This is a genomic window from Stenotrophomonas sp. Steno-C18 (assembly GCF_056393195.1).
In genome coordinates, this window is sequence record NZ_JBWJOX010000001.1 from 905,966 (window position 1) to 962,111 (window position 56,146).

Below are 56,146 nucleotides of genomic sequence, written 5' to 3' on the forward strand. Positions count from 1 at the left end.
CTTCGGCTTCGACATCGAGCGGGGGGCGTTCCATGCATAACTTCGAAATCCTCCACGCCGGCATGTTCTCAGGCCTGGGTGCGGGTGCTAAGGGCTTCAACCAGGCCCGCCCCGACATCGGCACCGCCCGCGCTGCCTATCGCTGCATCGGTGGCATCGACGTGGACCGCGCCGCAATCGCCGACTTCAACCGTATTGCGGGCGTGCCTGGCACGGTGATGGACCTGTTCGACCGTGACCAGTACCGGGCATTCTGGGGCTGCGAGCCGCCCTCCTGGTGGCGCGAGGCCACGACCAGCGACATTCACCGCGCCTACGGTGGCGAGCGCCCCCACGTCATGTTCCTGTCCGCACCCTGCAAGGGTTTCTCGGGGCTGATGGCGGAAAGCAAGAGCCGGACCGAGAAGTACCAGGCGCTCAACCGCCTCACGCTGCGCGGGATCTGGCTGATGCTGGAGGCGTACAAGGACGACCCGGTGGAAATGGTGCTGTTCGAGAACGTGCCGCGCATTGCCTCGCGTGGCCGTCACCTGCTCGATCAGATCGGCGCGCTGCTGCGGGCTTATGGCTATGTCGTCTCCGAAACCACACACGACTGCGGTGAACTCGGTGGCCTGGCGCAGAGCCGAAAGCGGTTCCTGCTGGTGGCACGGCATGCCGAGAAGGTTCCGCCGTTCCTGTACGAGCCCGTGAAGCGCCCGCTGCAAGCCGTGGGCTCGGTGCTGGGCCGCATGCCGCTTGCGGGCGACGTGGAGCGCGCAGGACCGATGCACCGCATGCCGTCGCTGCAGTGGAAGACGTGGGTGCGGCTGGCGTTCGTGGAGGCCGGGAGCGACTGGCGCAGCCTCAACCGGCTGGCCGTCGAGGACGGCGTGCTGCGCGACTACCTGGTCGTGCCCGAGTACCGCCGCGGTTATCTGGGCGTGCACGGCTGGGACGACACAACCGGCACCGTTGCTGGGGAGAGCCTGCCGAGCAACGGCGCTTTCAGCGTGGCTGACCCGCGCGCCGTCGCCGGCGCAGCCCAGTACCAGCAGTACGGCGTGCTCGGCATGGGAGACACGGCCGGCGCGGTCATCGGGGTGAAGTCACCCGGCCAGGGCACGTTCTCGGTCGCTGATCCGCGCCACGGTGGCCCGGCCAAGCACAACAACGAATTCCGCATCGTGCCATGGGCCCGTGCCGCCGGCGCTGTCACCGGCGCGCACGGCACCGGCCAGTGCGTGCAGGACATCCGTGCCACCGGCCGCTTTGAGGGCGCAGGCAAGTACCGAGTGACCGGCTACGGCGAGACGGCCGGCACGGTGATCGCACGCAGCGACACTGGCCAGGGCGCGTTTGCGGTGGCGGATCCACGCCCGGCAAACCAGCGCGTGCAGGGCGACGCTTACCTGACCAATGGCCACTACGGCGTCGTCGGGTGGGACAGCAATAGCGGCGCGGTCAGTGCGGCTGCCGGGCACGACAACGGCCGCTGGTCGGTGGCGGATCCGCGCCTTCCCGGCGAGCGGGACAACCTGGTCTGCGTTATCCGTAGCCTGGACGGCACATGGCATCGGCCGTTCACCACGCTGGAGCTTGCGGCGCTGCAGTCGCTGGTTGACCCCGAGGAAAAGCTCGAGCTGGACGGACTGAGCGACCAGGCCTGGCGCGAGCGTATCGGCAACGCGGTGCCGCCGGCAGCTGCCCGCGCCATCGCCGAGGAAATCGGCCGAACCCTCCTGCTCGCATGGACCGGGCAGACCTTCGCCCTGTCGAGCACACCGATATGGGTGCGCGATGTCGCGGTAGCGTTGACCATGCCGGCGGAGGTGTGCCAATGACCCAGCGCCAGCTCGAACGCCTGCCCGAGGTGATGAGGTGCAAGAACGGTCATGTGGCCAGGCTGATGGAGGACCGGCGCTGCCGGTCCTCCAGCGGCGGCATCTTTGTCGAATGCACCTGCAGCCAGACCGCCCGCTATGACGACCGCACAGCCGCTGAGCGTGATTGGCGGCGCATGCAGGGCATTCGCACCCGTCGCCCTGCCCCTACCCCGTCGAACGTGCTGCAGCTCGGCCTGCGGCTCACTGGGGGGCATCGTGGCTGATGGAAACGCACAGCGAGGAATACCGGCGGATCTGCGAAGCCCGGTCGTGGTTGCGCCAGGGATACACGGACAAGCGGTCGGTGGACGCACTGGTGGCCAGGATCAGCGCGGTTCGTGGCCAGGACGCAGCCGATCAACTGCGGCAGGATATGCGCCGCCAATGGCTCTGCAGGCAGGACTGGCTGGCGGATCCGCCGGCGGCGTCCTGACATTCCAAGCGCTGCAGCGGATCGTGCGACCAGTGGGAAGCCTGCCCAGGGTGGCCACCGTCATCCGGTGGGCAAAGCGGAATCACGTCCGTGTGCTGCAGGACGGTGCCGGTGGCGTGTTCACGACGGTTGACGCGATCAATGCGGCCTTGGGAATCGGGCCGGGCATGCAGGAGCTGGCGGACAAGAACCTGAAGGATCAGATCTGATGGGAAGAAAACGCACCTTCAACCCGGACATTCCGGGCCACATCGACCAGCGGGCATTGCCCGCTGGCGTCTACTGGGATCAGGCCAGGTGGTACATCCTGGTCGACCGCCCGGAGGGCCGGCCACGCAAGAAGACCATCGCCGGCCCCAACGCCAGGCTATCGGAGCTACACGCCCTTGTAGAGGACGCCCTCACGGGCGTCCAGCGCGGCACCCTGCAGCACCTGGTAGAGGCGTTCACCGGGTCCACCGAGTACCGCGGCCTCACGAAGGGCACGCGCAAGGGCTACGACCGGCAAGCCGCAGATGCGTGCGCTTGGCGGCTCAAAAGCGGGGCCACCCTGGGCGAGATGCAGCTGCGCGATTTCGACGTGCCCACCATTCAGCGCCTTGTGGAAACCATCGCGGCCGGCAGGCCCGCACAAGGGCATCAGCCTGCGGTGCCTGCGACGCCTACCAAGGCCAACCACGTTCTGCGCTACCTGCGCCGCTTGTTCGCGTGGGGCATCCGTCACGGGCACTGCAAGCACAACCCGTGCAAGGGTGTTCGGGAGGCCACCGAAGTTGGTCAGTTCAAGATGCCAACGCCCGAGGCGCAAGAAGCTGTGCTGGCGTTCGCACGCGAACGCGCCGCCCGCAAGGCCCACACCGCCGGCAGCGTTTCACCCTACATGCCGGCAGTCATGGTGCTGGCATATGCCGTGCGCCTGCGCGGCATCGAGGTGACCACGCTCACCGACGCCCACCTGACCGACGAAGGCATCGTCAGCAACCGCACGAAAGGCTCGATCGACAATCTGACGGAATGGAACGATGACCTGAAGGCTGCTGTTTCCTGGCTGCAGGAATACCGCACGCAGAGGATGGCGGCGCACAGCCGGCCGGTCCCGATCCGGCCGGAAGCCCGCCAGCTCCTAGTAAGCGAGTCCGGCACACCCCTGACGAAATCGGCGCTGGACAGCGCCTGGCAGCGGCTGATCCACGCCGCCATCAGCGCGAAGGTTATCGCCGAGGCCGACCGCTTCTCGCTCCACGGGCTGAAGCATCGCGGCATTACCGACTCGGACAACGAGGCCGATGGTGGCCACCGGACGCTGGCCATGCGGCAGCGCTACAGGCACAAGCTGGAGCGGGTAAAACCGGCCCAACGCAGCTAGTTTTTTCCCAAGCGTTTTCCCAAATGGGCAAAAAAAAGGCACTTAGCGTGAGCTAAGTGCCTGTTTTTATGGTGGGCCGTGAAGGATTCGAACCTTCGACCAAAAGATTAAAAGTCTTCTGCTCTACCGACTGAGCTAACGGCCCAAACAAAGACCCGGCCGTAGCCGGGGTGCGCATTCTAGCGCAAGAAGCAGCAAACCGGAAATCAGGCGTAGTGCGTGGGGTCAGCCAGGCCGGCGGCGGCGAAGCCGTCCGCACGCAGGCGGCAGGCGTCGCAATGGCCGCAGGCTCGGCCGTTCATGTCGGCCTGGTAGCAGGACACGGTCAGCCCGAAGTCCACGCCCAGGCGCTGTCCTTCGGCGGCGATCTGCGCCTTGCTCAGGTACTGCAGCGGCGCGTGCACGACGATGCCCGCCCCTTCCACGCCGGCCTTGGTGGCCAGGTTGGCCAGCGCCTGGAAGGCGGCCACGAACTCGGGCCGGCAGTCCGGGTAGCCGGAGTAATCCACGGCGTTCACGCCGCAGAAGATGTCGTTGGCGCCCAGCACCTCGGCCCAGCCAAGCGCCAGCGACAGCATGATGGTGTTGCGCGCCGGCACGTAGGTCACCGGGATGCCGGCACCGCCGGCCTCGGGGACGTCGATGTCGTCGGTCAGCGCCGAACCGCCGATGCTGCGCAGGTCGACGTCGACCACCTTGTGCCCGGCCACGCCCAGCGCGGCCGAGACCCGCTTGGCCGCTTCCAGTTCCGAGGTATGCCGCTGGCCGTAGCGCACGCTCAGCGCGTACACCTGGAAGCCCTGTTCCTGGGCGATGGCGACGACGGCGGCCGAGTCCATGCCGCCGGAAAGAAGCACGACTGCTTTCTTCTTCATGTGTTGATCCGGTTGGGGGAGGAATGCCAGCACGCTGTCCCGCGCCGGGGTTGAAGCCATGAACGACGTGCGGGCCTCAGCGCCCGGGCTCGTCGTTCCAGAGGATCTTGTGCAACTGCATCTGGAAACGCACCGGCAGGCGGTCGGCGACGATCCAGTCGGCCAGCTCGCGGGCGCTTACCTGCGACTTGCTGGGCGAGAAGAACACCGTGCAGCGCGCCGGCAGGCCATGCTCGGCCACCATCGCACGCGCCCATTCGTAGTCGCCGCGGCTGCAGATCACGAACTTGAGCTGGTCGCGCGCGGTCAGCAGCGGCAGGTTCTCCAGCCGGTTGCGCGCCACCTCGCCCGAATCCGGGGTCTTCAGGTCGACCACGCGCGACACCCGCGCATCCACCGCGGCGATGTCCAGCGCGCCGGAGGTTTCCAGCGAGACATCCAGCCCGGCGTCGCACAGCTTCTGCAGCAGGATCAGGCAGCGCTTCTGCGCCAGCGGCTCGCCGCCGGTCACGCAGACGTGGCGCACGCCCTGCTGGAGCACCTCGGCGACGATGGCGTCGATGTCCCACCACTCGCCGCCATGGAAGGCGTATTCGGTGTCGCAGTACAGGCAGCGCAGCGGGCAGCCGGTCAGGCGCACGAACACCGTCGGCCAGCCGGCGGTATCGGCTTCGCCCTGGAGGGACAGGAAGATTTCAGTGATCTTCAATCGCGGCAACGGCGACTGCACGATCTCGCTGGGGACAGCGGCGGCGGGAGAATTCATGGCTGCTCAACCGCCCCGCGACGACGCGGTGGCGGCTCCAATCAACGCAGTTGCTGGCCGAGCCGGATCGACTGCAGACGATCCTGGGCGGTGCGGGCCGCATCACTGCCGGGAAAACGGGAAATCACCTGCTCCAGCGTCTGCTGCGCCTGGGCGGCATTTCCCTGACCGTATTGCGAAAGACCCAGCTTCAGCAGGCCACCGGCGGCCTTGTCGTGGGTCGGATAGCGGGCCACGAGATCATTGAACTCGGACTCGGCCATCTTGAAATTGCGGGTGGCGTAATAGCTCTCGCCCAGCCAGTACAGCGCGTTGGGCGTGTAGGCCGCATTCGGGTACAGCTCCAGGAAGCTCTGGAACAGCTGCGCCGAATCGTCGTAGTTGCCGGCCTTCAGGGCATCGAATGCCACGTTGTAAGCGGCACGCTCATCGCCTGCAGCCGCCAGGCTGCTGGCATCACCGCGCACGGTCGGTGCACGTTCGCTGCCGGTTGCCGCTGCCGGTTTGGTGGCCGGAGCGGCCGGGACTGCCGAGACCGGCTCCGCACCCGTGGCCGCCGGTGCACCGCCCTCAAGGCGGTTCAACCGACCATCGAGGTCGAGGTACTGGTCGCGGTTGCGCTGCTTCAGCTGTTCGTTCTCGTGCTGGAGCTGCTCGATCGTGCCCTGCAGTGCCTGCATCTCCGTGCGGAGCTGCTGCAGCTGGTTGAGCATGTCGGTGTTGGCCTGGCTGTTGTTGACCTGCTGCTCGAGCACGCCCACGCGGTCAGCCAGACTTGCACGCTGCGCGTACGCGGGCGCGGCAGCCACGAGGGCTGCCGCAACCGCGAGCATCAGTCGATTGATGCCGATACGCATCGATTACTGCGCGGTGTAGACGATTTCGACGCGACGGTTCTGCGACCAGCAGGACTCGTTCGACTCGGTGCAGACCGGACGCTCTTCACCGTAGGACACGACGGTCAGCTGCGAAGCCGAGCCACCGTTGGCCTGCAGCGCCGAGTTGACGGCGTTGCCACGACGCTCACCCAGGGCCTGGTTGTAGGCGCGGCTGCCGCGTTCGTCGGTGTTGCCCTGCAGGGTGATGCGCGAGGACGGACGGTCACGCAGGTACTTGGCGTGGCAAGCCATGATCTGCTGGAACTCCGACTTCACTTCTTCCTTGTCCAGGTCGAAGTAGACAACGCGCTGACGCAGGCAGGCATCGGTGTCCAGATCGCCCGGGCCGTACAGGCCGGAGGTGGACGGAGCGGTCGGCTGGGTCACACCCGCGCCGTTGTCGACCGGCGGAGCCGGCTGTTCCTTGACCTTCTTCGAGCAGCCGGCAAGCGCGGCTACGGACAGCAGCGAAACGAGCAAAACGCGAGTGGACTTGTTCATGGCGATACCTAGAGGCTCCTGGGCCAATGTTGGGTTTAATGCGAGTGGGATATTAACATTTTATCAACGGGCGGTGCGGTATGGCCCCCAAGCCGGCTCACGAACATCACCGTCGGCCAGGACCAGCCGCTGGCGGACGCGGCCGTCAGCGGACACTTCGTACAGAACACCTCGGCCACCCTCACGGGCGGCGTACAGCACCATGCTCGCGTTGGGCGCGAAGCTGGGAGATTCATCCAGCGAGCCCACCGACAGCGTGCTCCAGCGCGCAGCGCCCAGGCTGCTGTCCATCAGGGCGATCTTGTAGCTGCTGCCACTGCCCTGGGCGGTGACGATCTTCTTGCCATCGTAGGACACGCTGGCCTTGGCGTTGTAGTTGCCCTGGAAGGTCACGCGGCTGGCGCTGCCGCCACTGGCCGAGACCTGGTAGATCTGCGGGCGGCCACCACGGTCGGAAGTGAAGTAGACCGAGCTGCCATCGGCGGCCCAGGTCGGCTCGGTGTCGATGCCGAAATGGTTGGTGAGCTGGGTCAGCTGCTTGCTGCCCAGGTCCATCACGTAGATCTCCGGGTTGCCGCTGCGCGACAGCGACAGCGCCAGGCGGCGGCCATCGGGGGAGAACGACGGGGCGCTGTTGATGCCGCGGAAGCTGGTCAGCAGCTCACGCGCACCGGTGGCGATGTCCTGCACGTAGATCGAGGAGTTGCCGCGCTCGAAGCTCACGTAGGCCAGCTTGCGGCCGTCAGGGCTCCAGCTCGGCGACAGCAGCGGCTCGGCCGAACGCACGATGGTCTGCGGGTTGAAGCCGTCCGAGTCGGCCACCATCAGCGCGTAGCGCATGTTCGCGCCGCTGCCGCTGGCGGTGATGTAGGCGATGCGGGTCCAGAACGCGCCGCGCACGCCGGTGATCTTCTCGTAGATGGCGTCGGCCATCTGGTGGGCGACGTCGCGCATGGCATTGGAGCGGGCGGTCATCGCCAGGCCGAGCGTGCGCTCGCCCTTGGCCACGTCGAACAGCTCGTACTCCACGCGGTAGGCACCGGCGCCGGCGTCCAGCACGCGACCGACCACCAGGTAGTCCTGCTTGAGCGCGCGCCAGGTCGGGTACTGGACTTCGCTGCCGCGGGTCGGGCGCTCCACGATCTGCGCCTCCGGCAGGCTGCGGAACTGGCCGGAGCGGTCCAGGTCGGCGCGCACCACGGCCGCGACGTCGGTCGACGGCGCGCCGGCCGTGCCCTGGTACGGCATCGGCACCACGGTGATCGGCGTGGCCGACGGATTGCCGCCGACGATGTTGATTTCCAGTGCCCCCTGCTGGGCCATTGCCACGAACGGCAACAACAGGACAGTAAGGGCGACCAGCCAGCGTGAGGGTTTCTTCATGAGGCGCTCAGCAGTACGGAAAGGCAGGAGGGATAGCAGCAAGCGGATGAACAGTTTCGCAATCATTAACGAAGATAGTGTGAAGCGCCCTTGAATCTGAATGGCATGACGGTTTCATCCGAAATCATGCCCGGAAACAACGGGCGCGCACGTTCGTCGCGCTCAGTCCTGTGCGGTGAAGGTGAACATCAGCTCACGCCGGAACACCGACTCGAAACCACGGAACGGGAGCGGCTGGGCGCGCAGCACGGCACGCTCGATCGAGTCGCGCGCGGCCGCATCCATCGAGCAGCCCGACTGTACCTGGGCACTGACCACCTCCCCGCCCGGCAGCTGCCGGATCAGGATGCGACAGCGGGTACCGTTGGGCACGTTGTCCGGCTTGTTCCATTGGGTGACGACGGCCTGCTGGATGGCGGCGGCGTACTTGGCGGTCAGGTCATCGCTGGTGCCGCCCTGCCCCGGCGTCGCCGGCGTCTGGCCGCCGGTGTTTCTGGAGGCCGCCGGCGCGCTGGTAGCGGCGCGTGCACGGGCATCGGCCACCTGGCGCAGGCGCTGTTCGGCCTGCCGGGCCTCGCGCTCGGCCTGCTCGCGCCGGCGCCGCAACTCGGCGATCTTCTGCTGGCGCTCCTGCTCGGCCTGGGTCTCGTTGGCGCGGCGCTGCTCGTCGGCCAGCTTCTTCTGGCGGTCGGCCTCTTCCTGCTGGCGGGCCAGGCGCGCCTTCTGCTCGGCCTCTTCCACGCGCTTGCGCTCGGTCAGGTCGATCTGTTCCTGGCGACGCTTGGCTTCCTGCTCCTGGCGGGCCTTTTCCTCGGAGATGGCCAGCGCGCTGACCCGCTCCTGGTCCACCTTGTCAGGCTGGGCCACGCGCTCCTGCGCATTGTGCTGCTGCGGGCTGAGCGCATCCTGCGGTCGGGGCTCGGGAAGCGGCTGCGGCGGGGTCACGGTGTCTTCCGGCACCGGCTCCGGGGGTACTTCCTCGACCGGCTCGGGCAGGTCGGGCAGCTTTTCCGAGGCGCGCAGCGCCTGCCGGGCGGCGGTGGCCTCGGCGGCGGACAGTTCCAGGCTGGCTTCCACCGCCGGATCCCCGGCGGCAGCCTCGGTGTCGCGCGAGGGCGACCACAGCCAGGCGACGATGAACACTGCCGCCACCAGCAGGTGGACCAGCAGCGCCAACGCGACCGGCCGGCCCCAGTCGTCGCGGTGATCGTGCGGCGGTGGCAGTGCGTCAGCGTGCATCGGTCGCCAGACCCACCTTCTCGATCTTCGCGGCCTTGATCACGTCCATCGCGGCCACGACCTTTTCATAGGCCACGGTCTTGTCGGCGGCCACGATCACGCGCAGGTTCTTGTCCTGCGAGGCCAGCGCGCCGAGCTGTGCCTGCAGCGCGCCGCTGTCCATCGCCTGCGGTTCCTTGGCCTCGGGCAGCTTGAGGCTGAGCTGGCCGTCGGCACGGACCGAGACGATCACCGGGTCCTGCTTGCTTTCCAGGGCCTTGGCGGTGGAACTGGGCAGGTCGACTTCGAAACTGAGCGTCAGCAGCGGCGCGGTCACCATGAAGATGATCAGCAGCACGAGCATCACGTCGATGTACGGCACGACGTTGATCTCGGACTTGAGCTTGCGGCGCTTGCGGCGGGGAATGGCGGCAGTCATGTATGGGTGCTCCTGCGGGTCAGAGTGAAGTGCGGGCGCACTTACTCGTCACCGCCGGCCTGGCGCTGCAGGATCGAGCTGAACTCTTCGGCGAAGGTTTCATAACGCACCGACAGCCGCTCGACGCGGGTGGTGAAGCGGTTGTAGGCCCACACCGCCGGGATCGCCACGAACAGGCCGATGGCGGTGGCGAACAGCGCTTCGGAGATGCCCGGGGCGACCGAGGCGATGCCGGCCTGCTCACCGCTGCTGATCATGTCGTGCATGGTCACCATGATGCCGAACACCGTGCCGACCAGGCCCACGTACGGGGCGGTCGAGCCGATGTTGGCAAGCAGTTCCAGGTTGCGTTCCAGGCCGTCCACTTCGCGGGCGAAGGTGGTGCGCATGGCGCGCTGGGCGCCTTCCAGCTGGGTGCGGCCGTCCAGGCCACGGCGGCCGTGCAGGCGGGTGTACTCGCGGAAGCCAGATTCGAAGATCGATTCCAGGCCGTCCACCTGGCGGTTGCGGTCGGTGGCCGAGGCATACAGCTTGCCCAGGTCGGCGCCGGACCAGAAACGGTTCTCGAAATCATCGGCCGAGCGGTCGGCGGCCTTGAACACGCGCGCCTTGCGGAAAATGATCACCCAGCTGATGAACGAGCCGGCCAGCAGCAGCAACACGATCAGCTTGACCGGGATGCTGGCCTTGATCATCAGGTCCAGGTAATTGATGCCACCGCCATGGCTGGCCTGTGCCACGGTCTGCGCGGCAGCGGCACTTACATCGGCCGGCAACGCCTCGGTCACGGTGGCCTGCAGGGCCAGAAGCAAAGCGATCATCCGATCTTCCTCAGTCTTACTTACGCGTGTTTGGTTTGTAGGGGGTGGAGCGTTGCGTACAGCGTGTCATCAATGGCTTGTGGCTTGAAATCGCGGGCGCCAACCGCTGCCAGGCGGACCTGCGAGGTGACCAGCACCTCCTCGCCCCGCTTCACCGACTGTTCCATCAGCAGGCTGGCCCGACGGCATTGCACCAGTTCCACCGTGACGGACAAGGCATCGTCGAGCTTGGCCGGCTTGAGGAAATCCAGCGTCATGGCGCGGACCACGAACACCTGGCCGTCACCGCTGCGCATGGCTTCCTGGCCGTAGCCCAGGGCGCGCATCCATTCGGTGCGTGCCCGTTCCATGAAGGCCACGTAGCGGGCGTGGTACACCACGCCACCGGCGTCGGTATCTTCCCAGTAAATGCGTGTCGGCCAACTGAACCGGGCCTCACTCATCGGATTGCTCCGCGAACAGGTCGGCCGGCGCGGCCTTCGGCTTGAGCCCCATGTGCCGGTACGCCTTGTGCGTGGCCATGCGGCCGCGCGCGGTGCGCACCAGGAAGCCCTGCTGGATCAGGTAGGGCTCGACCACGTCCTCCAGCGTGCCCCGCTCCTCGGACAACGCCGCGGCCAACGACTCGATGCCGACCGGGCCACCGTCGAAGTACTCCACCATGGTGCGCAGCAGGCGCCGGTCGAGCTCGTCGAAGCCTTCCGGGTCGACCTTGAGCATCTGCATCGCGGCCTGTGCCACGGCATGGTCGATGTGGCCGTTGGCCTTGACCTGGGCATAGTCGCGCACGCGTCGCAGCAGGCGGTTGGCGATGCGCGGGGTGCCGCGCGAGCGGCGGGCGATCTCACCGGCGCCTTCGGCGTCGCAGTCGATGCCCAGGATGCCGGCCGAACGCCGCACGATGCGGGTCAGCTCCTCGGCCGAGTAGAACTCCAGCCGTTGCACGATGCCGAAGCGGTCGCGCAGCGGCGCGGTCAGCAGGCCGGCGCGGGTGGTGGCACCGATCAGGGTGAACGGCGGCAGGTCGAGCTTGATCGAGCGGGCCGCGGGGCCTTCGCCGATCATGATGTCGATCTGGAAATCCTCCATCGCCGGGTACAGCACTTCCTCGACCACGGGCGAGAGGCGGTGGATCTCGTCGATGAACAACACGTCGTGCGGCTGCAGGTTGGTCAGCAGCGCGGCCAGGTCACCGGCCTTCTCGATCACCGGGCCGGAAGTCACCCGCAGGCTGACCCCCAGTTCGTTGGCGATGACATGGCTGAGCGTGGTCTTGCCCAGGCCGGGCGGCCCGAAGATCAGTACGTGGTCCAGTGCCTCGCGGCGTGACTTGGCGGCCTGGATGTAGATGTCCAGCTGCTCGCGCACCGGTGCCTGGCCGAGATAGTCGGCCAGGCTGCGGGGACGGATGCTGGCGTCGGCCGCCTCGTCCTCACGGGTGGCGCCGGCGCCGATGATGCGGTCGTCAGTCATCGGACTATGGTACGTCCTGAAACGCCTGAATAGGAACGAAAAGCTGGCAAAACCGCCGCCCGGCGCCGGCCGCCCGCCGGCCGGGCGGCACTGCCCCGGCGGTCAGATCTCAACCTGCGCCCCCAGCTCCACCAACCGGTTGCCCGGGATCCGGAAGAAGCCGGTGGCCGGGGCGGCGTTGCGGTGCATGAAGGCGAACAGCTTGTCGCGCCAGATCGGCATGCCGCGGTTGGCGCTGGCCACGATGGTCTCGCGGCTGGCGAAGAAGGTGGTGTCCATCGGGTCGAAGTAGATGCCGCCGTGGTCACACGAGCGCATCAGCGCCAGTGGCACGTCCGGGGTCTCCATGAAGCCGAAGCGGATGTAGATGCGGTGGAAGTCATCGCCGACCGATTCGATCTTCAGGCGCTGGCCTTCCTGTGCGTACGGCACCGGCAGGGTTTCCACGTGCAGGAACACGTTGCGCTCGTGCAGCACCTTGTTGTGCTTGAGGTTGTGCATCAGCGCATGCGGCACCACGGCCGGGTCGGCGGTGAGGAAGATCGCCGTGCCCGGCACACGCACCGGCGGGGCCAACATCAGGCCCGGCAGGAAGCTGTCCAGGCGGATGCCGTCCTTGCGGATCTCGTCGCGCAGCAGTTCACGGCCACGGCGCCAGGTGCGCATCATGGTGAACAGCACCAGGCCCAGCACCACCGGGAACCATGCGCCCTGCAGCAGCTTGGCGCCGTTGGCGACCACGAAGCACAGGTCGATGATGAAGAACACCACGCACAGGGCGAGGATGCCATGGTGCGCGCGCGGCCACAGCGCGCGCGCGACCAGCGCCAGCAGCAGGGTATCGATCAGCATGGTGGCCGACACCGAGATGCCGTAGGCAACGGCCAGGTTGCTGGAACTCTGGAAGGCCAGCACCAGCCCGAACACCAGCGCCGCCAGGCCCCAGTTGATGCCCGGGATGTAGATCTGGCCGATGGTGTCGTGCGAGGTATGCAGGATGCGCATGCGCGGGATGTAGCCCAGCTGCATGGCCTGGCGCGACACCGAGAACGCACCGGTGATCACCGACTGGCTGGCGATCACCGCCGCCATCGTGGCCAGGATGATCATCGGGTACAGCGCCCACTGCGGCACCGCCTCGAAGAACGGGTTGGCCACCGCGTCCGGGCGCTCCAGCACCAGCGCGCCCTGCCCCAGGTAGTTCAGCACCAGGCACGGCAGCACGAAGAAATACCAGGCATGGCGGATCGGCGGCACGCCGAAATGGCCCATGTCCGCATACAGCGCCTCGCCGCCGGTGACCGCCAGCACCACCGCGCCGAAGATGAAGATGCCGTGCCAGCCGTGCTCCATGAAGAAGCGCGCGGCCCACATCGGATTGAACGCCTTGAGCACCTCCGGCGTGCCGATCACGTTGTAGATGCCGATGGCCGCCAGCGCCAGGAACCAGATGATCATCACCGGTCCGAACACCTTGCCGACCTTCTCCGTGCCGAAACGCTGCGCGGCGAACACCGCCGCCAGCACCACCAGGGTGATCGGCACCACGAAGTGGCCCAGCCCCGGCGCGGCCACCTTCAGGCCCTCCACCGCGCCCAGCACCGAGATGGCCGGGGTGATCACGCCGTCGCCGAAGAACAGCGAGGCGCCGAAGATGCCGAGGATGCCGACCACGTAGGCCGTGCGCGAGCCATTGCGCAGGGTGCGCTGGGCCAGCGCCATCAGCGCCATGATGCCGCCCTCGCCGTCGTTGTCGGCGCGCATGATGATGGTCACGTACTTGAGCGTGACCACCATGTTCAGCGCCCAGAACGCCAGCGACAGCACGCCCAGCACGGTGTCGTGGTCACTGTTGAGCCCGTAGTGCGGCGAGAACGCCTCCTTCAGGGTGTACAGCGGGCTGGTGCCGATGTCGCCGAACACCACGCCGATGGCACCGATGACCAGTGCCAGGCCACCGGCGGCGCCGTGGCCGCCCGTGTGAGCGTGGGATTCAGACGGGGAAGAAGCGTGGGACATGGCGTTCTCGATATGGCGTCATGCGGCCGTGGATGAAGGGTTCAGCGCAACGCCGACTGCAGCGCCTTGCGGATCACCGTGGCGACATCGTCGCCCTCGGCTGCCGCATCGCGCGCCATCTTGGCCGCCTCGGCCGGTTTATAGCCCAGTTGCTGCAAAGCCACCGTCGCCTCGGAGACCGGGTCGGCGGCCAGTTGGCCGGCGATGGGCGCACCGCCGCCGGAAAAGTGGGCGGCACGGTCGCGCAGCTCCACCACCATGCGCTCGGCGGTCTTCTTGCCGATGCCGGGGATGCGGGTCAGCGCGGTGATGTCGCCGGCCTGGATCAGCCGCGCGAACTCGTCCACGCTCACCCCGGACAGCACCGCCAGCGCGATCTTGGCGCCGATGCCGGTGACCTTCTGCACGTCGCGGAACAGCCGCCGCTCGCCCTCGCGCAGGAAGCCGTACAGCGACACGCTGTCCTCCTTCTGCGCGTAATGGGTGTACAGCACGACCTCGCGGCCCACATCGGGCAGGTCGTAGAAGGTGCTCATCGGTGCTTCCAGCTCATAGCCGACGCCATTGACGTCGATCATCAGCCACGGCGGTGCCTTGTAGGCCAGGATGCCGCGCAGTCGTCCGATCATGGGGCAGCCCTCCGGGCGGGAAAACGGGAAACAGGCAACGGCGCATGATGGACCACGGCGTCGACGGCGATGTGATAACCGGAACAGGAAGCACCGTCACTGCCGGCGCCCCGCTCCCCCTGCCCTGCTTTCAGATTCACTTTCGACTCCAAGCCTTGCGCACGTCCACGCCCAGCCGGTTGGCGGTGGCGCGCACGTGCGCGTGGGTGATGGCCACCGCCAGCGCATCGGCGGCGTCGGCCTGCAATTTGGTGTGCAGGTTGAGCATCAGCCCGACCATGTGCTGTACCTGCTGCTTCTCGGCGCCACCGCGGCCGACCACGGCCAGCTTGATCTCGGTGGCGGCGTACTCGCTGACCGGCAGGTCACGCATCACCACCGCGCACAGCGCCGCGCCGCGTGCCTGGCCGAGCTTGAGCGCCGAGTCGGCGTTCTTGGCCATGAACACGCGCTCGATCGCCACTTCCTGTGGCTGGTACTCCTCGATCAGCGCGTGCAGCCCCTGCACCAGCAGCTTGAGCCGCTGCGGGAAGTCGGCCGCGCCCAGCAGCACCAGCGGGCAATGGTGGACATGCCGCGCCTTGCCGCTGGCATCGATGTCGATGATGCCGACGCCGGTACGTTGCGAGCCGGGGTCGATGCCGAGGATGCGGGTCATGGGGATGCCTGTGGAAGAAAGACGGCGCGCAGCATCGCAGGGCGCCGTCTCACCTGCCGGGACCGAATCAGCCTTCCAGGCTGGCCTGGTCCACGTTGGAGTACACGTCCTGCACGTCGTCCAGGTCTTCCAGCATGTCCAGCAGCTTCTTGACCTGCAGCACCGTGTCGCCTTCCACGGCGATGTCGTTCTCGGCGCGGAAGGTGATCTCGGCGTGGTCGGGCACCAGCCCGGCCGCTTCCATCGCTTCCTTCACCGCCTGGAACGATTCCGGCGCGGTGATGACGTCGATGGAGCCGTCGTCCGGGTAGACCACGATGTCGTCGGCACCGGCCTCGATGGCCGACTCGGTGGTCTTTTCCTCGTCGGCGCCCGGCGCATAGGTCAGCACGCCCAGGCGCTTGAACATGAAGGCCACCGAGCCTTCCGTGCCCAGGTTGCCGCCGCACTTGCTGAAGGCATGGCGCACGTCGGCCACGGTGCGCACGCGGTTGTCGGTCAGGCAGTCGACGATGACCGCCACGCCGCCCGGGGCATAGCCTTCGTAGCGGATTTCCTCGTACTCGACGCCTTCCAGCTCACCGGTGGCCTTCTTGATGGCGCGCTCGATCACGTCCTTGGACATGTTGGCGGCCAGGCCCTTGTCCATGGCCACGCGCAGCCGCGGGTTGTTGTTGGGGTCGCCTCCACCGCCGCGAGCGGCAACGCCGATCTCACGGATGATCTTGGTGAAAATCTTGCCGCGCTTCGCGTCAGACGCGTTTTTGCGGGCTTCGATGGAAGGACCTCTACCCATGGGATTTACCGTACATCTGTCAGGAACAGGGGGCGAATTCTACCTGATCCCCTCGCCGCGGCCGTCATCCGGCGTAACGCGCCGCCTCGCTGGGGAAGCGCCCCTGGCGCAGGAAGGCCGCCGTCATGGCCACCACCTCGGCCGAGAGCACCATCCCGGTGTGGCTGACCGGCACCACGCAATGGTCGGTCAGGCCCGGCAGGCGGGTTTCCTCCAGCCCGACGGTCCCGTCCGAGTCGCCGTGCAGGGCGCCCATCAGGGTGCCCAGGCCGTGGGCGACGTTGCCGGCGACCAGGCCCACTTCCGCGCGGCCATGCCATTCCGGCAGGCCATGCAGCAGCAGGCTGCCGCTGCGGCCCAATGCCTTGGACCAGCCATGCTCGGCCAGCGCGCGGGCGGTGCCGCTGCCGCACAGCGGCGAGCCCAGGCAGACCACGCGGGGAACGTCGAGATCGGGCGCCTGGCGCAGCGCCTCCAGCGCCACCAACCCGCCCAGGCTGTGCCCGACCAGGTGGATCGGGCCGCTGCCCCGCAGCCGCTCCACCAGCGACGGCACCGCGATGTCGGGGCCGCCGAAGACGCTGGGATAGCCGAACAGGTCAACCCGGAAGCCCTGCTGGCGCAGGCGCAGCGCCAAGGGCATCAGCCAGGAACGGGGGTTCCAGATGCCATGCAGCAACAGCACACGCGGCTGGCGCGAAGAAGAATGCGACATGGAGGCAGTCTGGACGAAGTTCCGGGGAGCGCCAAGCGGTGTCGGTTGCCAGTGAGGGTGGGCGGGGCCTGCTTCTGGCCAATCCCGATGCGTTCAGCCCAACGTGCGGCGCAGGATGAACTCCTTGTCGCGCACCTGGCCCACCGGGAACTCGTAACTGCCCACCGGCACGAACCCCTGCCGGCCGTAGAAGCGCTGCGCGCCGAGGTTCTCCGACCACACGCCGATCCACAGCGCCTGCCCGCCCCGCGCCTGCAGCCATTGCAGTGCTTCGGCGAACAACTGCCCGCCGCGGCCACCGTTCTGGTGCTCGCGCAGCACGTACAGGCGTTTCAACTCGCCGTCACCGGGCTGCACGTCGGCGTGCGGCAGGCCACAGGGGCCGGCGAAGGCAAAGCCCACCGCTTGCCCGTCCACTTCCAGCAACCAGGCCGCGTAGTCGCCCGATGCCAGCTGCTGGCGCTGCCCGTCCACCGGATAGGCAGTGGCCAGGTAATCGGCCAGGTCCTGCGGCGGGTACAGGTGGCCGAAGGTCTCCACGAAGGTACGTTCGGCCAGCGCACACAACAGCGCGGCATCGTCGGGGGTGGCGCGGCGGATGTTCATCAGGTCAGGAGTGGAAAAGATAAGAGGAGGAACCACAGCACGGCGCCCTCATCCGCCCTCCGGGCACCTTCTCCCGCGAACGGGAGAAGGGAGCGGTATTCTCGCGCCTCGTTGATCCGACTCAGTCCTTGGTCTTTGGACGGACCTGGATGTGCACTTCGGCCAGCTGCACGTCGGCGATCGGCGACGGGGCGTCGGTCATCAGGCACTGTGCGCCGGTGGTCTTCGGGAACGGGATCACGTCACGGATGGACTCGGTGCCGGCCATCAGCGCGGCGATGCGGTCGATGCCGAAGGCGATGCCGCCGTGCGGCGGCGCGCCGTAGTTCAGCGCGTCGAGCAGGAAGCCGAACTTGGCGCGGGCCTCTTCGGCACCGATGCCCAGCAGCTCGAACACCGCGCTCTGCATCTCCGGGCGGTGGATACGGATCGAGCCGCCACCGATCTCGTTGCCGTTGAGCACCATGTCGTAACCGCGCGAGACGGCGGTCCGGGCATTGGCGCGCAGGTCGGCCACGTCGTCCACCGCCGGGGCGGTGAAGGGGTGATGCAGGGCGACGTAACGCTGTTCTTCCTCGTCCCATTCGAACATCGGGAAGTCGGTGACCCACAGCGGGCGCCAGCCCTCGGCCACGCGGCCGAAGTCCTTGCCGGCCTTCAGGCGCAGCGCGCCCATGAAGTCGGACACCTTGTTGTAGCCACCGGCGCCGAAGAACACGATGTCACCGTTGCCGGCACCGACGTGCTTGAGCAGCGCGGCGAAGGCGTCCTCGGCGAAGAACTTCTGGATCGGCGAGCTGACCTCGCCGTTGTCGGCGATCTTGATGTAGGCCAGGCCCTTGGCGCCGTACTTGGCGGCGTGGGCGGCGTATTCGTCGATCTGCTTGCGGCTGAGCGTGGCACCGCCGGGGATGCGCAGCGCGGCCACGCGGCCGTCGGCGTCATTGGCCGCGGCGGTAAACACGGCGAACTCGCTGCCCTTGACCAGCTCGGCCACGTCGACCAGCTCCAGGTCGATGCGCAGGTCCGGCTTGTCCGAGCCGTAGCGGCGCATCGCCTCGGCCCAGGTCATGCGCGGGAACTGGGCGTCGAGCTCGACGTCGACCACTTCCTTGAAGATCGAGCGGATCATGTCCTCGACGAAGTCCTGTACGTCGCGCTCGCGCACGAAGGCGAACTCCATGTCCAGCTGGGTGAACTCCAGCTGGCGGTCGGCACGCAGGGCCTCGTCACGGAAGCAGCGGGCGATCTGGTAGTAGCGGTCGAAGCCGGCCACCATCAGGATCTGCTTGAACAGCTGCGGGCTCTGCGGCAAGGCGTAGAACTCGCCCGGGTGCATGCGCGCCGGCACCAGGAAGTCGCGTGCGCCTTCCGGGGTGGCCTTGGTCAGGATCGGGGTCTCGATGTCCTGGAAGCCGCGCACGTCCAGGTGGCGGCGCAGCGCCTGCACCAGCTTGATGCGGGTGCGCTGCATGCGCTGCATTTCCGGGCGGCGCAGGTCCAGGTAGCGGTACTTCAGGCGGGTGTCCTCGCCCGGATTCTCATGGGCGTGGAACGGCAGCGGCGCGGCCTTGTTGAGGACGGTGATGGCGGTGGCGATCACCTCCACCTTGCCGGTGCGCATCTTGTCGTTGACCGCATGGCGGGCGCGCACCACGCCTTCGACCTGCAGCACGTCCTCGTAGCCCAGCGACGCGGCCACGGCGAACACCTCGGCGTTGTCGATCTCCACCGTCACCTGCACGATGCCCTCGTGATCGCGAAGATCGATGAAGCAGACGCCGCCCTGATTACGGGCCACGTCGGTCCAGCCGGCGAGGGTCACGGTTTGGCCGATCAGGGTCTCATCGACCAGGCCGCAGAAATGGGTACGCATGGAAAACTCCGCAGGGGGACGCCGGCGCGGAAGCGCACCGGTCAGCCCCGTATTTTGCGGCCGACGGCAGGCCGGGGCAAATCCGCCATTCAGTCACATGGGCTTAAGCGGGCTTACCCCTATAGTTCCGCCACCTAAACCTGAACAGGGATGACGCCATGCATCGCCACCTTCTGCTCACCAGCCTGACCGCCCTGATGCCCCTGGCACTGCTCGCCGCGCCGGCCCACGCCCAGTCCTATGGCTACGACGGTGACACCATCCGCTGCGAGAGCAACAGCAACCGCCAACGGACCTGCGTGACCGGCTGGCGCGGCGCCACCGTGGTCCGCCAGCTCTCCGATACGCGCTGCGTCGAGGGCCGCAACTGGGGCATCAACAACGGCACCATCTGGGTCAGCGGCGGTTGCCGCGCCGAATTCGCCGAAAGCCGCGGCAATTGGGGCGGCGGCGGTGGCTGGGGCGGTGGTGGCAACCCCGGCAACAGCGGCACTATCCGCTGCGACAGCAATGACAACCGCCAGCGCGTCTGCAACACCGGCTGGCGCCGCAGCGTGCTGGTCCGCCAGCTGTCCAAGAGCCAGTGCGTGGAAGGCCGCAGCTGGGGCAGCAGCAACGGCAACGTGTGGGTGAGCAATGGCTGCCGGGCCGAGTTCGCCGAGGGCCGTGGCGGCAACTGGGGCGGCGGTGGTGGCGGTGGCGGCAACTGGGAAGGCAACGCCGGCACGATCCGCTGCGAAAGCAACTCCAGCCGCCAGCAGGTCTGCCGCACCGGCTGGCGCAGCGCCACGCTGGTGCGCCAGCTCTCCGATACCCGCTGCATCGAAGGCCGCAACTGGGGCAGCAACAACGGTTCGATCTGGGTCAACGGCGGCTGCCGCGCCGAGTTCGCCGAAGGCCGTGGTGGCGGTTGGGGCGGCGGCGGTGGCGGCGGCTGGGGCGGTGGCAGCAACTACGTCGTCGAATGCGCGAGCGATGGCAACCGCATGCGCTCGTGCGCATGGGAGCGCCGCGCCGGCCGGCCGGTGGTGGTCCAGCAGTTGTCCAGCTCGCCCTGCATCGAAGGTCGCAGCTGGGGCTACAACGGCAACAGCCTGTGGGTGAACAACGGCTGCCGGGCCCGCTTCGGCGCCCGCTGAACCCGCGCCTGCCGCGGACGGAAACATGGAAAGGGCGCCGTCAGGCGCCCTTTTCCGTCGTGTCGCTGCCCCACGGCGGTGGCGGCGGCGTGATCGGGCGACTCAGATCGAATTCAACCTGGAACAGGCGCCCGTCCGGCCGTGACAGCTCGTACAGGAAGCGGCGGCCGGGCTCGACTTCCATCGCCCAGGTGTTCTGCAGCGATGCGGCCATGCCCTCGGCGCTGAACATCGCCACCGATGCGGCATCCACCGGGAACTGCTGGCGCACGGCGGTGCCGGCGGCGACCGTGTCGCCGCCATAGTGGGTCACCGCATCCGGCGTGCCGTCTTCGTGGCGATGGTCGTGCTTCAGGCGCAGGCCGTCCCGCTGGCGGGTCAGCACCCAGGTCCGCGAGCGGTCCCCGCCGACATGGAACGGCACCCGCAGTTCGCTGGCCGGTGCATCGCAGCCCCGCACGTGCATGACCAGCGCCTTGCCTTCGAACGGATCCGGGGTGGCTGACGCCGGCACGTTGCGGACCACGCGCCCGGCAAAGGCCTGGCCGCAATGCGTGGCCACGGCGGCCATGAAGCGGTCGGCGGGGGCGGCATCGTCCGCCAGGGCTGGCAGGACGGGAAGCGCTGCAACCAGCAGCAGGCAGGAAAGGAGACGACGGGATGGACGGTTCATGCCCCGACCCTAGCCGTTGCCCCCCTGCCGCGGCAAGCCGCGGTCAGGGCGCCTGCGCCGGCAAGCCCCACGGCGGCGGTGGCAACGCCACCGGCCGGCGCAGATCGAAATCCACCCGGAACACCCGCCCGTCCGGCCGCGACAACTGGTAGCTGAAGCGTTGCCCCGGCTGCACGTCCACCGTCCAGTGGTTCTCCAGCGACGCCGGCAGGCCGATCCGCCGGAACATCGCGATCGACGGCGCGTCCACCGCGAACGCCTGCCGCCGCGCGCTCCCCGGCGGCAACGACAGGCCGCCGAAGTCACTGACCTCATCCGGGCTGCCATCCGCGCGCCACTGGTAGTGACGCAGCCTTAGGCCCTGTGCGACGCGGGTGAACACCCAGGTCCGGGAATGGTCATCGCCCACGTGCAGGGGCAAGCGCACCTCCTGCCCACCACGCGTGCATTCGGCGACATGCAGCACCGGTGGCTTGCCCTCGAAGGGGTCGGGCACGCTGAAAGCCGGCTCGTTGACCGTCACCCGCCCGGCGAAGGCCTGCCCGCAATGGCTCGCCAACGCCTGCATGAAGGCGTCGGCGGAGCGCGAGTCCTCGTCACGGGCCGTGCAGGCGCTCGTCAGCAGCACCACTGCGCCCAGCGCTACGAACAGGGGGTTCCGTTGCATGCCCGCGACCCTAGCCACGCACGCGGCACCCGGCAATCGGACTGCGGCGCGATCATGGGGCACACCCGCGCAGGAGGCCAGTTGGACTGGCCGATCCTAGCCGGTCGCGCACCCCGACCCCGCCAGCAGCGACTGGGCACGCCGGCGAAGCGTGCTGGCCGGCAGCAACTCGCGTTCCACCGCCGTCCAGGCGAGGCGCGCCTGTTCCTGTGCCGCCCTGCACTGCCCCGCCGCGGCCTGCGCGTCGGCCAGACGGACCCGCTGCTGCGCCGTCTCCACCGAATCGCGGCCGACCTGGCTTTCATACAGGCCCACCAGTTGCTGCAGGGTCTGCGCCGCGGCAGCGGCATCACCGGCCTTGCGTTGCCGCTCGGCCAGCACCGACAGGTAGCGCCGCTCCACGCGGATGTCATTGCCCTGCAGCTGTGCCTTGATCGCCGCCAGCGACTGATCGGCGCCGGCAAGGTCACCTCCGGCCACCAGCAGCTGCACCCAGATCGCCTCGGCCAGCAGCCGGCGTGGATGCTCGGCCGCCACCTGCCGTGCCCAGCCCGCGCGTGCATGGGCGATCAATGGCCGCGCCTGCTGCAACTGTCCTTCCTCGACCAGCAGGCGTGCCAGGTTGGCCTCCACGATCCACACCGGCGGCACGTCATCGCCCACGGTCGCGCGACGGATGGCCAGGCTGCGCCGGAACAACGCATCGGCGCTGGCCGCGTCACCGCGCGCCTGCTCCAGCCCGGCCAGATTGTTGAGCGTGATCCCGGCATCCATGGTCTGCGCCACGTCCAGCCGCACGTACTGGTCCAGGCCCTGCCGGTACTCGGCGGCGGCTTCGGCGTAACGCCCCAGGTCCTGCAGCACGGCGGCGCGTTCGTTGTGGATCGAAGCAACGTTGTCGTTGACCTCGCCGAACAGGTGCCGGGCCAGCACCAGTACTTCACCGCTGACGTCGAAGGCTTCCTGGTAACGGCCCTGGGCGGCGATGGCGCGCATCAGCACGTATTGCCCCGACCACCACTCGAAGGTCCGCGTGCCCCACGGGCGGCGCAGCTCGGCCGCATGGCGCAGCATCTTCTCGGCCGGCACGTAGTCGCCCTTCTCGATGTACATCAGCGCCTTGTTCTGGTTCACCGTGGCGATCCGCAGCGGGCTGCTTCCGAGCGCGTGGTGCATGGTCAATGCCTGGTCGAATGCCTGCTCGGATTCATCGAAGCGACGCTGTATGTTCAACGCCAGCCCCAGCGAGTTGTAGGCCTGCGCGATGCGCAGCTGGCCGGGACGCGGGGCATCCAGTGCCAGCGACTGGCGGGCGAACTGCTCGGATTCCTTGCCGCGCTGCGCGTTGGCCAGCAAGGTGGACAGCTCGTTGAGCGACACGGCGGTGATGTCGCGGCTGCTCGCCCCCGCCGCGGCGAGTACCGGGATGGCATCCCGGTACAACGCTTCGGCGCGCTTGACCTGGCCGATGTTCTGGAAGGCCTGGGCCAGCACCGACTGCAGCCGGGCCTTGATCACCGGCGAGGTCCATTGCTGCTGGTCGATGCGCGCCTGGCTGGCCTCGAGCACCTCGCGCGCGGTGACGTCATTGCTGCCCCGCAGCTCTCCCTTGCGGGGGTTGGCGGCGTCGAACGAGGAAACCAGGAAGTCGCTGACCTCCTGGGCGACGCGCGCCTCCTGCTCGGCGCGCGCACGCGCCTGGTCCAGCCGCCAGACGAACCAGGCAACCAGCAGCAACACCACCAGCAGCATGCCGGCGCCTTTCCAGTAGCGCCGGAACCAGCGCCCGGTGCGATACAGCCGCCCGCCATTGCGCGCCTGCACCGGCCGATGCTGCTGGTAACGGGTGATGTCGGCGGCCATCGCTTCCACCGACGGATAGCGCTGCTCGGGCGACACCGCGCCGGCGCGGACGACGATGGCGTCCAGGTCACCGCGCAACGCCTTCGGCCACGGGCAATCGGCACCGGCGACCCGGCTGGGGGAGGCCACCGCCTGGCCGGCGTCGAGCGCGCCGCGTCGCCCGCCCTTGCCGGCCAGCAGCTCCAGCAACAGGCAGCCGAGGCTGAACACATCACCGGCCACCCCGACCGACTGCCCGGACTGCAGCTCCGGTGCCGCGTAGGCCGGGGTGAAAAACTGCCCGCGACCTGCATCCTGTTCCTCCTCCAACAGGCGCGAGACACCGAAGTCCAGCAGCACCGGCTCGCTGTCGGCGCGCACCAGGATGTTGGCGGGCTTGAGGTCGCAATGCAGTACCAGGCGCGCATGCGCGGCCTGCACGGCGCTGCAGATCTTCAGGAACAGGGCCAGGCGCTGCTGCAGGTCCAGCTGCTTCCGGTTGCAGTACACGTCCAGCGGCTCGCCGCGCACGTACTCCATCACCAGGTAGGGCTGGCCCGCCGGCGTGCTGCCACCGTCGTACAAGCGCGCGATGTTGGGATGCTGCAGGCTGGCCAGGATGCGCCGCTCCGCTGCCAGTCGCTCGGCCACGCGCGCACCCGGCGCGCCCTGCAGGAACTTGATCGCCACTTCCTGGACGTACAACTCATCGGCGCGCTCGGCCCGGAACACGATGCCCATGCCGCCGCTGGCCAGCCGCTCGCGCAGGCGCCAGGGGCCGATGCGGTCACCTTCGGCCAGCTCCGACGCGATCACCGCACCGAGCAACTGCTCCAGTGGCTCGCGTGCGCTGCTCAACTCGCGCGTCTGCGCGTGCAGCAATTCCAGCGCCTCGGCGATCACTTCCGGATCACCACTCAGGCGCGCGAGTTCGGCCCGCCACTGCGACGGTTCCATCTCGCACACCGCATCGAACAACGCCCGCACCTGCTGCCAGCTGTTCCGTTCCATCGCCATCCCCCAGGGCTGCGTCGTCCGGGCGACGAGGCATGCCGGCAGCGATCATAACGGGACGTTCGGCGTGATCAGGCGTCTCTTACGGCGGCCTGTTCGGTTCCGGGCATTGCGTCGGGGTCTCTTACGGCTTCGTCGTGCAACGCGTGATCGGCGCCGGGATCGGACTCGTTCTGCAGCGGATCCACGTCCAGCGGGCGGCGGAATACCAACGACGGCAGCAGCGTGGTCAGCGCCGCGTACAGCAGCAGTGCACCAAACAATACCGCCGGAATGGCGAAGCGCTCGCGCATGATCGCGGCCAGCACCAGGGTGAAGATCAACGTCGGCGACAGTGCCAACGCCACCCGCAGGCTGGAACGGAAACTCTCGCCGAACATCAGCCGGCGCTGCAGCCAGACCACGCCGATGCGCAACGGCAGCACCACCAGCGTGATCACCAGCCCCAGCCCCAGCGCCTCGAAGCTCAGGGCTTCGCTCGGCACCTTGGTGCCGGCATTGAAGAAGTAGAACGGCACGAAGAACGAAGCGAACAGGCGCAGCGCATGCAGGTTGTCATGCGAGGCCAACGAAGGCATGCGCTGCTGCAGCAGGCGCGCCACCAGCCCGGCGATGAAGGCGCCCACCAGGTAATACACGCCCAGCGAATAGGTGATGTAGGCCGCGAGCATGCCCACCATCACCAGCAGCGAGAACTCCGAGCCGGGTGCATGCGGCGCCACCCAGCGGCCCAGGGCGATGAACAGCAACGGCAGGCCGACCATCATCGCGATCAGGGCCAGGCTGGACAGCCCCATGTGCAGCGGATCCCCGGCCTGCAGCACGACGAACAGCGCCGCCAGCGCCAACAGTTCACCGGCAATGGCCTTGCTGCTCACCCAGAACCGTTCGGCCTCGTCCAGCCCGAGCTGCGACAGCGAATCCATGATGAAGCCGGTCGACGGCGTCAGCAGCGCCAGCGCCAGCAGGGCCGCGGCCTGCCACGGGAGGCCGGCGTAATGCCAGGCCAGCCAGGCCACGCCGGTGAGCGTGGCGCTGCGGATCACCAGATGCGCCAACAGCGGCCACATGCCCTTGCGCAGGTCCGCCAGGTCGACCTCCAGGCCGGCGAACAGGAACAGCGAGGAGATGCCCAGCGTGGCCAGCAGGCCGACCACCGGGTCGTGTGCGCTGTTGCCCAGCCACAGCATCGCGGCGATGCCGAACACCAGGCAGCTCAGCGGGGCGGGAATGCTGAAACGCTGCAGCGCGCGCGGGATCACCAGCAACGCGAAGATCAACAGCAGGTAGATGAGTTCCTTGCTCATGGGAGCCTTTTGATTGCGACCGGATGCGCGGGTTGCGCGCACCGGCCACTGCCCCGCGACGAACCCGTCAGCGCAGGCGGGCGCCAGCAAGCTCCCCCACGCGACGCAGGATGCCATTGCGGCCGTCATCGTCCAGTGCAGAACCCTGCAGGTAGCTGGCCAGGATCCACGGTGAACCGCCCGCGGTTGGCCACAGCACGGCGATGTCGTTGGTGGTGTCCCTGCCGTTGCTGCCGGTCTTGTCACCGACCCGCCAGCCTTCGGGCAGGCCGGCCCGCAGGCGGGCATCGCCGGTTTCGTTGTCGATCAGCCAGTCCGCCAGCTGCTGGCGCGCAGCGGCGCCGAGCGCATCACCGAGCACGAACCGCTGCAGGTTGGCGGCCATCGCCGCCGGGCTGGTGGTGTCACGCGGATCGTCCGGTGCGAAGCGATTGGCTTCCGGCTCGTAGCGTGCGGTGACGGTCACCGCATCGCCCTGCGCGCGCAGGAACGCGGTCAGCCCGGCCGGCTCGCCGACCAGCGGCAGCAACAGGTTGGCCGCCGCGTTGTCGCTGACGATCATCGTGGTCCGGCACAGGTCACGCACGGTCATGTCCTTGCCGACATGGCGCTCGGTGCCCGGCGAGTTGCTGAGGATGTCCTGCGCGCGCACCGGCACGCGCCGGTCCAGCGACAGCTGCCCCTGGTCGGCGGCATGCAGCACCGCTGCCGACAACAGGAACTTGAAGGTGCTGCACATCGGGAAGCGCTCATCCATGCGGTGACCGATGCGCACGCCGCTGTCCGGATTCCACAGGCATACGCCGAGCCGGCCGCCACTGAGCGCCTCCAGCGCCGCGAAGTCATCGCCCGCCGGCGTCGCGCCGGCGCCCGCCCCAAGGCGCGCCAGCGCAGGCATGGCCACGCTGCTGAGCAGGGCGGCACCTCCGAACTTCAGGAATTGGCGGCGGGCAAGCATGCGGACGCTCCTTGGCAATGGGTGGCCGTGAGTATTGGAAACCCGCCCCCTCGCCACCAGCGCGAATAATCATCGGGAGCCATTAGATAAATTTGTAGCAATAGGCAAAAACGGATCGCGGGAAGCGGAATAATGCCCCCGTCCATCATCACGCGTTATGGCTGCCATGATCCGCCCCCAGCTCCCGCTCAATGCCCTGCGTGCCTTCGAGGCGGCGGCCCGGCACCTCAACTTCACCCGTGCGGCGCTGGAACTGTGCGTCAGCCAGGCCGCGTTGAGCCACCAGATCCGGACACTGGAAGACCGCCTGCAGGTCAGCCTGTTCCATCGCCTGCCGCGCGGGGTGGCACTGACCGACGAGGGTGCGGCGCTGTACCCGGTGCTGACCGAGGCCTTCGACCGCATGGCGATCGCACTGGACCGCTTCGTCGGCGGTCGCTTCCGCGAAGTACTGACGGTGGGCGTGGTCGGAACCTTCGCCACCGGCTGGCTGCTGCCGCGGCTGGTCGATTTCGAGACCGCGCATCCGGACATCGAACTGCGCGTGCAGACCCACAACAACCGTATCGATCTGGCTGGCGAAGGCCTGGATTTCGCGATCCGCTTCGGCGACGGCGACTGGCAGGGCCAGGACTGCACGGCCATCGTCGATGCCCCGTTCGCACCGGCCTGCGCCCCGGCGCTGGCGCGCCGGCTCAAGCGTGCGCGCGACCTGGCCAACGTACCGTTGCTGCGTTCGTACCGCGGCGATGAGTGGCCGCGCTGGTTGCAGGCGGCCGGTGTCAGTGGCGTGGAAGCCCGCGGGCCGATGTTCGACTCCTCGCTGACCCTGGCCAGCGCCGCGGTCGCGGGTGCCGGCGTGGCCTTGTTGCCGCTGCGCATGTTCGAGCAGGAACTGGCCGAGGGGCGGCTGGTGCAGCCGTTCGCACAGACGTTGGAACTTGGCCGCTATTGGTTGACGCGGCTGCGCTCGCGCGAGGAGCGGGAGGCGATGAAGCGGTTCCGGTTGTGGTTGGTGGGGCAGGAAGGGGGTTAGGCCGGTGGCTGGCCTTGGGCGGCGTGACGGGAGCAGAAGCAGGAAGCAGGGAACGGGAGCAGAAGCTCCCCCTCCCCAGCCCTCCCCTTGGCTGCGCCAAAGGGAGGGGGCAAGAGCGGGCTTGGCGGCGCGCTGCCAGATCGCATGAACCGCCCCCTCCCTTTGGCGCAGCCAAGGGGAGGGCTGGGGAGGGGTCGGCTTTGGCTTTGGCTGTTGCAGTTGCCGGGAACGCCTTTATTCCATCGGCGTCGCGGCCCAGCCCGCTCGCACTGGGTCAGTCGCCCAGCAGTTCCATCCAGGCGGCCTCGGCTTGTTCGAGCTGCTGCGCCAACACCTCGCGTTCGCCGCCGAGCTTGCCCATCTTCGCCGCATCGGCGTAGTTGGCCGGGTCGGCGAGCTGGCGGTCGACGTCGGCCAACGATGCGCCCAACTGCTCCACCTTCTTCTCGGCCGCTTCCAGCTTGTGCGGGTTGACCGGCTTCTTCGCCGTCGCCGGCTTGGCCGGGGCCACCTGCTGCACCGGGGCCGGTGCAGGTGCCTTCTCGACGCGGTCGGACTTGTTGCGTGAGCCCTGCGCGCTGGCACGGGTACGCAGCCATGCGGCGTACTCGTCCAGGTCACCGGCGAACGGCTCGACCACGCCGTCGGCCACGCGCCAGAAGGTGTCGCAGACCAGGCCGATCAGGTGGCGGTCGTGCGAGACCATCACGATCGCGCCTTCGAAGATGCTCAGCGCTTCGGCCAGCGCCTCGCGCATTTCCAGGTCCAGGTGGTTGGTCGGCTCGTCGAGCAGCAGCACGTTGGGCTGCTGCCAGGCGATCAGCGCCAGTGCCAGGCGTGCACGTTCACCGCCGGAGAACCCGTCCACCGGCTCGAAGGCGCGGTCACCCGGGAAATTCCACTTGCCCAGGAAGTCGCGGAAGTTCTGGTTCACGCCGTCCGGGTCGATATCGCGGAAGTGGTCCATCGGCGTGGCCCCTTCGTGCAGCGACTCGACCGTGTGCTGGGCGAAGTAGCCGATCTTCATGTCCGGGTGCGCGCTGCGCTCGCCGGCCAGCGGCGACAGGTCGCCCACCAGGGTCTTCACCAGCGTGGTCTTGCCGGCGCCGTTCGGCCCGAGCAGGCCCACGCGCTGGCCGGCCTCCAGGCCGAAGCCCACGTCCTTCAGGATCACCGCATCGTCGCCATAGCCGGCGTTGACGTGGTTCAGGCGGATCAGCGAGAACGGCAGCTTGGCCGGCTCGGAGAACTCGATGCGGAACTCGCGCTCGGCGCGCACCGCCTCGGTGCCGGCCATCTTGGCCAGGCGCTTCATGCGGCTCTGCGCCTGGGTGGCCTTGCTGGCCTGCGCCTTGAAGCGGTCGATGAAGCTCTGCAGGTGGGCACGCTCGGCCTGTTCCTTCTCGTGCGCGATCTGCTGCTGGCGCAGGTGCTCGGCGCGCTGGCGCTCGAAGTCGGTGTAACCGCCCACGTACAGCTTGGCGCTGCCGCCATGCAGGTGCAGGGTGTGGGTGGCCACGTTGTCCAGGAACTCGCGGTCATGCGAGATCAGCAGCAGCGTGCCCGGGTACTTGAGCAGCCACTGCTCCAGCCAGTACACCGCGTCCAGGTCCAGGTGGTTGGTGGGTTCGTCGAGCAGCAGCAGGTCGCTGGGCATCATCAGCGCGCGGGCCAGGTTCAGGCGTGCGCGCCAGCCACCGGAGAACGCCGCCACCGGACGGTTGTGGGTCTCGGCCGGGAAGCCCAGGCCGTGCAGCAGCTTGCCGGCGCGTGCCTCCGCGTCATAGGCGCCCAGCTCGGCCATCTTCTGGTGGGCATTGGCCACCGCTTCCCAGTCCTCGCGCTCGGCGGCGGCCGCTTCCTCGGCCAGCACCGCGGCCACCACGTCATCGCCACCCAGTACGAAGTCGATGGCCCGGTCGGGCAGCGCCGGGGTTTCCTGCGCCACGTCGGCGATGCGGATCTTGCCCGGCAGCGACACGTCGCCCTTGTCGGCTTCCAGCTCGCCGCGCACGGCGGCAAACAGGCTGGATTTGCCGGCACCGTTGCGGCCCACCACACCGACGCGGTAGCCGGCATGCAGGGTGAGGTCGACGTTGGACAACAGCAGGCGCTCGCCCCGGCGGAGGGCGAAATTACGAAGGGCAATCATGAGGGGGTCCGTTATAACGAAAAGGAATGTAGACGTAAGGAACATTCCTGCGACGCGATTCTAGCGTTAACGAATACTTGACTCACTTCCCATTGCCGCATTGCACCCTTCCGCGCGCATGGGGAACCGGTACTTGCCCGGTCAGATGTCTGTCACCCGATCCAATATTGCTTTCAAAAGCAACGATTTAGACGCGGCGAAACGGTTTGACACGAGGTAAATTTTTGGTTAATCCGTTAATGGCGCACCGCAGAGATCCGCGAAACGCATCACCTTTCGCCCGGCGCCGCCCCCACAATCGGAGCTGCAATCTGATGAACCGCAAGTCCAGTACGCTCGCCATCGCCGTCGCAATCGCCCTGTCCACCCCGGCCCTGCCCGCCCTCGCCCAGTCCGGCGCCCAGACCCTGGACACCGTGATCGTCACCGGTACCCGCGTGGCCGACCGCACCGTCGCCGAGTCGCAATCGCCCATCGACATCATCACCCCCGAGGCCCTGCAGTCCACCGGCACCTCGGAGCTGGCCACCGCGCTGTCGCGCGCCCTGCCCTCGCTGAACTTCCCGCGCCCGGCGCTGACCGACGGCACCAGCGGCATCCGCCCGGCGCAGCTGCGCGGCCTGTCCCCGGACCAGGTGCTGGTGCTGGTCAACGGCAAGCGCCGCCACACCTCGGCGCAGATCAACGTCAACGGCACCATCGGCCGTGGTTCCTCGGCGGTGGACATCAACGCCATCCCGATCGCCGCCATCGAGCGCGTGGAAGTGCTGCGTGACGGCGCCTCGGCCCAGTATGGCTCCGACGCCATCGCCGGCGTGGTCAACATCGTGCTCAAGGGCAGTGGCAGCGGCGGCAGCCTGGCGGTGGACTACGGCCAGTATTCGGCCGGCGATGGCAACAAGTACCAGCTCTCCGGCGACGCCGGCATCGGCTTCGCCGACGACCGCGGCAGCCTGCACGTGGCCGGCCAGGTCAGCCAGCAGGACGAGAGCAACCGCGCCGGCCCGTACCAGGGCACCTCGCCGAACACCGGCAACTTCCCGGACATCGGCGAGAAGACCTTCGTCGTCGGCGACCCCCGCGTGGATGCCACCGCGGTGTCGGCCAACCTCACCTTCAATTTCAGTGACAACGTCACCGGCTACGCCAACGCGCTGCTGAGCAACCGCGACATCACCTCCTTCGCGTTCTACCGCTCGCCCAACCACAACAACCAGGGCGCGCTGCTGGCGCAGGTGTACCCGAACGGCTTCACGCCGCAGATCAACCAGTACTCCCGGGACCGCTCGATCGTGGCCGGCGTCAAGGGCAGCACCGAAGGCGGCTTCAGCTGGGACGTGAGCGCCAACCATGGCGAGAACACGCTGGATTTCCACACCCGCAACAGCATCAACTACACCTACGGCCCGGGCAGCCAGACCAGCTTCTACGACGGCCGCCTGGAGTACAGCCAGGACATCCTCAACGCCGACTTCACCCAGGCGCTGGACTGGGGCCTGGCGTACCCGGTGACGCTGTCCTTCGGCGCTGAGTACCGCAAGGAAAAGTGGAAGCAGCTGCCGGGCGAGGCGGCGTCCTACAACGACGGCGGCCTGGGCATCCCGGGCTCGCTGTTCGGCGCGCAGGGCTTCGGTGGCTTCACGCCGAACAACGAAGTGGACGCCGACCGCCACAACTACGCGGTCTACGCGGGCCTTGAAGCCGACCTCACCGACAAGTTCTCCGCCGGCCTGACCGGCCGCTACGAGGACTACTCCGACTTCGGCGACAAGTTCTCCGGCAAGCTGTCCGCGCGCTATGCCTTCACCGACAAGGTCGCGCTGCGCGCCACCGCCTCCACCGGTTTCCGCGCGCCATCGCTGGCCCAGCAGAGCTACCAGGCGGTGACCAGCTCGATCACCGACGGCGTGTTCTACGAGAAGGGCACGTTCCCGGCCAACAGTGCCGCGGCGCGGGCGCTGGGCTCGGCGCCGTTGAAGGCCGAGTCGTCCACGTCCTACAGCGCCGGCCTGGTGCTGCAGCCGGTGGACCGCCTGTACGTGACCGTCGATGCCTACCAGATCGACATCGACGACCGCATCATCCTGTCCTCCAACATCAACAGCACCCCGGCCGCGCAGGCGCTGCTGTCCGGCCTGGGCCTGCCGCAGGTCACCCAGTTCGCCTACTTCACCAACGGCCTGGACACCCGCACCCGCGGCGTGGACGTCGTCTCCAGCTATACCGTGCCGTTCAGCGCCAGCAGCCTGGAGCTGACCGCCGCCTACAGCTACAACGAGACCGAGGTGAAGAAGTTCGCCGCCTCGCCGGCCGCCTTCGCGGCGCTGGGCATCACCCAGTCGCTGATCGGCCGCGACGAGATCGGCCGCATCGAGGACAGCTTCCCGCGTGACAAGGCGATCCTGAGCGGCACCTGGCGCTCGGACCGCTGGGAGCTGGGCCTGGCAGCTACCCGCCATGGCAGCTTCACGGTGCGCAACTCGGCCAGTGCCGCCCGCGACCAGACCTACGATGCCAAGTGGATCGTGGACGCCTCGGCCAGCTTCAAGCCGAGCGAGAACTGGAAGCTCACCGTCGGTGCGGACAACCTGCTGGACGAGTACCCGGACCGCGTCGAGAACCTGGTGAACTCCACCTACGGGATGATGCCGTACAGCAACTACTCGCCGTTCGGCTTCAACGGCGCCTATGTCTACGGCCGCATCAGCTACCGCTGGTAAGGACGCCCCCGCGTCGTGAAAGGAAGGTGCCCCGGGAGACCGGGGCATTTTCCTTTGTGGGCGACGGGGCTCACCCTTCCATCCGCGCAACAAAGAAAATCCAGATTTTTCATCCACTTTGCCGCATGAAAAGCAATGCGGCCTTTAGAATCGAGGCATCCCCCACCCGACCCCGCGAGCCCTGATGCACCATGACACCGCCCTGATCAACATGATTGCCATCGGCCTGGGCCTCGCCTTCGTGCTCGGCGCCCTGGCCAACAAGGTGCGGCTGTCGCCGCTGGTTGGCTATCTGATCGCAGGTGTCATCGTCGGCCCGTTCACCCCCGGCTTCGTCGCCGACCAGGCGCTGGCCAACCAGCTGGCCGAGATCGGTGTGATGCTGCTGATGTTCGGGGTGGGCCTGCACTTCTCGCTGAAGGACCTGATGGAGGTCAAGACGATCGCCATCCCCGGTGCGATCGGCCAGATCCTGGTCGCCACCCTGCTCGGCTGGGGCGTGGCCACGCTGATGGGCTGGCCGGTGCTGCACGGGGTGATCTTCGGTTTCTCGCTGGCCACCGCCTCCACCGTGGTGCTGCTGCGGGCCATGGAGGAGCGCCGCCTGCTGGAGACCACGCGCGGCAAGATCGCGGTGGGCTGGCTGATCGTGGAAGACCTGGCCTGCGTGCTGGCCCTGGTGATGATGCCGGTGATCGCCGAGGTGTTCGGCCCGGAGGCCAGCGGCAAGAGCCCCTCGCTGATGGGGCTGCTCGGCTCGATCGGCTGGACGTTCGTGCAGTTGGGCCTGTTCGTGGTGGTGATGCTGGTGGTCGGGCGCCGGGTCATCCCGTGGGTGCTGGAGAAGGTCGCCGGCACCGGTTCGCGCGAACTGTTCACCCTGAGCGTGCTGGCCATCGCGCTGGGCGTGGCCTTCGGTGCGGCCGCGCTGTTCGGCGTGTCGTTCGCGCTGGGCGCGTTCTTCGCCGGCATGATGCTCAACGAGTCCGAGCTCAGCCACAAGGCCGCGCACGACTCGCTGCCGTTGCGCGATGCCTTCGCGGTGCTGTTCTTCATCTCGGTGGGCATGCTGTTCAACCCGATGATCATCGTCGAGCATCCCTGGCAGGTGCTGGCCACCGTGCTGATCATCATGTTCGGCAAGTCGGCGGCTGCGTTCTTCATCGTGCGCGCATTCGGCCATTCCAAGGGCACCGCGCTGACCATTTCCGCCTCGCTGGCGCAGATCGGCGAGTTCGCCTTCATCATCGCCGGCCTGGGCGTGGCGCTGAAGATCCTGCCGCCGGAAGGCCAGTCGCTGGTACTGGCCGGCGCGCTGGTCTCGATCATGCTCAACCCGCTGGTGTTCGGCCTGCTCGACCGCTGGCAGGCACGCCACAAGGAAACCACGCCGGTGCCGGAAGTACCGGACATCCCGCCGGGCCCGTCGCTGGACCTGCACGACCATGCCATCGTCATCGGCTATGGCCGCGTCGGCAGCGAGCTGGCGCAGGTGCTGCGCGACCGCGGCGTGCCGGTGCTGGTGATCGACGACAACCGCGAGCACGTCGAGCGCGCGCATGCGGCCGGCATCCCCGGCATCCGTGGCAGTGCGGCCTCCGACCGCGTGCTGGCCGAAGCCCATCCCGAGCGCGCCAAGATCGCGGTGCTGGCGATCCCGCAGCCGCTGGAATCGGGCGAGGCACTGGCCAAGCTGCGCGCGATCAACCCCAACCTGACCCTGCTGGCACGCGCGCACAGCGACGCCGAAGTCCGCCACCTGCTCGAGCACGGCGCCGATGGCACGGTGATGGCCGAGCGCGAGCTGGCCTACTCGCTGGCGGAGATGATCCTGTCCACCCCGCCCTATCGCAGCCTGCGCCCCGGCGCGGCGGCCACGCTCGGCGCCTGACCCAGCGCCAGCAGGGCGATGGAATGTCGGTGTACCGGGTGAGCCCGGGCCTGCGTTCACGACCCAAGCCGTAGGAGACACAAGCGACCTCGGTCGCGAAGCTGGCTGCCCATACTGCGATGGAAGCGCTGCAACTGCAGCCACACGGCGGCCCGTTGCATCCTCGGCTTCGCGGCCAAGGCCGCTCCTGCCTCCGCGCTTTCAACCCACCAGCGGCAGGTGGATGTCGGCGCGCAGGATCGCCTCGGGAGTGTGCTCCGGGTCATCCAGAAAGTGGTAATGCAGCGGCACATCGCGCAGCGCATGACCACTGGCCGGCAACCACTCCGCCAGCAACCGGTCGGTTGCCTCCTCAAGCCCGGAATAGCTGCCGACATGGCGCAGTCGCGCCCATTGACCACCGCCCATGCGTCGCAGCTGCAGCGGCTCGGGCAGGGCGGGGATCGTCGCGTCCAGGGCAAGCGCGCAGTCGAAGCGCAACGCTTCGACCGGCAGTTCGCGATGGTCGTCCACCGGGATACCAATCAGCTGCTGCAGCTGCTCGACCAGCCCCTGCTCCGCCGCCCAGCCGAACAGCAGGCCGAACGCACCGTCCAGGTCGTCGAACGCCCCTTGTGCACGCATCGTAACCACTTCGAACGGCTCCAGCGTCACCACCTCCACGCTCAGCGGTGCCGCCGCCGCGGTGGATCCGCTGGCGGGCCGGGAGAGCCCGGCGACATGCCGCTCCAGCAGGCCCGGGTCAGCACGCAGTTCGGTGGGGCTGGCATTCAACGTTTCGCGCAGCACCCGCGCCAGTGCCTGCGGGGTGTCATAACCGGCCAGCAATGCGATCTCGGTGACGCTGGCATCGCTTCGGCCAAGACGCTGCAGGGTCTTGAGCAGGCGTAGCCGCTGCACCGTGCGACCGATGGTCTCACCGGTCAGCGCCCGGTAGACGCGGTGGAAATGGAACGGCGAGTAATGCGCCACCGCCGCCAGCGCTTCCAGGTCCGGCAGCGGGCCACCGTCGTTGACCGCCTGCTGCAGGCAGGCAACCACGCGATCGAGCCGGGGCAAATGGGAGACGGCCTGCGTTTTCATGATCGAACTCCGTTGAAGGTGGTCCCATTCCAACAGCCGTGCTCAGCGCCGGCGTTTCCGATCTTGCGCAATCGGCACCGCCCCCGGGATACCGGCCAGGTGCGCCTCCAGCAACGCGATGGCCTGCTTCACCTTGGCCGGCTGGCATTGACGATGGGGGGTAACCGCCCACACCGGCAGCGGCGGCACCTCCCACCCCGGCAACAGGCGCTGCAGCGTGCCATTGGCCAACTGCGCGCTCACGTCCAGGCAGGTCAGCACCGCCACGCCCAGGCCGGCCATGCACAACTGGCGGACCGCCGGCTGGTTCTGGCTGACGATGCGCGGATGCGCCGGCACCAGGCGCTCCTGGCCGCTGGCCGGATGCCGCCAGACCAGCCCCGGCACCTGCGCCAGCCCCAGCCAATCACCGGCCGGCACCTGCAGTGGATCGGTCGGCATGCCATGGGCCTGCAACCATTGCGGCGCGGCGCAGGGCCAGCGCTGCAGGGTGCCGATGCGCTGCGCCATCCAGTCGCTGTCCGGCAGCTGGCCGAAACGCAGGGCCACGTCGATGCGCGCCTGCAGCAGGTCGGTCCAGCCATCGTCGAAGTACAGGTGCACGCGCAGCTGCAGGTTGTCGTGCAGCCACTGGCCCAGCGCTGGGCCAATCTGGTCGGCCATGCCCAGCGGGGCGGACACCCGCAGTTCGCCGACCGGCTCCTGCCGGGCCGCCGACAACTCCGCCTCCGCCTCGCCGGCCGCATCCAGCAGGCGCGCGCAGGCCGCGTAGTAGCGGCTGCCGACATCGGTCAGCGCCAACCGCCGCGTGGAGCGGTGCAGCAGCGGTACCCCGGCTTCACGCTCAAGCACGCGCAACTGCTGGCTGACCGCCGAGGTACTCATCCCCAGCGAGCGCGCCGCCGCGCTCAACGAACCGTGCTGCACCACCCGGGCGAACAAGGCCATGCGTTTCAAACTGTCCATCGGCCACCTCCTTGCCGCCCATTGTGAAGCATGGCTTCAAGGTGGTTGTGGATTTTTGCGACTGCCACCGGCCCGGCTCCGGGAGGACACTGTCGCCAGTCCCACACAACACCAGGTACCCACCATGAAAGTCGCATTGATCGGCGCCACCGGTTTCGTCGGCCAGGCCCTGCTGGAAGAACTGCTGGCCCGTGGCCATGACGTCACCGCACTGGCCCGCCATCCCGAGAAGCTGGCCGCCCACCCGCACCTGCGCACGGTCAAGGCCGACGCCCAGGACGCCGCCCAGGTCCAGGCTGCGGTGGCCGGCAACGATGCCGTCATCAGCGCCTTCAACGCCGGTTGGAGCAACCCGGACATCTACCGGGATTTCATGAGCGGCACCCGCGCCATCGTCGCCGGCACCAAGGCCGCCGGCGTGAAGCGCTACATCGTGATTGGCGGCGCCGGCAGCCTATACGCACCGGACGGTACGCAGCTGGTGGATTCGCCGAACTTCCCGGCCGCGATCTTCGATGGCGCCAACGCCGCGCGCGATGCGCTCAACGAGCTGCAGCAGGAAACCACGCTGGACTGGACCCAGCTCAGCCCGCCGGTAGCCTTCCACGGCGGCGGCCCGACCGAACGCACCGGCCGCTATCGCGTCGGCGGCGACACCCCGCTGAACACCGGCGACGGCGTCGGCACCATCAGCCCCGCCGACCTAGCCCTGGCGGTGGTTGACGAACTGGAGACACCCAAGCACGTGGGCAAGCGGTTCACGATTGCGTGGTGATTGCGTCGCGAAAGCGGCCCTCACCCCAACCCCTCTCCCGCTGGCGGGAGAGGGGTTGGGGTGAGGGAGACCCCGGAACACACGTCCACACCCGGCCCACGTCGCGGGCACGTCAGGGCATGGTGGGCGCTCTCCGCCCCTGTTCGACGAATGCCTTGAAGCCCGGCCGAACCTCGCCTTCCTGACCGCCGGTCGGCCGAATCCGTCGCCACAGGTCTTCCTCGATCAGGCTCGCCCGGAACCGTTGCTCGTCGGAGAGCACCACATCGACCATGTAGGCCTGCGTCAATCCTGCCTGATCGCCGGCCCGCGCCTGCAACCCGTAATAGGCACGAGCCAACGCCATGTCACGCTGATCCTTCATCGTGAAGGCAATGTCGCCGGCCATCTTCAGCGCGTACACCGAGCCCGACGCCGCGCTGGCATCGAGCATGGCAAACACCTGCTCGCGCGGTGCGCCCCTGCGCGCCAGATGATAGGCATAGAAGGCAAGTGCTGCTGGATCGCCGCGCTCGGACAACTCCTGCAACGTTACCAAGGGGAGGCCGAGCAGATGGCGTTCGACATCCGGCCCAGGAAAGCCACGGGCGCCCAACCAACGCGCATCCTCTGCACTGGCAGCCACACCGGGATCCTGGGGATTCCAGCGGAAGCCGTACTCGCGCGAATCAAAGCCAGCCGATGGCGGGGCACGCGGCACGGTCGGCACGGCCTCCACCGGCGGCACACGCAGTGACGACGCATCATCAACCGCGACAGCCGACGCGCCTGATGGTGCGCGCGCATCCAGCACGCCCGCCGGACCAGGTACGGCAGACCTGCGAATCAGATGAAATGCCACGGCCACCAGGACCAACACCAACACCAACATCGCCGCCTTGCCCGCCGGAATCCTCATCCTGGAGATACCCCCTGTCGCTTTCGATCAGCAGATAGCACCGGACGGCCAAATCGGTCAAATCAATCACCATCCTGCGGGGAGGCGGCTACGTTCCAGCCATCTGCACCGATGTTTGCCAAGCAACGGGCGCTCCGTCTGCGTTCATGGGCAAGGCCTGTCTTGTCGCAGGCGGACGACGCCAGTGCGTCGCCCACCCTCACACCCCGCCTTACGCTTGGGCCAACGCCTGCTCCAGGTCAGCCAGCAGGTCGTCGATGTGCTCGATGCCGATCGACAGCCGCACCGTATCCAAGGTCACGCCGGCCTTCTCCAGCTCGGCTTCGTCCAATTGACGGTGGGTGGTCGAGGCCGGATGGGTCGCCAGCGACTTGGCGTCGCCCAGGTTCACCAGGCGGGTGAACAACTGCAGCGCGTCGAGGAACCGGGCCCCCGCCTCGCGGCCTCCCGGCAGACCGAAGGTCAGCACGCCTGAGCCATGGCCGCGCAGGTACTTCTGCACCAACGCATGCTCCGGGTGATCCGGCAGCGCGGCGTAGTTCACCCAGGCCACCTTGGCGTGCTTCTGAAGGTAGGCCGCCACTGCCAGCGCATTGCTGTTGATGCGGTCCATGCGCAGCGCCAGCGTCTCGATGCCCTGCAGGATCTGGAACGCATTGAACGGCGAGATCGCCGCACCGGTGTTGCGCAGCGGCACCACGCGGGCGCGGCCGATGTAGGCCGCCGGCCCCAGCGCTTCGGTATAGACCACGCCGTGGTAGCTCACGTCCGGCGTGTTGAGCCGGGGGAACCGCTGCTTGTGCTCGGCCCACGGGAAGCGGCCTGAATCCACGATCGCACCACCCAGGCTGGTGCCATGCCCGCCAAGGTATTTGGTCAGCGAATGCACCACGATGTCCGCGCCGAAATCGAACGAACGCTGCAGGTACGGCGTGGCCACGGTGTTGTCGACGATCACCGGCACGCCGTGCGCGTGCGCGATCTTCGCGATGGCCTCGATGTCGGTGATGTTGCCGCGCGGGTTGCCGATCGATTCGACGAACACCGCCTTGGTGCGCTCGTCGATCAGTGCCGCGAAGGCCTGCGGATCTCGGTAGTCGGCGAAGCGGGTCTGGATGCCGAACTGCGGCAGCGTGTGCGCGAACAGGTTGTAGGTGCCGCCGTACAGCGCACTGGAGGCCAGGATGTTGTCGCCGGCCTCGGCGATGGTCTGGATCGCATAGGTGATGGCGGCCTGGCCGGAAGCCAGCGCCAGCGCTCCCACGCCCCCTTCCAGCGCAGCGATGCGCTTTTCCAGCACATCGGTGGTGGGGTTCATGATGCGGGTGTAGATGTTGCCCGCGACCTTCAGGTCGAACAGGTCGGCACCGTGCTGGGTGTCGTCGAAGGCGTAGGCCACCGTCTGGTAGATCGGCACCGCAACCGCGCGGGTGGTCGGGTCGGGCGAATAACCGCCATGCACGGCGATGGTTTCAGGCTTCCACTGCGGGTCGGTCATCGGGGCGCTCATGCCGGATAGAGAGCTGCTGACATTAGCCCAACACCGCCGCGCAGGCGGCGACGGTTGCAGTGGTTACTTGTGCCGCGATGGCATGAGCTGATGCGCTTTGCTTTTAATGCCGCCCTCACCCCAACCCCTCTCCCGCACGCGGGAGAGGGTCTCGTTTACGGCGAGATGAAACGCTGCCTGCAATCACGCTTTCAAAGCCCCTCTCCCGCCCGCGGGAGAGGGGCTGGGGTGAGGGCGGCACTTCACACTCAGCCCTTGCGGAACTGCAGCTGCCCCGCCCCGCCGGCTTCCACCTCGATGGTGTCGCCGCTGGCGAACTCGCCGGCCAGGATCTTCTGCGCCAACGGATTCTCCAACTGCGCCTGGATCGCACGCTTGAGCGGACGCGCACCATAGATCGGGTCGAAACCCACGTTGCCCAGCAGGTCGAACGCCGAATCGGAGACTTCCAGCCTCAGGCCACGCTCGGCCAGGCGCTTCTCCAGGCCACGCATCTGGATGCGCGCGATCTGCTTGATCTGCTGCTTGTCCAGCGGGTGGAACACCACGATGTCATCCAGCCGGTTGATGAACTCCGGGCGGAAGTGCGCCTGCACCACGCCCATCACCGCCGCCTTCATCTGCGTGTAGGCCTCCGGGCTGTCGTCGCCGCTCATGTCCTGGATCTGGTGCGAGCCCAGGTTCGAGGTCATCACGATGACGGTGTTGCGGAAGTCCACGGTGCGGCCCTGGCCGTCGGTCAGGCGACCGTCGTCCAGCACCTGCAACAGGATGTTGAACACATCCGGGTGCGCCTTCTCCACCTCGTCCAGCAGGATCACGCTGTACGGGCGCCTGCGTACCGCTTCGGTCAGGTAACCACCTTCCTCGTAGCCGACGTAGCCGGGGGGCGCACCGATCAGGCGCGACACGCTGTGCTTCTCCATGAACTCGCTCATGTCGATGCGCACCATCGCGTCGGATGAATCGAACAGGAAGTCGGCCAGCGCCTTGGTCAGCTCGGTCTTGCCCACGCCGGTCGGGCCCAGGAACAGGAACGAACCACTCGGGCGGTTCGGGTCGGACAGCCCCGCGCGCGAACGGCGCACCGCATCGGAGACCACGCGGATCGCCTCTTCCTGGCCAACCACGCGGTTGTGCAGCATGTCTTCCATGCGCAGCAGCTTGTCGCGCTCGCCCTCCAGCATCTTGCTGACCGGAATGCCGGTCCAGCGCGAGACCACCTCGGCGATCTCCTCGTCGGTGACCTTGTCCTGCACCAGCTTGAAGTCCTTGCGCTCCATTTCCTGCGCGGCCTGCAGCTGCTTCTCCAGGTTGGGCAGCACGCCGTACTGGATCTCGCTCATCTTGGCGAAATCCTGCCGGCGCTGTGCGGCCTCCAGGTCGAGCTTGGCCTTCTCCACCTGCTCCTTGATCTTGGTCGCGCCCTGCAATGCGGCCTTCTCCGACTTCCAGATTTCATTGAGGTCGGAGAACTCGCGTTCCAGCGTGTCGATGTCGGTTTCCAGGTCGGCCAGGCGCTTGCGCGAGGCGTCGTCCTTCTCCTTCTTCAGCATCTCGCGCTGGATCTTGAGCTGGATCAGGCGCCGCTCCAGGCGGTCCAGCTCCTCCGGCTTGGAATCGATCTCCATGCGGATGCGCGAGGCCGCCTCGTCCATCAGGTCGATGGCCTTGTCCGGCAGCTGGCGGTCGGTGATGTAGCGGTTGGACAGCGTGGCCGCGGCAACGATGGCCGGGTCGGTGATCTCCACGCCATGGTGCACGGCGTAGCGCTCCTTCAGGCCGCGCAGGATGGCGATGGTGTCCTCGACCGTGGGCTCGCCCACCAGCACCTTCTGGAAGCGGCGCTCCAGCGCGGCGTCCTTCTCGATGTACTGGCGGTACTCGTCCAGCGTGGTCGCGCCGATGCAGTGCAGCTCGCCGCGCGCCAGCGCCGGCTTGAGCATGTTGCCCGCATCCATCGCGCCATCGGCCTTGCCGGCACCGACCATGGTGTGCAGCTCGTCGATGAACAGGATGATCTGGCCTTCGTTCTTGGCCAGGTCGTTGAGCACGCCCTTCAGGCGCTCCTCGAACTCACCGCGAAACTTGGCACCGGCGATCAGCGCGCCCATGTCCAGCGACAGCACGCGCTTGCCGCGCAGGCCTTCGGGCACTTCGTCATTGATGATGCGCTGGGCCAGGCCTTCGACGATGGCGGTCTTGCCCACGCCGGGCTCGCCGATCAGCACCGGGTTGTTCTTGGTCCGGCGCTGCAGCACCTGGATGGTGCGGCGGATTTCCTCGTCGCGGCCGATCACCGGGTCGAGCTTGCCGCTCTCCGCGCGCGCGGTCAGGTCGATGGTGTACTTCTCCAGCGCCTGGCGCTGTTCCTCGGCGTTCTCGCTCTGCACGGTCTCGCCGCCGCGCAGCTTGTCGATGGCGGCCTCGATCTTCTTCTTGTCGGCACCGGCCGCACGCAGCGCCATGCCGGCCGCGCCACCGTCGTCGACGGCGGCCAGCAGGAACCATTCGCTGGCGATGAACTGGTCGTTGTGCTGCTGGGCCAGCTTGTCGGTGGTATTGAGCAGGCGGCTCAGGTCATTGCCCATCGACAGGTTGCCGGCCTGGCCGGACACCTTGGGCAGCGCCTCCAGCGACTCGGCCAGCCGCTCGCGCAGTACCGGCACGTTGACGCCGGCCTGGGCCAGCAACGGACGGCTGCTGCCGCCGGGCTGGTCGAGCAGCGCGCTGAGCACGTGCACCGGTTCGATGATGTTGTTGTCGCGACCGACCGCCAGGGACTGCGCGTCGGACAGCGCCTTCTGGAAGTTGGAGGTGAGCTTGTCCATCCGCATGGGTCTTCTTCCTCGAATAAAGGGGGCCAGCGTCGCTGGCGATACTGGTTCAGATGCGGTTGCAACGGTGTGATTCAAGGGTGACGACTACCCCCTGTTCAGCCATTGCCTGCTTCCCGTCCAGTATCGCCAGCCGATCTGGCCCGACCTTGATCCAGCGCAAACCCGGCATGGCTCAGCCGCGGGTGACCGCCACGCGGATGGCCTGCAGCTGTTGCTTCACCGCCTTGCGCTGGCCGGCATCCAGCCGCAGCAGCGCTTTCTGCCCCACCGACAGCGACTGCAGCGCCGGGTCGACGAAGCGGTATTTGCCCTTGCCATCCGGCGCCACCGCCAGCGGGCCCGAGGGCTCGGGGGTCTGCAGCAGGTGGTCGATCACCGCCACCAGACGGTCGTTGAAGTGCCCATCGGGATGCCCGATGTCGCGGTAGGCCTGCTGCACCAGCGGATAGAAGCGTACGTAGGCCGTCGCCAGGGACTGCGCATCGGCCTGGGTGAAAGCCTTCACCCAGGGCGCGTAACGCTCGGCGTTGGCCGCAGCCAATTGCTCGACACCGTCGCTGCCCTGTGCCACCTGCAGGCTGCCCGGCATCGGTTGCAGGGCCATCGCCGAGGCCGGCAGGCTGGGCTGGGTGAGGTTGTCCACGTGCACCACCCACCGCTGGATCAGGTGCTCGCGCAGCAGCACCGCCAGTACATCGGCGGGAAACACCCCTGTCAGCGCCTGCCAGGCGCCGGCATCGCTGTCCGCCAGGGCCGGCAGGGCGGGATCGGCCGCCACGTCGGTATCCAGCGGATAACGGGGCGACGTCGGCCCCGTGCCGGGAGCAGGTGACGACACCGACGAGGGGCCAGCGGGTCCATCCAGCGGTGGGGGTGTCGCGGCGGCGGGCGCTGCCGGCCGCAAACGGGCCAGGTCATCCTTGAACAGCCAACCGCCGACACCACCGATCGCCACCACGCCCAACACCACCCAGGGCCACACCGCACTGCGCTTTTCCATCACATCCTCCTTGCTTGCATGTGAAGGTGTGACCGGCGCAACGCCGGTGGGTTCCCCCCGGCGCCACCGCGCGTGTTCAGCGCGGCTTCTGCAGCGACATCAAGCCGATCACCGTGGCCAGCACCGCGTAGGCGGCGGCGACCTGCAGGGTGATCGCCTGGCGCAGGCCTTCCAGCTGCCATGGCAGGTAGATGCCGCCGCGCGGATCGGTGGAATGGATCACCCCGAACGCACTGAGCACCGCGGCCACCAGCAGCAGCGTCACCGCCACGCCCGGGCGACGCTCGATCAAGGCCACCAAGGCCGCCGCCCACAGCATCGCGGTGATGATGAAGCCGTTGCCCAGCACCTGCAGCGTGGCCACGTCCGACAGCCCATGCCCGTCCACCGCCGCATACAGCGCGGCGGCGGCCTCCGGCGCCACCCAGGTGCCGAACTTGATGTTGATCAGGTACGCGATGGCCGGCAGGAACGCCAGCGCCACCGCGATCGCATGCTCGCGCTTGGTCTGCTGGAAGGCCTGCACGGTGATGTCCAGGCCGACGAACACGATGATCGGCGCCAGCACCGCCACCGGCAGCCACTGCACCAGCCCGGCGACCACGCCGAGCATGCCGCCGATGCCGATGAACAACCCGGTCAGCAGCGTGTAACCACTGCGCGCGCCCAGCCGCTTGTAGGCCGGCTGGCCGATGTAGGGCGTGGTCTGCGCCACGCCGCCGCAGACGCCGGCTACCAGCGTGGCAATCGCCTCGACCAGCAGCACGTCGCGGGTGCGGTAGTCGTCACCGGCCGCGCGGGCGCTCTCGGCGACGTTGATGCCGCCCACCACCATCAACAGGCCGAACGGCAGCAGCAGCGACAGGTACGGCACGGTCAGCGGCAGGCCATCGACGAAGCCCAGCGACGGCAGCGGCAGCGCCACCGCCAGCGAGATCGCTGGTGGCCACTGGAAGCCGGTCAGCACACCGGCCGAACCCAGCCCGTAGTACAGCACCACGCCGACCAGCAGCGCGAACAGCACCCCCGGCAGGCGCAGCGGCACCACGCCGCGGGCGACCAGCACGTACAGCAGCACGCCCAGCGTGACCAGGCCGACCAGCGGCTGGCGCAGGCTTTCGATCAGCGGCAGGAAGCCAAGCAGGGTCAGCGCGGCGCCACCGATCGAACCGAGCAGGGCCGCCCGCGGCACGTGCCGGGTCACCGCATCACCAACGAAGGACAGCACCAGCTTGAGCAGGCCCATCACCACCAGCGAGGCCATGCCCAGCTTCCAGGTCAGCAGGGCCGCCGCGGTCGGGTCCAGGCCCTGCTGCTTGAAGCCGGCGAAGGCCGGGCCCAGCACCAGCAGCGCCATGCCGATGCTGGTCGGTGCATCCAGGCCCAGCGGCATCGCGGTGACGTCATCGCGGCCGCTGCGCGCGGCCAGCCGGTGCGCCATCAGCGTGTACATCAGGTTGCCGATCAGCACGCCCAGCGCGGTGCCCGGGAACATGCGGCCAAACACCACCTCGGCGGGGAACTGGAAGATGCCAACCAGCGCCATCGCGATGAAGCCGAGGATGGACAGGTTGTCGACCACCAGGCCGAAGAAGCCGTTGAGGTCGCCGGGCACGAACCAGCGGGCACGTGCGGTGGAGGAATGCGGGGAATTCATGCGGGAGTTCGTCAGCAGGGCCGGCCTGGATCAGCCGGCGGAAGGGGGAAAGGAAACACGTGGCTCATTCCGGGTCGGGCACTTTCACCCAGCCCAGGATCGGACCGCGCGCGGGATTGTGGTAGCGCACCTGCAACCAGCCATCGGCCTCGTCCAGCAACTCGACGCGGTCGCCCTTGACCAGGTAGCGCCGGGTGGCGGTGTCACCGGCGCGGCTGTAAAGCGGCAGGCGGGCCGGCACCACCGACGCACCCCAGCCTTTCATCGGCACGTCGGCCAGCGGCGGGTCGAACGCGTTCCACAGCGCGCGCTCCAGGCGCTTGCCCGAGGCATCCCAGGTACTCCAGACCACCAGGATGCCCATGTCTTCCGCACTGTCCAGGGACAGCACCCGGGACATGCCACTGGTCTCGACCAGTGCGCCGCGCATCGAGCGGTACAGGTAAAGCCGGTCACCCTGGTAACGGTACACGTCGCTGTACCACATCGGCCCGCTGCGACAACTGCTGCTCAGCGTGCGCGAGGCCGGATCCGGTGACAGCGTCCACAGGCCTTCGCAGCTGACCTCCGGCCCGGTGGGTGCGGCCAGCGCGCGGAACTGGCCACTGCCCGGCTGGTACAGGTATACGGTGAAGGACTCATTGACCTGGCCCAGCGTCGCGCTGGTGGCCAGGTCCTGGTAGCCGTCGAAGTTGTAGTCCGCATGGCCCAACCGCGTGCCCCCGTCTTCCTCATCGGTGGCCGCCGGCAGCAGTTGCCGCGCCGATGAACGGTCGGTGCCGACCTCGACGGTGCCCTCCCCTGTCAGCCGCGCATGGGCAATCACGTCGGCGGTGACCTCGAAGCGGATCTCGCTGTCATCGGCCAGCGCCGGCGGCGCCAGCAGCATCCCAGCGGCAATCAGCATGCCGTAGGCGGCGCAGCGGCGGGAGGCGGGGGTATGTGGCGTCATCAGGTGACTCGTCGAAAGGCGGACCAGCGCGCAGGCTAGCCGATCCGGCACCGATCAGAACGACACCTCGACCGGCTGCCGTGCCCACAGCACCGACTGGTGGTGGGTGGCCTGCTTCCACGCCAGGCGGATGGCCTCGATGTCGTTGCGCCGCTGCGGGGTGTCCTCGTGCAGGATCACCAGCACCTTGGTGCTCAACCGGTTCGGCTCCGCCGCCCCGCGGAACAGCCACTGGCCATAGGCGTCGAACACGGTCAGGCCATCGGGGAATCGCGGCGTCACTTCCTTGTCCAGGAACGCGCGCCATTGCGCCTGGCTGATCACGTCGGTCTGCTCCCGCCGGGACGGGCCGGTTTCCTCGCCCACTCCGAAATACAGCTCGCTGCGTACCCAACCGCCGGCCTCGGCCGGGCGCTGTGCATCGCCATGCAGCGCGGCGGTGGCCGGCTCGGTGACCGGCGGTGCGGCGATGGCGCTGGTGGCAAGGCCCAGCAACAGGGGGAGAACAACGGCGTGCAACTTCATGGAAAACCTCCGGACAGGGCAACACGGTGGCATCCATCGCACCGCAGGGGATATCACGGACGGTCATCAGCTCATGGCATCCAGGGCTTGCAACCGGCCGCGCGTTAACGCCAAGATAATATATCGCTTCATCCGGATGGATGTAAGTGCAAAACCTCTCCCCCTTCGTTCTGCCCGGAGTTTCCATGTCCCGCCCCACCTCGGCCCCGCTCGGCCTGGCCATCGCGCTGGCGCTGTCTTCCCCCGCCTTTGCCCAGGAAGCCGCGCCGAACAGCGCCACCACCCTGGACACGGTGATCGTCACCGGTACCCGCGCGGTGGACCGCACCGTGCTCGAATCCACCTCGCCGGTGGACGTGCTCAGCGCCGAGGACCTCCGCAAGGCCGGCGTGGTCAATGGTGAGTTGGGCAGCGCACTGCAGGCGCTGCTGCCGTCGTTCAACTTCCCGCGCCAGTCCAACTCCGGCGGTGCCGACCACGTGCGCGCCGCGCAGTTGCGCGGCTTGTCGCCGGACCAGGTGCTGGTGCTGGTCAACGGCAAGCGCCGCCACAACTCGGCGCTGGTCAACACCGACAGCAAGATCGGCAAGGGCACCACCCCGGTCGACTTCAACGCCATCCCGGTCAGCGCGATCAAGCGCATCGAGGTGCTGCGTGACGGCGCCGGCGCGCTGTACGGCTCGGACGCGGTGGCCGGCGTGATCAACGTGATCCTGGACGACGCCCCGGAAGGCGGCGCCATCGAAGCCAGCTTCGGTGCGCACCACACCGACCTCAAGCCGATCAACCGCACCCTGACCGACGGCCAGGCCAGCTTCTTCAGCGCCAAGGTCGGCACCGCACTCACCGATGACGGTGGCTTCCTGCGCGTCGGTCTGGAATACAAGAACCGCGAAGCCACCAACCGCGCCGGCTTCGACCAGATTCCGCCATGGGAGGCGCAGACCCCGGACAACCTGGCCCTGGCCGGCAAGCGCAACTACGCGCTGGGCGACGGCGCCAGCAAGGACATCAACGCCTGGTTCAACACCGAGATCCCATTCGGCGAGACCTCCAGGGCCTATGCCTTCGGCACCTACAACCAGCGCGATACCGAAGGCGCCAACTACTTCCGCTACCCGGACGGCGAGGCCAACTGGAAGGCGCTCTACCCGAACGGCTACCGCCCGGTCTCCGAAGGCGAGAACCTGGACGTGCAGCTGGTCGGTGGCGCCCGTGGCCAATGGGGTGAGTGGAACTACGACGCCAGCGTCGACCATGGCCGCAATGAATTCACCTACCGCCTGCGCGACTCGCTCAACGCCTCGCTCGGCCCGACCAGCCCGACCCGCTTCAAGACCGGCGACTTCAGCTTCGAGCAGACCGTGGCCAACCTGGACCTGGGCCGCATCTTCGTGCGCGAGAACGACAGCCACAGCCTCGGCTTCGGCATCGAAGGCCGCCACGAGCGCTACGAGACCGGCGCCGGCGACCCGGCCAGCTATGCGGCCGGCCCGTACACCGACCGCCCCACCGGCTCGCAGGCCGGCGGCGGGCTGACCCCGCAGGATGAAGCCAACCTGTCGCGCGACGTGTTCAGCGCCTACACCAGCCTGTCCTCCACCTTCGGCGAGAAGTTCTCCACCGACATCGCCGCCCGCTACGAGCACTACCAGGACTTCGGCGGCGAACTGACCGGCAAGCTCGGTGCGCGTTACGCGTTCGCCCCGGCGTTCGCGCTGCGCGGTGCCATCTCCAACAACTTCCACGCGCCGTCGCTGAGCCAGATCGGCTACGAGTCCACCTCCACCGGTTACACCGCCGGCGGCCAACTGGTGCAGGGCCGCCTGCTGTCGGTCAACAACCCGATCGCCCGCGCGCTCGGCGCCACCGACCTGAAGCCGGAGAAGTCGATCAACTACAGCCTGGGCTTCACCAGCCAGATCGGCAGCCACTTTGACCTGTCGCTGGACCTGTTCCAGATCGACATCGACGACCGCATCGCACTGTCGGAGAGCATCACCGGTGACGCGTTGACCACCTTCGTGCAGCAGCAGTTCGGCATCAGCGGACTGGAAAGCGCGCATTACTTCGTCAATGCCGCCGACACCCGCACGCGCGGCGCCGAGTTCGTCGCCAACTGGCGGCAATCGCTGGGCGATGGCGAGCTGCTGCTGACCGGCACCTGGAGCTACGCCAAGACCGAGCTGAAGAACGTGGTGGCCACGCCGTCGCAGTTGCTCGCGCTGGACCCGGACTACGTGCTGTTCGGCGTGGAGGAAAGCAACACGCTGACCGACGCCGCCCCGCGCACCCGTGCGCAGCTGGCCGGCAGCTGGGCCAATGACCGCTGGTCGCTGAGCAGCCGCGTGAGCCGGCACGGCAGCGCCACGCGCGTGTTCGACTTCGGGGGCGGCTACGAGCCGACGCAGACCTACCGCGCCGAATGGCAGCTGGATGCGGAAGTGGAATACCGCCTCACCCCGAAGTGGAGCGTGGCCATCGGCGGGCAGAACCTGACCGACAACTACCCCGACAAGTCCAACCAGGACATCTACTACTTCGGCAACCTGCCCTACGACGTGCTCTCGCCGATCGGCAGCAATGGCGCGTACTACTACGGCCGCGTGCGGTACACGTTCTGACCCACGGGCGCAGGCGGGGATTGCGCCCCCGCCTGCATCCGGCCGTGCGGTGTGCGCTGCCTGATCGTCGGGCCGGGGCGCCTTTGGCAGGTTGGGGTGAAATTCCAGCCCCTCGGGCTGCACACCTGATTACCTCTCCCTAACATCCTTTGCGGCATAGTGGCCGCATGCTCGAAGAACTCCAGCGACCGGCTCCACCGGCGCTGACGGACAACGACGCGCTGTTCCTCGATGTCGACGGCACCTTGGTCGCCTTTGCCGACCATCCTGAAAAGGTGGTGCCCGCCGACGACCTCCCGCACCTGCTCGCCGTGAACGCACAGCGCCTGCACGGCGCGGTGGCACTGGTCAGCGGCCGCCCCATCGCACAGTTGGACCAGCTGCTGTCCCCGTTGCGCCTGCCCGCCGCCGGCCTGCACGGCACACAGCTGCGCTCCACCGCCGATGCCGAAGTTGTCGGCGGCGACACCGCGCAATGGCTGCATGCCCTGCACCAGCAGGCGATGCGGCTGGCCCATCAACACCCCGGCATGCTGGTCGAACACAAGGGCAGCGCGCTGGCCCTGCATTGGCGTACCGCGCCACAGGCTGCCGGCGCCATCGTCGCCTTTGCCCAGGCGCAGGTGGCGCAGCTGCCAGGCGTCCGCCTGCAGCCTGGCAACCAGGTCATCGAGTTCGTCAGCGCCGACCACGACAAGGGGGGAGCGGTGCTCGCGTTGATGCGTACCCCGACGTTCGAAGGACGTCGCCCGATCTTCGTCGGCGACGATCTCACCGACGAAGCCGGCTTCGCCGCCGCCATGCGCCAGGGCGGGCATGGCGTGCTGGTCGGCAACCGCACCGCCAGCCACGCACGCTACGGGCTGGCCGACGTCGCCGCCGTGCACGAGTGGTTGCGCGGCGCCCTGCCGTAGATCCTGCGGCCCCCATGGCGCCTGGGCGCCATCCACAACAGGAGCAAGTCATGCAACGGGCCGATCTGGACCTGGCCGTCATTGGCAACGGAAGTTTTGGCGCGCTGATCGACAAGCGGGCGCGCATCGTCTGGAGCTGCCTGCCCGCCTTCGACGGCGACCCCGCGTTCTGTGCGCTGCTCAGCCCGCGCGACCACGACGGCGGCGACTTCGCGGTGGAGCTGGAAGACTTCGCCGACAGCGAACAACACTACTTCACCAACACCGCCATCCTGCGCACGGTGTTGCGTGACACCCAGGGAGGGGCGATCGAGGTGATCGACTTCGCGCCACGCTGGAAACGCCATGGTCGCCTGTACCGCCCCCCCAGCGTGATCCGGCGCATCCGCCCGCTGTCCGGCAGCCCGCGCATCCGCATCCGGGCGCGTCCCTTGGCCGATTGGGGCGCACGCACGCCCGAATCCACCTGGGGCAGCAACCACCTGCGCTGGTTGTTGCCCGGTTTCACCCTGCGCCTGACCACCGATGTGCCGGTGCGCTTCATCCGCGAAGGCACCGCGTTCGCGCTGACCCAGCCGGTGGACCTGGTGCTGGGCGTGGATGAAACCCTGCAGCGCAGCCTGGCCGGTTACGCGCAGGATGCCTTCCAGCGCACGGCCGAGTACTGGCGTGAATGGGTGCGCTACCTCTCCGTCCCGCTGGAATGGCAGGACGCGGTGATCCGCAGCGCCATCACCCTGAAACTGTGCCAGTACGAGGACAGCGGCGCGATCATCGCGGCCATGACCACCTCGATCCCGGAGGCGCCCGGCAGCGCGCGCAACTGGGACTACCGCTACTGCTGGCTGCGCGATGCCGCCTTCGTGGTGCGCGCGCTCAACCGGCTGGGTGCCACCCGCACGATGGAGGGCTTCCTGCACTACATCTTCAACCTGGCCACCAGCGACGGCAGCCTGCAGCCGTTGTACGGCATCGGCATGGAAGAGAAGCTCGACGAGAGCGAGGTGCACTCGCTGGCCGGCTACCGCGGCATGGGGCCGGTGCGCCGCGGCAACCTGGCCTGGGTGCAGAAACAGCACGACGTGTATGGCTCGGTGGTCCTGGCCTCCACCCAGCTGTTCTTCGACCAGCGCCTGGAAGCCCCCGGCGATGCGGACACCTTTGCCCGCCTGGAACCGCTCGGCGAGCGCGCCTATGCCCTGCACGACGTCCCCGACGCCGGGCTGTGGGAGTTCCGTGGCAGGACCTCGGTGCACACCTACACCTCGGCGATGTGCTGGGCCGCCTGCGACCGCCTGGCCAAGATCGCCTCGCGCGTGCAGTTGCCCGAACGCGCCCTGCTCTGGCGCCAGCGCGCCGATGCGATCCACCAGCGCGTCATCGAACGTGGCTGGAACGCGCGCCTTGGACATTTCACCGATGCCTTGGACGGCCAGCACCTGGATGCCTCGCTGTTGCTGTTGGCCGACATCGGCTTCATCGATGCCCTGGACCCGCGCTACGTCGCCACCGTCGAGGCCATCGGCCGCGAGCTGCGCCATGGCAACGCGCTGTACCGCTACATCGCCCCGGATGACTTCGGTGCACCGGAGACCAGTTTCACCATCTGCACGTTCTGGTACATCGACGCACTGGCCGCGATCGGCCGCGTGGCCGAGGCACGCGACCTGTTCGAAAGCGTGCTGGCGCGCCGCAATCACGTCGGCCTGCTGTCCGAGGACCTGGCCTTCGACGACGGCGAGCAATGGGGCAACTTCCCGCAGACGTATTCGCACGTTGGCCTGATCACCGCCGCCATGCGCCTGTCGCGACCGTGGCAGGACGCGTCGTGAGCCGTCTGGTGGTGGTGTCCAACCGGGTGGCGATGCCCGGCGAATCCCGTGCCGGCGGGCTGGCCGTCGGCCTGCTGGCCGCGTTGAAGGAACGCGGCGGCATGTGGTTCGGCTGGAGCGGGCGCAGCGTCAACGAGGACAGCGGCACCCTGCGCGAGCAGGGCGAGGGCAACATCCGCTTCGTGACGATGGACCTGTCCAGACCCGACCTGGACAACTACTACAACGGCTTCTCCAACCGCGCCCTGTGGCCGCTGCTGCACTTCCGCCTGGACCTGGTGGACTACGACCGCCGCAAGCGCGAAGGCTACTGGAAGGTCAACGCCCTGTTCGCCGACAGGCTCGCGCCACTGCTGCGCGAGGACGACACCGTGTGGATCCATGACTACCACCTGATCCCGTTGGCGGCGATGCTGCGCGAACGCGGCATCGGTTGCCGCATCGGCTTCTTCCTGCACGTGCCGGTGCCCTCGGCGGACCTGATCCAGGCCCTGCCCGACCACCGCAACCTGTTCTCCACGCTGTACGCCTACGACCTGCTGGGCTTCCAGACCCGCCGCGACGTCGACCGCTTCCAGTCCTATGCGCGCCTGTTCGGCGGCGGCACGCTGGTGGACAGCGAATGGATCCAGGCACCGGACGGCCGACGCATCCGCACCTCGGCATTCCCGATCGGCATCGATACCGCCCACATCGCGCGACAGGCGCACGGCGCAACCCGCAACAACGCGGTGCGCGCCCTGCGCCGCAGCCTGCAGTTCCGCAAGCTGGCCATCGGCGTGGACCGCCTGGACTACTCCAAGGGGTTGCCCGAGCGCTTCCATGGCTTCGAGCACTACCTGGACCGCTACCCGCAACAGAAGGGCTCGATGACTTTCCTGCAGATCGCACCGGTCTCGCGCGGCAGCGTCACCGAGTACCGCAAGCTGCGCACCGACCTGGAGCGCCTGGCCGGCCACATCAATGGCAGCCACGCCGAAGCCGACTGGACCCCCCTGCGCTACGTCAACCAGAACTACGCGCACAGCACGCTGACCGGCTTCTACCGCGAGGCCGCGGTGGGATTGGTGACCCCCCTGCGCGACGGCATGAACCTGGTGGCCAAGGAGTACGTGGCATCGCAGAACCCGGAGAATCCCGGCGTGCTGGTGCTGTCACTGCTGGCGGGCGCGGCGGACGAGCTCAAGCAGGCACTGCTGGTCAACCCGCATGACCTGGACGGCGTGGCCGATGCGATCGCCGCCGCCGCCAACATGCCATTGGCCGAACGCATCGAGCGTTGGCAGCTGATGATGCAGCACCTGCGTGAGTACGACATCAATCGCTGGCGCCGCGACTACCTGCAGGCACTGGAAACACCGCCTTCACTCCAACCCCTCTCCCGCATGCGGGAGAGGGGCTCGGATTGCGTCGGTTCGTCATGAGTTAACCCCTCTCCCGCACGCGGGAGAGGGGCTCGGATTGCGTCGGTTCGTCATGAGTTAACCCCTCTCCCGCACGCGGGAGAGGGGCTCGGATTGCGTCGGTTCGTCATGAGTTAGCCCCTCTCCCGCATGCGGGAGAGGGGTTGGGGTGAGGGGCCGTGCGGGCAAAACGCTGGCATCAGCCACCGCATCCCCGGCCTCAATCCAGGAACCGCGCCCGCTGCTGCGGCGTCGGCAGGTAACAGCTGTCATGCCGCCCGAACCAGCGGTAACGGTTGCGCGCCAACCACCGGTAGGCACGGTCCCGCAAGGATCGGGGCAGCCAGCGCGCGATCCCCGCGAGCTTCCACACGCCGCCAAGGCCGCTGACCACGCGCACGATCGCATCGGTATCCGTGTAGGCCACGCCGTCCTCCACCAGCAGGAACGACAGCGGGTCATCCGGGTCCAGCCCGTGCGCCAGCAACAGCGCACGGCCCTGCACCCCCTGCATCGCCGCGAAGCGGTAACGCCCCCGGCGGTCGAAGCGCAGCAGGAAGCGCACCCAGCGGCTGCACAGCGCGCACACCCCGTCGAACACGATCACCGGCGCCTCGCCGCTCATGCCGCCCCGTCCTCCGGCAGCAACCAGCCTTCGTAGCGGATCAACCGCCCGATCAGCGGCATCGAGACATCCACCAGGAACTCATAACGCCCGTGTCGCTCGCGTTCACGGCAGTACACCTGGCCGAACCAGCGGGTGGGCAGGGGCAACAGGCCAAAGGCCCAGGCGCGCTCGGCCCGCCACAGGATCTGGCCCTCCTCCTCGCGCAGGCCGAAGCGGAACCGCACCGCCCCCAGCTGCTCGAACAGCCCACCACCCTGTTGCCACAGGCGCGATTCCATCCGGGCGGGCCCGAACCGCCGGTTCCAGCGTTCCCCGGCCGCATCCACCACGAACTCCACGCTGACCGGCACGCTGGCACTGGGCGGAAGGCGCGCCAGCCAGGCGCAGGGCGCCACCAGCCAATGGGTGCCGCGCAGCACCTCGCCTTGCCCGCTCCAGCATTGCCGGCCGCGCACCGAATGCAGCGCGCGTACCTGCGGGGGCAGCTGTCCGAACCCAGGGCCAAGAACCTGCTCGAACAGCGGCCTGCTCATGGGTCCATCCACACCAGGGTGGCGATGCGGCCGCTGCGGCGGTCGCGCCGGTGCGAGAACCAGCGTTGCGGGTCGGCGATGGTGCACTGGTCACCGCCATGGATATCGGCCGGGTCCATGCCCGCGGCCTGCAGCCGCTGGCGTGCCAGTGCGTACAGGTCCACCCGCCAATGCCCGGGACGGGTCGGCGTGAACGCCGCTTCGGCCGCGGCCGAATGGGCGAGGAAGGCCTCGCGCACATCCGCCCCGATCTCGTAATGGGCCGGCCCGGCGGCCGGCCCCAACCAGGCGATGACCGCGCTGGCCGGGGTCCGCATCGCCGCCAGGGTGTTCTCCAGCATGCCGTCGGCCAACCCGCGCCACCCCGCATGCGCAGCGGCCACTTCGCCCCCGGCCCGCGCCGCAAACACCACCGGCAGGCAGTCGGCGGTCAGGATCGCCAGCACCACGCCGGGGACCGAGGTCACCGCCGCATCGGCCACCGGTTCGGCATCAATGCCCTGTGCCTGCGGCGGCGCCTGGAAACGCAGCACGCCGGTGCCGTGCACCTGCCGCAGCCAGTGCGGCGCCGAGGGCAGACCCGCCAGTTGCTGCAACTGGTCACGGTTGCACTGCACCTGGGCCGGGTCGTCGCCCTCGGCGGCGCTGCGGTTGCCCAGGTTGAAGTGGTCGAACGGCGGCTGCGAGCCCCCCGCGCCGTGGCGCCGGGTGGTGAAGGCATGCACCCCGGCCGGGGCCGGCCAGTCGGCGGCCAGGGCAGGCAGCGCGTCGTTCATCACCAGCGGTCCCGCTCGCGTTCGGCGAAGGCCTTGGAGTCCTCGCGCAGCGCCTTCATCAGCGCCAGCAGGTCCGCCGGCACCGGGGCGGTGTTGCTGATCGTCTCGCCGGTGATCGGGTGCTGGAACTCCAGCGTTTCGGCGTGCAGGGCCTGGCGCTTGAACCCGCGCAGCTGGGCGACCAGTTCGTCGCTGGCGCCCTTGGGCAGCTTCAGCGACCCGCCGTACAGCGGGTCACCGACGATGGCGTGCTTGATGTGCGCCATGTGCACGCGGATCTGGTGGGTGCGGCCGGTCTCCAGGCGGCACTCCAGCGCGGTATGGCCGCGGAAGCGCTCGCGCAGGCGGTAATGGGTGACCGCGTCCTTGCCGTCCTCGCGCACGCCCATGCGCAGGCGGTCGCGCGGGTGGCGGTCGATCGCCGCGTCCACGGTGCCGCCGGCGACCAGCGCCCCGACCACCACGGCGAGGTACTGGCGGTGGACCTCACGGGCGGACAGTTGCTCCACCAGCG

At 68.1% G+C, this 56,146-nt stretch carries 49 protein-coding genes, 1 tRNA gene and 1 pseudogene (1 of these 51 only partly in view); 14 read left to right on the plus strand and 37 right to left on the minus strand.

Annotated elements, in window-relative coordinates; all coding sequences use genetic code 11:
* The first annotated feature begins 32 nt into the window (after positions 1-32).
* Genes AC06FE_RS04235 through AC06FE_RS04255 form a run of 5 tightly spaced genes read left to right on the plus strand, consistent with a single transcriptional unit; the run spans position 33 to position 3,664 of the window.
* A complete protein-coding gene (locus AC06FE_RS04235; RefSeq protein WP_478072315.1) occupies positions 33-1,823 on the plus strand; it encodes a DNA cytosine methyltransferase in 1,791 nt (596 codons plus the stop codon).
* The gene (locus AC06FE_RS04240; RefSeq protein WP_478072316.1) at positions 1,820-2,089 is read left to right on the plus strand and encodes a hypothetical protein; all 270 of its coding nucleotides are present in this window, start codon (positions 1,820-1,822) and stop codon (positions 2,087-2,089) included. Before AC06FE_RS04235 ends, AC06FE_RS04240 begins: the two co-directional genes overlap by 4 nt.
* Positions 2,089-2,298, plus strand: coding sequence for a DUF7696 family protein (locus AC06FE_RS04245; protein ID WP_478072317.1), 210 nt, complete (start codon positions 2,089-2,091; stop codon positions 2,296-2,298). Before AC06FE_RS04240 ends, AC06FE_RS04245 begins: the two co-directional genes overlap by 1 nt.
* The gene (locus AC06FE_RS04250) at positions 2,250-2,507 is read left to right on the plus strand and encodes a hypothetical protein (RefSeq protein ID WP_478072318.1); all 258 of its coding nucleotides are present in this window, start codon (positions 2,250-2,252) and stop codon (positions 2,505-2,507) included. Before AC06FE_RS04245 ends, AC06FE_RS04250 begins: the two co-directional genes overlap by 49 nt.
* Positions 2,507-3,664 carry a site-specific integrase gene (locus AC06FE_RS04255; protein WP_478072319.1) on the plus strand — a complete coding sequence of 386 codons (1,158 nt, stop codon included), beginning with the start codon at positions 2,507-2,509 and terminating at the stop codon, positions 3,662-3,664. Before AC06FE_RS04250 ends, AC06FE_RS04255 begins: the two co-directional genes overlap by 1 nt.
* Positions 3,665-3,733: 69 nt before the next feature.
* Here the strand turns inward: AC06FE_RS04255 and AC06FE_RS04260 are convergent.
* From AC06FE_RS04260 to aspS, 18 genes are all read right to left on the minus strand, one after another.
* Positions 3,734-3,809, minus strand: a tRNA-Lys gene (locus AC06FE_RS04260).
* Between the two features lie 61 nt (positions 3,810-3,870).
* Entirely contained in the window at positions 3,871-4,539 is a 669-nt protein-coding gene (gene queC / locus AC06FE_RS04265) for a 7-cyano-7-deazaguanine synthase QueC (RefSeq protein WP_478072320.1), read from the minus strand.
* Positions 4,540-4,615: 76 nt separating this feature from the next.
* Complete coding sequence (gene queE, locus AC06FE_RS04270) at positions 4,616-5,305, minus strand: 7-carboxy-7-deazaguanine synthase QueE (RefSeq protein WP_132865326.1); 690 nt, start codon at positions 5,303-5,305, stop codon at positions 4,616-4,618.
* A 41-nt stretch (positions 5,306-5,346) separates the two neighbouring features.
* Complete coding sequence (gene ybgF / locus AC06FE_RS04275; protein WP_323439248.1) at positions 5,347-6,162, minus strand: tol-pal system protein YbgF; 816 nt, start codon at positions 6,160-6,162, stop codon at positions 5,347-5,349.
* Between the two features lie 3 nt (positions 6,163-6,165).
* Positions 6,166-6,684: a peptidoglycan-associated lipoprotein Pal gene (gene pal / locus AC06FE_RS04280; RefSeq protein WP_132865328.1), complete on the minus strand. Its 519-nt coding sequence runs from the start codon at positions 6,682-6,684 to the stop codon at positions 6,166-6,168.
* Positions 6,685-6,747: 63 nt separating this feature from the next.
* Positions 6,748-8,067: a Tol-Pal system beta propeller repeat protein TolB gene (gene tolB, locus AC06FE_RS04285; protein ID WP_132865329.1), complete on the minus strand. Its 1,320-nt coding sequence runs from the start codon at positions 8,065-8,067 to the stop codon at positions 6,748-6,750.
* A 162-nt stretch (positions 8,068-8,229) separates the two neighbouring features.
* Complete coding sequence (gene tolA / locus AC06FE_RS04290) at positions 8,230-9,306, minus strand: cell envelope integrity protein TolA (protein ID WP_478072321.1); 1,077 nt, start codon at positions 9,304-9,306, stop codon at positions 8,230-8,232.
* Positions 9,296-9,724 carry a protein TolR gene (gene tolR / locus AC06FE_RS04295; protein WP_132865331.1) on the minus strand — a complete coding sequence of 143 codons (429 nt, stop codon included), beginning with the start codon at positions 9,722-9,724 and terminating at the stop codon, positions 9,296-9,298. The genes tolA and tolR overlap by 11 nt, the downstream gene beginning before the upstream one ends.
* Before the next feature lie 41 nt (positions 9,725-9,765).
* The gene (gene tolQ / locus AC06FE_RS04300; protein WP_192287424.1) at positions 9,766-10,545 is read right to left on the minus strand and encodes a protein TolQ; all 780 of its coding nucleotides are present in this window, start codon (positions 10,543-10,545) and stop codon (positions 9,766-9,768) included.
* A gap of 20 nt (positions 10,546-10,565) precedes the next feature.
* Entirely contained in the window at positions 10,566-10,988 is a 423-nt protein-coding gene (gene ybgC / locus AC06FE_RS04305) for a tol-pal system-associated acyl-CoA thioesterase (RefSeq protein ID WP_313251788.1), read from the minus strand.
* Positions 10,981-12,018 (minus strand): Holliday junction branch migration DNA helicase RuvB, encoded by a 1,038-nt coding sequence (gene ruvB, locus AC06FE_RS04310; RefSeq protein ID WP_132865334.1) that lies wholly within the window; start codon positions 12,016-12,018, stop codon positions 10,981-10,983. Before ruvB ends, ybgC begins: the two co-directional genes overlap by 8 nt.
* A 102-nt stretch (positions 12,019-12,120) precedes the next feature.
* Positions 12,121-14,037, minus strand: a complete 1,917-nt coding sequence (locus AC06FE_RS04315; protein ID WP_132865335.1) for a potassium transporter Kup — start codon at positions 14,035-14,037, stop codon at positions 12,121-12,123.
* A gap of 41 nt (positions 14,038-14,078) precedes the next feature.
* Positions 14,079-14,666, minus strand: a complete 588-nt coding sequence (gene ruvA / locus AC06FE_RS04320; protein WP_132865336.1) for a Holliday junction branch migration protein RuvA — start codon at positions 14,664-14,666, stop codon at positions 14,079-14,081.
* Between the two features lie 136 nt (positions 14,667-14,802).
* Positions 14,803-15,324, minus strand: a complete 522-nt coding sequence (gene ruvC, locus AC06FE_RS04325) for a crossover junction endodeoxyribonuclease RuvC (protein WP_132865337.1) — start codon at positions 15,322-15,324, stop codon at positions 14,803-14,805.
* 67 nt (positions 15,325-15,391) lie between these two features.
* Positions 15,392-16,120 carry a YebC/PmpR family DNA-binding transcriptional regulator gene (locus AC06FE_RS04330; protein WP_132865338.1) on the minus strand — a complete coding sequence of 243 codons (729 nt, stop codon included), beginning with the start codon at positions 16,118-16,120 and terminating at the stop codon, positions 15,392-15,394.
* Between the two features lie 64 nt (positions 16,121-16,184).
* Positions 16,185-16,835, minus strand: a complete 651-nt coding sequence (locus AC06FE_RS04335; protein WP_192287428.1) for an alpha/beta fold hydrolase — start codon at positions 16,833-16,835, stop codon at positions 16,185-16,187.
* A 93-nt stretch (positions 16,836-16,928) separates the two neighbouring features.
* Complete coding sequence (locus AC06FE_RS04340; RefSeq protein WP_192287916.1) at positions 16,929-17,444, minus strand: GNAT family N-acetyltransferase; 516 nt, start codon at positions 17,442-17,444, stop codon at positions 16,929-16,931.
* A gap of 118 nt (positions 17,445-17,562) precedes the next feature.
* Entirely contained in the window at positions 17,563-19,317 is a 1,755-nt protein-coding gene (gene aspS, locus AC06FE_RS04345; protein ID WP_323439244.1) for an aspartate--tRNA ligase, read from the minus strand.
* A 197-nt stretch (positions 19,318-19,514) separates the two neighbouring features.
* Here aspS and AC06FE_RS04350 point away from each other — a divergent pair, with 197 nt between their 5' ends.
* Complete coding sequence (locus AC06FE_RS04350) at positions 19,515-20,456, plus strand: DUF3011 domain-containing protein (RefSeq protein WP_478072367.1); 942 nt, start codon at positions 19,515-19,517, stop codon at positions 20,454-20,456.
* 40 nt (positions 20,457-20,496) lie between these two features.
* On the opposite strand, the gene AC06FE_RS04355 is transcribed toward AC06FE_RS04350, so the two are convergent.
* The 5 genes from AC06FE_RS04355 to blaCESS all read right to left on the minus strand — a co-directional run bounded on the left by AC06FE_RS04355 (position 20,497) and on the right by blaCESS (position 26,917).
* Entirely contained in the window at positions 20,497-21,129 is a 633-nt protein-coding gene (locus AC06FE_RS04355; RefSeq protein ID WP_478072322.1) for a hypothetical protein, read from the minus strand.
* Positions 21,130-21,172: 43 nt separating this feature from the next.
* Positions 21,173-21,796 carry a hypothetical protein gene (locus AC06FE_RS04360; protein WP_478072323.1) on the minus strand — a complete coding sequence of 208 codons (624 nt, stop codon included), beginning with the start codon at positions 21,794-21,796 and terminating at the stop codon, positions 21,173-21,175.
* A gap of 96 nt (positions 21,797-21,892) precedes the next feature.
* Positions 21,893-24,649, minus strand: a complete 2,757-nt coding sequence (locus AC06FE_RS04365; RefSeq protein ID WP_478072324.1) for a serine/threonine-protein kinase — start codon at positions 24,647-24,649, stop codon at positions 21,893-21,895.
* Positions 24,650-24,723: 74 nt separating this feature from the next.
* Positions 24,724-25,959, minus strand: a complete 1,236-nt coding sequence (locus AC06FE_RS04370; protein ID WP_478072325.1) for a cation:proton antiporter — start codon at positions 25,957-25,959, stop codon at positions 24,724-24,726.
* A gap of 67 nt (positions 25,960-26,026) precedes the next feature.
* A complete protein-coding gene (gene blaCESS, locus AC06FE_RS04375) occupies positions 26,027-26,917 on the minus strand; it encodes a CESS family extended-spectrum class A beta-lactamase (protein ID WP_478072326.1) in 891 nt (296 codons plus the stop codon).
* A 166-nt stretch (positions 26,918-27,083) separates the two neighbouring features.
* On the opposite strand from blaCESS, the gene AC06FE_RS04380 reads away from it, so the two are divergent.
* Positions 27,084-27,953 (plus strand): LysR family transcriptional regulator, encoded by an 870-nt coding sequence (locus tag AC06FE_RS04380; RefSeq protein ID WP_478072327.1) that lies wholly within the window; start codon positions 27,084-27,086, stop codon positions 27,951-27,953.
* A gap of 274 nt (positions 27,954-28,227) precedes the next feature.
* On the opposite strand, the gene AC06FE_RS04385 is transcribed toward AC06FE_RS04380, so the two are convergent.
* The gene (locus tag AC06FE_RS04385) at positions 28,228-30,105 is read right to left on the minus strand and encodes an ABC-F family ATP-binding cassette domain-containing protein (RefSeq protein ID WP_478072328.1); all 1,878 of its coding nucleotides are present in this window, start codon (positions 30,103-30,105) and stop codon (positions 28,228-28,230) included.
* Between the two features lie 314 nt (positions 30,106-30,419).
* On the opposite strand from AC06FE_RS04385, the gene AC06FE_RS04390 reads away from it, so the two are divergent.
* Both AC06FE_RS04390 and ybaL read left to right on the plus strand, forming a co-directional pair.
* Positions 30,420-32,825 carry a TonB-dependent receptor plug domain-containing protein gene (locus AC06FE_RS04390; RefSeq protein WP_192287437.1) on the plus strand — a complete coding sequence of 802 codons (2,406 nt, stop codon included), beginning with the start codon at positions 30,420-30,422 and terminating at the stop codon, positions 32,823-32,825.
* A 184-nt stretch (positions 32,826-33,009) separates the two neighbouring features.
* The gene (ybaL, locus tag AC06FE_RS04395) at positions 33,010-34,716 is read left to right on the plus strand and encodes a YbaL family putative K(+) efflux transporter (protein ID WP_478072329.1); all 1,707 of its coding nucleotides are present in this window, start codon (positions 33,010-33,012) and stop codon (positions 34,714-34,716) included.
* A 201-nt stretch (positions 34,717-34,917) separates the two neighbouring features.
* Here ybaL and AC06FE_RS04400 read toward each other — a convergent pair whose 3' ends face one another.
* Positions 34,918-35,799: an AraC family transcriptional regulator gene (locus AC06FE_RS04400; protein WP_478072330.1), complete on the minus strand. Its 882-nt coding sequence runs from the start codon at positions 35,797-35,799 to the stop codon at positions 34,918-34,920.
* A gap of 42 nt (positions 35,800-35,841) precedes the next feature.
* A complete protein-coding gene (locus AC06FE_RS04405; protein WP_478072331.1) occupies positions 35,842-36,765 on the minus strand; it encodes a LysR family transcriptional regulator in 924 nt (307 codons plus the stop codon).
* A gap of 124 nt (positions 36,766-36,889) precedes the next feature.
* Between AC06FE_RS04405 and AC06FE_RS04410 the strand changes: the two genes are divergently transcribed.
* The gene (locus AC06FE_RS04410) at positions 36,890-37,540 is read left to right on the plus strand and encodes an NAD(P)-dependent oxidoreductase (protein WP_192287440.1); all 651 of its coding nucleotides are present in this window, start codon (positions 36,890-36,892) and stop codon (positions 37,538-37,540) included.
* Positions 37,541-37,652: 112 nt separating this feature from the next.
* On the opposite strand, the gene AC06FE_RS04415 is transcribed toward AC06FE_RS04410, so the two are convergent.
* The 7 genes from AC06FE_RS04415 to AC06FE_RS04445 all read right to left on the minus strand — a co-directional run bounded on the left by AC06FE_RS04415 (position 37,653) and on the right by AC06FE_RS04445 (position 46,922).
* Positions 37,653-38,438 (minus strand): hypothetical protein, encoded by a 786-nt coding sequence (locus tag AC06FE_RS04415; protein WP_478072332.1) that lies wholly within the window; start codon positions 38,436-38,438, stop codon positions 37,653-37,655.
* Positions 38,439-38,649: 211 nt separating this feature from the next.
* Positions 38,650-39,936, minus strand: coding sequence for an O-acetylhomoserine aminocarboxypropyltransferase/cysteine synthase family protein (locus AC06FE_RS04420; protein ID WP_478072333.1), 1,287 nt, complete (start codon positions 39,934-39,936; stop codon positions 38,650-38,652).
* Between the two features lie 260 nt (positions 39,937-40,196).
* A complete protein-coding gene (gene clpB / locus AC06FE_RS04425) occupies positions 40,197-42,785 on the minus strand; it encodes an ATP-dependent chaperone ClpB (protein WP_132865357.1) in 2,589 nt (862 codons plus the stop codon).
* A 175-nt stretch (positions 42,786-42,960) separates the two neighbouring features.
* Entirely contained in the window at positions 42,961-43,788 is an 828-nt protein-coding gene (locus AC06FE_RS04430; protein ID WP_478072334.1) for a DUF3014 domain-containing protein, read from the minus strand.
* Positions 43,789-43,864: 76 nt separating this feature from the next.
* The gene (locus AC06FE_RS04435; RefSeq protein ID WP_478072335.1) at positions 43,865-45,445 is read right to left on the minus strand and encodes a hypothetical protein; all 1,581 of its coding nucleotides are present in this window, start codon (positions 45,443-45,445) and stop codon (positions 43,865-43,867) included.
* 64 nt (positions 45,446-45,509) lie between these two features.
* The gene (locus AC06FE_RS04440) at positions 45,510-46,397 is read right to left on the minus strand and encodes an XAC2610-related protein (protein ID WP_478072336.1); all 888 of its coding nucleotides are present in this window, start codon (positions 46,395-46,397) and stop codon (positions 45,510-45,512) included.
* Between the two features lie 54 nt (positions 46,398-46,451).
* Positions 46,452-46,922 (minus strand): DUF3574 domain-containing protein, encoded by a 471-nt coding sequence (locus tag AC06FE_RS04445; protein ID WP_478072337.1) that lies wholly within the window; start codon positions 46,920-46,922, stop codon positions 46,452-46,454.
* A 185-nt stretch (positions 46,923-47,107) separates the two neighbouring features.
* Between AC06FE_RS04445 and AC06FE_RS04450 the strand changes: the two genes are divergently transcribed.
* From AC06FE_RS04450 to otsA, 4 genes and pseudogenes are all read left to right on the plus strand, one after another.
* Positions 47,108-49,546: a TonB-dependent receptor plug domain-containing protein gene (locus AC06FE_RS04450; RefSeq protein WP_478072338.1), complete on the plus strand. Its 2,439-nt coding sequence runs from the start codon at positions 47,108-47,110 to the stop codon at positions 49,544-49,546.
* Positions 49,547-49,713: 167 nt separating this feature from the next.
* Positions 49,714-50,460, plus strand: coding sequence for a trehalose-phosphatase (gene otsB, locus AC06FE_RS04455; RefSeq protein ID WP_132865363.1), 747 nt, complete (start codon positions 49,714-49,716; stop codon positions 50,458-50,460).
* A 50-nt stretch (positions 50,461-50,510) separates the two neighbouring features.
* A complete protein-coding gene (locus AC06FE_RS04460; protein ID WP_478072339.1) occupies positions 50,511-52,292 on the plus strand; it encodes a glycoside hydrolase family 15 protein in 1,782 nt (593 codons plus the stop codon).
* Positions 52,289-53,644, plus strand: a pseudogene (gene otsA, locus AC06FE_RS04465) (alpha,alpha-trehalose-phosphate synthase (UDP-forming)); the annotation flags it as partial. The gene AC06FE_RS04460 and the pseudogene otsA, both read left to right, overlap by 4 nt.
* Before the next feature lie 271 nt (positions 53,645-53,915).
* Here otsA and AC06FE_RS04470 read toward each other — a convergent pair.
* The 4 genes in view from AC06FE_RS04470 to rluD are tightly spaced (each overlapping or abutting the next) and all read right to left on the minus strand, a layout consistent with a single transcriptional unit that may run on beyond the window.
* Entirely contained in the window at positions 53,916-54,320 is a 405-nt protein-coding gene (locus AC06FE_RS04470) for a thiol-disulfide oxidoreductase DCC family protein (RefSeq protein WP_478072340.1), read from the minus strand.
* Positions 54,317-54,856: a DUF4166 domain-containing protein gene (locus AC06FE_RS04475; protein ID WP_446540133.1), complete on the minus strand. Its 540-nt coding sequence runs from the start codon at positions 54,854-54,856 to the stop codon at positions 54,317-54,319. Before AC06FE_RS04475 ends, AC06FE_RS04470 begins: the two co-directional genes overlap by 4 nt.
* Positions 54,853-55,632, minus strand: coding sequence for a peptidoglycan editing factor PgeF (pgeF, locus tag AC06FE_RS04480; RefSeq protein WP_313251889.1), 780 nt, complete (start codon positions 55,630-55,632; stop codon positions 54,853-54,855). The genes AC06FE_RS04475 and pgeF overlap by 4 nt, the downstream gene beginning before the upstream one ends.
* Positions 55,632-56,146, minus strand: partial view of a 23S rRNA pseudouridine(1911/1915/1917) synthase RluD gene (rluD, locus tag AC06FE_RS04485; protein WP_446540132.1) — the 3' portion only. It continues 475 nt past the right edge of the window; only the last 515 of its 990 coding nucleotides appear in the window; its start codon lies off the right edge, out of view — the gene reads right to left on this strand; it ends in the stop codon at positions 55,632-55,634. Before rluD ends, pgeF begins: the two co-directional genes overlap by 1 nt.

What these genes read in the sequence shown, in the direction of transcription:
- AC06FE_RS04235 (WP_478072315.1), top strand. Translation starts at nt 33, where the DNA reads ATGCATAACTTCGAAATCCTCCACGCCGGCATGTTCTCAGGCCTGGGT.
- AC06FE_RS04240 (WP_478072316.1), top strand. Translation starts at nt 1,820, where the DNA reads ATGACCCAGCGCCAGCTCGAACGCCTGCCCGAGGTGATGAGGTGCAAG.
- AC06FE_RS04245 (WP_478072317.1), top strand. Translation starts at nt 2,089, where the DNA reads ATGGAAACGCACAGCGAGGAATACCGGCGGATCTGCGAAGCCCGGTCG.
- AC06FE_RS04250 (WP_478072318.1), top strand. Translation starts at nt 2,250, where the DNA reads ATGGCTCTGCAGGCAGGACTGGCTGGCGGATCCGCCGGCGGCGTCCTG.
- AC06FE_RS04255 (WP_478072319.1), top strand. Translation starts at nt 2,507, where the DNA reads ATGGGAAGAAAACGCACCTTCAACCCGGACATTCCGGGCCACATCGAC.
- queC (WP_478072320.1), bottom strand. Translation starts at nt 4,539, where the DNA reads ATGAAGAAGAAAGCAGTCGTGCTTCTTTCCGGCGGCATGGACTCGGCC.
- queE (WP_132865326.1), bottom strand. Translation starts at nt 5,305, where the DNA reads ATGAATTCTCCCGCCGCCGCTGTCCCCAGCGAGATCGTGCAGTCGCCG.
- ybgF (WP_323439248.1), bottom strand. Translation starts at nt 6,162, where the DNA reads ATGCGTATCGGCATCAATCGACTGATGCTCGCGGTTGCGGCAGCCCTC.
- pal (WP_132865328.1), bottom strand. Translation starts at nt 6,684, where the DNA reads ATGAACAAGTCCACTCGCGTTTTGCTCGTTTCGCTGCTGTCCGTAGCC.
- tolB (WP_132865329.1), bottom strand. Translation starts at nt 8,067, where the DNA reads ATGAAGAAACCCTCACGCTGGCTGGTCGCCCTTACTGTCCTGTTGTTG.
- tolA (WP_478072321.1), bottom strand. Translation starts at nt 9,306, where the DNA reads ATGCACGCTGACGCACTGCCACCGCCGCACGATCACCGCGACGACTGG.
- tolR (WP_132865331.1), bottom strand. Translation starts at nt 9,724, where the DNA reads ATGACTGCCGCCATTCCCCGCCGCAAGCGCCGCAAGCTCAAGTCCGAG.
- tolQ (WP_192287424.1), bottom strand. Translation starts at nt 10,545, where the DNA reads ATGATCGCTTTGCTTCTGGCCCTGCAGGCCACCGTGACCGAGGCGTTG.
- ybgC (WP_313251788.1), bottom strand. Translation starts at nt 10,988, where the DNA reads ATGAGTGAGGCCCGGTTCAGTTGGCCGACACGCATTTACTGGGAAGAT.
- ruvB (WP_132865334.1), bottom strand. Translation starts at nt 12,018, where the DNA reads ATGACTGACGACCGCATCATCGGCGCCGGCGCCACCCGTGAGGACGAG.
- AC06FE_RS04315 (WP_132865335.1), bottom strand. Translation starts at nt 14,037, where the DNA reads ATGTCCCACGCTTCTTCCCCGTCTGAATCCCACGCTCACACGGGCGGC.
- ruvA (WP_132865336.1), bottom strand. Translation starts at nt 14,666, where the DNA reads ATGATCGGACGACTGCGCGGCATCCTGGCCTACAAGGCACCGCCGTGG.
- ruvC (WP_132865337.1), bottom strand. Translation starts at nt 15,324, where the DNA reads ATGACCCGCATCCTCGGCATCGACCCCGGCTCGCAACGTACCGGCGTC.
- AC06FE_RS04330 (WP_132865338.1), bottom strand. Translation starts at nt 16,120, where the DNA reads ATGGGTAGAGGTCCTTCCATCGAAGCCCGCAAAAACGCGTCTGACGCG.
- AC06FE_RS04335 (WP_192287428.1), bottom strand. Translation starts at nt 16,835, where the DNA reads ATGTCGCATTCTTCTTCGCGCCAGCCGCGTGTGCTGTTGCTGCATGGC.
- aspS (WP_323439244.1), bottom strand. Translation starts at nt 19,317, where the DNA reads ATGCGTACCCATTTCTGCGGCCTGGTCGATGAGACCCTGATCGGCCAA.
- AC06FE_RS04350 (WP_478072367.1), top strand. Translation starts at nt 19,515, where the DNA reads ATGCCCCTGGCACTGCTCGCCGCGCCGGCCCACGCCCAGTCCTATGGC.
- AC06FE_RS04355 (WP_478072322.1), bottom strand. Translation starts at nt 21,129, where the DNA reads ATGAACCGTCCATCCCGTCGTCTCCTTTCCTGCCTGCTGCTGGTTGCA.
- AC06FE_RS04360 (WP_478072323.1), bottom strand. Translation starts at nt 21,796, where the DNA reads ATGCAACGGAACCCCCTGTTCGTAGCGCTGGGCGCAGTGGTGCTGCTG.
- AC06FE_RS04365 (WP_478072324.1), bottom strand. Translation starts at nt 24,649, where the DNA reads ATGGAACGGAACAGCTGGCAGCAGGTGCGGGCGTTGTTCGATGCGGTG.
- AC06FE_RS04370 (WP_478072325.1), bottom strand. Translation starts at nt 25,959, where the DNA reads ATGAGCAAGGAACTCATCTACCTGCTGTTGATCTTCGCGTTGCTGGTG.
- blaCESS (WP_478072326.1), bottom strand. Translation starts at nt 26,917, where the DNA reads ATGCTTGCCCGCCGCCAATTCCTGAAGTTCGGAGGTGCCGCCCTGCTC.
- AC06FE_RS04380 (WP_478072327.1), top strand. Translation starts at nt 27,084, where the DNA reads ATGATCCGCCCCCAGCTCCCGCTCAATGCCCTGCGTGCCTTCGAGGCG.
- AC06FE_RS04385 (WP_478072328.1), bottom strand. Translation starts at nt 30,105, where the DNA reads ATGATTGCCCTTCGTAATTTCGCCCTCCGCCGGGGCGAGCGCCTGCTG.
- AC06FE_RS04390 (WP_192287437.1), top strand. Translation starts at nt 30,420, where the DNA reads ATGAACCGCAAGTCCAGTACGCTCGCCATCGCCGTCGCAATCGCCCTG.
- ybaL (WP_478072329.1), top strand. Translation starts at nt 33,010, where the DNA reads ATGCACCATGACACCGCCCTGATCAACATGATTGCCATCGGCCTGGGC.
- AC06FE_RS04400 (WP_478072330.1), bottom strand. Translation starts at nt 35,799, where the DNA reads ATGAAAACGCAGGCCGTCTCCCATTTGCCCCGGCTCGATCGCGTGGTT.
- AC06FE_RS04405 (WP_478072331.1), bottom strand. Translation starts at nt 36,765, where the DNA reads ATGGACAGTTTGAAACGCATGGCCTTGTTCGCCCGGGTGGTGCAGCAC.
- AC06FE_RS04410 (WP_192287440.1), top strand. Translation starts at nt 36,890, where the DNA reads ATGAAAGTCGCATTGATCGGCGCCACCGGTTTCGTCGGCCAGGCCCTG.
- AC06FE_RS04415 (WP_478072332.1), bottom strand. Translation starts at nt 38,438, where the DNA reads ATGAGGATTCCGGCGGGCAAGGCGGCGATGTTGGTGTTGGTGTTGGTC.
- AC06FE_RS04420 (WP_478072333.1), bottom strand. Translation starts at nt 39,936, where the DNA reads ATGACCGACCCGCAGTGGAAGCCTGAAACCATCGCCGTGCATGGCGGT.
- clpB (WP_132865357.1), bottom strand. Translation starts at nt 42,785, where the DNA reads ATGCGGATGGACAAGCTCACCTCCAACTTCCAGAAGGCGCTGTCCGAC.
- AC06FE_RS04430 (WP_478072334.1), bottom strand. Translation starts at nt 43,788, where the DNA reads ATGGAAAAGCGCAGTGCGGTGTGGCCCTGGGTGGTGTTGGGCGTGGTG.
- AC06FE_RS04435 (WP_478072335.1), bottom strand. Translation starts at nt 45,445, where the DNA reads ATGAATTCCCCGCATTCCTCCACCGCACGTGCCCGCTGGTTCGTGCCC.
- AC06FE_RS04440 (WP_478072336.1), bottom strand. Translation starts at nt 46,397, where the DNA reads ATGACGCCACATACCCCCGCCTCCCGCCGCTGCGCCGCCTACGGCATG.
- AC06FE_RS04445 (WP_478072337.1), bottom strand. Translation starts at nt 46,922, where the DNA reads ATGAAGTTGCACGCCGTTGTTCTCCCCCTGTTGCTGGGCCTTGCCACC.
- AC06FE_RS04450 (WP_478072338.1), top strand. Translation starts at nt 47,108, where the DNA reads ATGTCCCGCCCCACCTCGGCCCCGCTCGGCCTGGCCATCGCGCTGGCG.
- otsB (WP_132865363.1), top strand. Translation starts at nt 49,714, where the DNA reads ATGCTCGAAGAACTCCAGCGACCGGCTCCACCGGCGCTGACGGACAAC.
- AC06FE_RS04460 (WP_478072339.1), top strand. Translation starts at nt 50,511, where the DNA reads ATGCAACGGGCCGATCTGGACCTGGCCGTCATTGGCAACGGAAGTTTT.
- AC06FE_RS04470 (WP_478072340.1), bottom strand. Translation starts at nt 54,320, where the DNA reads ATGAGCGGCGAGGCGCCGGTGATCGTGTTCGACGGGGTGTGCGCGCTG.
- AC06FE_RS04475 (WP_446540133.1), bottom strand. Translation starts at nt 54,856, where the DNA reads ATGAGCAGGCCGCTGTTCGAGCAGGTTCTTGGCCCTGGGTTCGGACAG.
- pgeF (WP_313251889.1), bottom strand. Translation starts at nt 55,632, where the DNA reads ATGAACGACGCGCTGCCTGCCCTGGCCGCCGACTGGCCGGCCCCGGCC.